Annotated in this window: 53 protein-coding genes, 4 pseudogenes and 1 riboswitch (2 of these 58 running past the window's edge); of the genes and pseudogenes, 31 read left to right on the plus strand and 26 right to left on the minus strand. The window is 58.5% G+C overall.

Annotated features, from left to right (window positions below; all coding sequences use genetic code 11):
- A pseudogene (tyrS, locus tag P6U16_RS00295) lies at positions 1-187 on the minus strand (tyrosine--tRNA ligase) (it extends 1,066 nt beyond the left edge of the window).
- Positions 188-323: 136 nt separating this feature from the next.
- Between tyrS and P6U16_RS00300 the strand changes: the two are divergent.
- Both P6U16_RS00300 and P6U16_RS00305 read left to right on the plus strand, forming a co-directional pair.
- Positions 324-1,459 (plus strand): annotated as a pseudogene (locus tag P6U16_RS00300) (anhydro-N-acetylmuramic acid kinase).
- Between the two features lie 163 nt (positions 1,460-1,622).
- Positions 1,623-2,813, plus strand: a complete 1,191-nt coding sequence (locus tag P6U16_RS00305) for a GGDEF domain-containing protein (RefSeq protein WP_277702167.1) — start codon at positions 1,623-1,625, stop codon at positions 2,811-2,813.
- A 54-nt stretch (positions 2,814-2,867) separates the two neighbouring features.
- Here the strand turns inward: P6U16_RS00305 and P6U16_RS00310 are convergent, their stop codons facing one another.
- Positions 2,868-3,545, minus strand: coding sequence for an alpha/beta hydrolase (locus P6U16_RS00310; protein WP_277702168.1), 678 nt, complete (start codon positions 3,543-3,545; stop codon positions 2,868-2,870).
- A gap of 228 nt (positions 3,546-3,773) precedes the next feature.
- Here P6U16_RS00310 and P6U16_RS00315 point away from each other — a divergent pair, with 228 nt between their 5' ends.
- The 10 genes from P6U16_RS00315 (at position 3,774) to P6U16_RS00360 (ending at position 13,642) form a co-directional block, all read left to right on the plus strand.
- Positions 3,774-4,940, plus strand: coding sequence for a cysteine desulfurase family protein (locus P6U16_RS00315; protein ID WP_277702169.1), 1,167 nt, complete (start codon positions 3,774-3,776; stop codon positions 4,938-4,940).
- A gap of 146 nt (positions 4,941-5,086) precedes the next feature.
- Entirely contained in the window at positions 5,087-6,556 is a 1,470-nt protein-coding gene (gene sufB / locus P6U16_RS00320) for a Fe-S cluster assembly protein SufB (RefSeq protein WP_277702170.1), read from the plus strand.
- Complete coding sequence (locus P6U16_RS00325; protein ID WP_277702171.1) at positions 6,553-6,948, plus strand: hypothetical protein; 396 nt, start codon at positions 6,553-6,555, stop codon at positions 6,946-6,948. Before sufB ends, P6U16_RS00325 begins: the two co-directional genes overlap by 4 nt.
- A 46-nt stretch (positions 6,949-6,994) precedes the next feature.
- The gene (gene sufC / locus P6U16_RS00330; RefSeq protein ID WP_277702172.1) at positions 6,995-7,750 is read left to right on the plus strand and encodes a Fe-S cluster assembly ATPase SufC; all 756 of its coding nucleotides are present in this window, start codon (positions 6,995-6,997) and stop codon (positions 7,748-7,750) included.
- A gap of 11 nt (positions 7,751-7,761) precedes the next feature.
- A complete protein-coding gene (gene sufD / locus P6U16_RS00335) occupies positions 7,762-9,036 on the plus strand; it encodes a Fe-S cluster assembly protein SufD (protein ID WP_277702173.1) in 1,275 nt (424 codons plus the stop codon).
- A 63-nt stretch (positions 9,037-9,099) separates the two neighbouring features.
- A complete protein-coding gene (locus P6U16_RS00340) occupies positions 9,100-10,341 on the plus strand; it encodes a cysteine desulfurase (protein WP_277702174.1) in 1,242 nt (413 codons plus the stop codon).
- A gap of 11 nt (positions 10,342-10,352) precedes the next feature.
- A complete protein-coding gene (locus P6U16_RS00345; RefSeq protein ID WP_277702175.1) occupies positions 10,353-10,733 on the plus strand; it encodes an SUF system Fe-S cluster assembly protein in 381 nt (126 codons plus the stop codon).
- Between the two features lie 110 nt (positions 10,734-10,843).
- Complete coding sequence (gene sufA / locus P6U16_RS00350; protein WP_277702176.1) at positions 10,844-11,236, plus strand: Fe-S cluster assembly scaffold SufA; 393 nt, start codon at positions 10,844-10,846, stop codon at positions 11,234-11,236.
- Complete coding sequence (locus P6U16_RS00355; protein ID WP_277702177.1) at positions 11,190-13,223, plus strand: PAS domain S-box protein; 2,034 nt, start codon at positions 11,190-11,192, stop codon at positions 13,221-13,223. The genes sufA and P6U16_RS00355 overlap by 47 nt, the downstream gene beginning before the upstream one ends.
- A 14-nt stretch (positions 13,224-13,237) precedes the next feature.
- Complete coding sequence (locus tag P6U16_RS00360; protein WP_277702178.1) at positions 13,238-13,642, plus strand: response regulator; 405 nt, start codon at positions 13,238-13,240, stop codon at positions 13,640-13,642.
- A 52-nt stretch (positions 13,643-13,694) separates the two neighbouring features.
- On the opposite strand, the pseudogene gcvP reads toward P6U16_RS00360, so the two are convergent.
- The 4 genes and pseudogenes from gcvP to P6U16_RS00380 form a co-directional block, all read right to left on the minus strand.
- Positions 13,695-16,557 (minus strand): annotated as a pseudogene (gcvP, locus tag P6U16_RS00365) (aminomethyl-transferring glycine dehydrogenase).
- The gene (gene gcvH / locus P6U16_RS00370) at positions 16,557-16,919 is read right to left on the minus strand and encodes a glycine cleavage system protein GcvH (RefSeq protein ID WP_277702179.1); all 363 of its coding nucleotides are present in this window, start codon (positions 16,917-16,919) and stop codon (positions 16,557-16,559) included. Before gcvH ends, gcvP begins: the two are co-directional and overlap by 1 nt.
- A gap of 17 nt (positions 16,920-16,936) precedes the next feature.
- The gene (gcvT, locus tag P6U16_RS00375; protein WP_277702180.1) at positions 16,937-18,076 is read right to left on the minus strand and encodes a glycine cleavage system aminomethyltransferase GcvT; all 1,140 of its coding nucleotides are present in this window, start codon (positions 18,074-18,076) and stop codon (positions 16,937-16,939) included.
- A 147-nt stretch (positions 18,077-18,223) separates the two neighbouring features.
- A riboswitch (glycine riboswitch) is annotated at positions 18,224-18,311 on the minus strand.
- Between the two features lie 182 nt (positions 18,312-18,493).
- Positions 18,494-18,865: a hypothetical protein gene (locus tag P6U16_RS00380; RefSeq protein WP_277703946.1), complete on the minus strand. Its 372-nt coding sequence runs from the start codon at positions 18,863-18,865 to the stop codon at positions 18,494-18,496.
- A gap of 311 nt (positions 18,866-19,176) precedes the next feature.
- Between P6U16_RS00380 and P6U16_RS00385 the strand changes: the two genes are divergently transcribed.
- The 10 genes and pseudogenes from P6U16_RS00385 (at position 19,177) to P6U16_RS00430 (ending at position 28,704) form a co-directional block, all read left to right on the plus strand.
- Positions 19,177-19,878 (plus strand): L,D-transpeptidase, encoded by a 702-nt coding sequence (locus tag P6U16_RS00385; protein ID WP_277702181.1) that lies wholly within the window; start codon positions 19,177-19,179, stop codon positions 19,876-19,878.
- Between the two features lie 242 nt (positions 19,879-20,120).
- Positions 20,121-21,086, plus strand: coding sequence for a murein L,D-transpeptidase family protein (locus P6U16_RS00390; protein ID WP_277703947.1), 966 nt, complete (start codon positions 20,121-20,123; stop codon positions 21,084-21,086).
- Between the two features lie 43 nt (positions 21,087-21,129).
- A complete protein-coding gene (locus tag P6U16_RS00395) occupies positions 21,130-21,534 on the plus strand; it encodes a VOC family protein (RefSeq protein WP_277702182.1) in 405 nt (134 codons plus the stop codon).
- Positions 21,535-21,674: 140 nt separating this feature from the next.
- The gene (locus tag P6U16_RS00400; protein ID WP_277702183.1) at positions 21,675-22,709 is read left to right on the plus strand and encodes a substrate-binding domain-containing protein; all 1,035 of its coding nucleotides are present in this window, start codon (positions 21,675-21,677) and stop codon (positions 22,707-22,709) included.
- A 97-nt stretch (positions 22,710-22,806) separates the two neighbouring features.
- Positions 22,807-24,289: pseudogene (gene pstC / locus P6U16_RS00405) on the plus strand (phosphate ABC transporter permease subunit PstC).
- Entirely contained in the window at positions 24,286-25,611 is a 1,326-nt protein-coding gene (gene pstA / locus P6U16_RS00410; protein ID WP_277702184.1) for a phosphate ABC transporter permease PstA, read from the plus strand. Before pstC ends, pstA begins: the two are co-directional and overlap by 4 nt.
- A 13-nt stretch (positions 25,612-25,624) precedes the next feature.
- Positions 25,625-26,440 (plus strand): phosphate ABC transporter ATP-binding protein PstB, encoded by an 816-nt coding sequence (pstB, locus tag P6U16_RS00415; RefSeq protein WP_277702185.1) that lies wholly within the window; start codon positions 25,625-25,627, stop codon positions 26,438-26,440.
- A 57-nt stretch (positions 26,441-26,497) separates the two neighbouring features.
- On the plus strand, positions 26,498-27,211 hold the full coding sequence (gene phoU / locus P6U16_RS00420; RefSeq protein ID WP_277702186.1) for a phosphate signaling complex protein PhoU: 714 nt from the start codon (positions 26,498-26,500) through the stop codon (positions 27,209-27,211).
- Between the two features lie 95 nt (positions 27,212-27,306).
- A complete protein-coding gene (phoB, locus tag P6U16_RS00425) occupies positions 27,307-27,993 on the plus strand; it encodes a phosphate regulon transcriptional regulator PhoB (protein ID WP_277702187.1) in 687 nt (228 codons plus the stop codon).
- 15 nt (positions 27,994-28,008) lie between these two features.
- The gene (locus P6U16_RS00430) at positions 28,009-28,704 is read left to right on the plus strand and encodes a response regulator (protein WP_277702188.1); all 696 of its coding nucleotides are present in this window, start codon (positions 28,009-28,011) and stop codon (positions 28,702-28,704) included.
- Positions 28,705-28,827: 123 nt separating this feature from the next.
- Here the strand turns inward: P6U16_RS00430 and arsK are convergent, their stop codons facing one another.
- The 3 genes from arsK to P6U16_RS00445 are packed head-to-tail and all read right to left on the minus strand — an operon-like array spanning position 28,828 to position 31,746.
- On the minus strand, positions 28,828-29,958 hold the full coding sequence (gene arsK, locus P6U16_RS00435) for an arsenite efflux MFS transporter ArsK (RefSeq protein ID WP_277702189.1): 1,131 nt from the start codon (positions 29,956-29,958) through the stop codon (positions 28,828-28,830).
- Positions 29,955-31,373, minus strand: a complete 1,419-nt coding sequence (locus P6U16_RS00440) for an FAD-dependent oxidoreductase (RefSeq protein WP_277702190.1) — start codon at positions 31,371-31,373, stop codon at positions 29,955-29,957. Before P6U16_RS00440 ends, arsK begins: the two co-directional genes overlap by 4 nt.
- A gap of 52 nt (positions 31,374-31,425) precedes the next feature.
- Positions 31,426-31,746: a metalloregulator ArsR/SmtB family transcription factor gene (locus P6U16_RS00445; RefSeq protein WP_277703948.1), complete on the minus strand. Its 321-nt coding sequence runs from the start codon at positions 31,744-31,746 to the stop codon at positions 31,426-31,428.
- Between the two features lie 95 nt (positions 31,747-31,841).
- On the opposite strand from P6U16_RS00445, the gene P6U16_RS00450 reads away from it, so the two are divergent.
- The 6 genes from P6U16_RS00450 (at position 31,842) to P6U16_RS00475 (ending at position 35,688) form a co-directional block, all read left to right on the plus strand.
- Positions 31,842-32,174 (plus strand): metalloregulator ArsR/SmtB family transcription factor, encoded by a 333-nt coding sequence (locus tag P6U16_RS00450; protein WP_277702191.1) that lies wholly within the window; start codon positions 31,842-31,844, stop codon positions 32,172-32,174.
- Between the two features lie 18 nt (positions 32,175-32,192).
- Positions 32,193-32,720 carry an arsenate reductase ArsC gene (locus tag P6U16_RS00455; protein WP_277702192.1) on the plus strand — a complete coding sequence of 176 codons (528 nt, stop codon included), beginning with the start codon at positions 32,193-32,195 and terminating at the stop codon, positions 32,718-32,720.
- Complete coding sequence (gene arsC / locus P6U16_RS00460) at positions 32,717-33,151, plus strand: arsenate reductase (glutaredoxin) (RefSeq protein ID WP_277702193.1); 435 nt, start codon at positions 32,717-32,719, stop codon at positions 33,149-33,151. Before P6U16_RS00455 ends, arsC begins: the two co-directional genes overlap by 4 nt.
- A gap of 74 nt (positions 33,152-33,225) precedes the next feature.
- On the plus strand, positions 33,226-34,314 hold the full coding sequence (arsB, locus tag P6U16_RS00465) for an ACR3 family arsenite efflux transporter (protein ID WP_277702194.1): 1,089 nt from the start codon (positions 33,226-33,228) through the stop codon (positions 34,312-34,314).
- Between the two features lie 144 nt (positions 34,315-34,458).
- A complete protein-coding gene (gene arsH / locus P6U16_RS00470; RefSeq protein WP_277703949.1) occupies positions 34,459-35,118 on the plus strand; it encodes an arsenical resistance protein ArsH in 660 nt (219 codons plus the stop codon).
- Between the two features lie 315 nt (positions 35,119-35,433).
- Positions 35,434-35,688: a hypothetical protein gene (locus P6U16_RS00475; RefSeq protein WP_277702195.1), complete on the plus strand. Its 255-nt coding sequence runs from the start codon at positions 35,434-35,436 to the stop codon at positions 35,686-35,688.
- 737 nt (positions 35,689-36,425) lie between these two features.
- Here P6U16_RS00475 and P6U16_RS00480 read toward each other — a convergent pair.
- The 8 genes from P6U16_RS00480 to P6U16_RS00515 form a co-directional block, all read right to left on the minus strand.
- Positions 36,426-37,901, minus strand: a complete 1,476-nt coding sequence (locus tag P6U16_RS00480) for a hypothetical protein (protein ID WP_277702196.1) — start codon at positions 37,899-37,901, stop codon at positions 36,426-36,428.
- Between the two features lie 107 nt (positions 37,902-38,008).
- Positions 38,009-38,284 (minus strand): hypothetical protein, encoded by a 276-nt coding sequence (locus P6U16_RS00485; RefSeq protein ID WP_277702197.1) that lies wholly within the window; start codon positions 38,282-38,284, stop codon positions 38,009-38,011.
- On the minus strand, positions 38,281-38,703 hold the full coding sequence (locus tag P6U16_RS00490) for a hypothetical protein (RefSeq protein WP_277702198.1): 423 nt from the start codon (positions 38,701-38,703) through the stop codon (positions 38,281-38,283). Before P6U16_RS00490 ends, P6U16_RS00485 begins: the two co-directional genes overlap by 4 nt.
- Complete coding sequence (locus P6U16_RS00495; RefSeq protein WP_277702199.1) at positions 38,661-41,708, minus strand: AAA family ATPase; 3,048 nt, start codon at positions 41,706-41,708, stop codon at positions 38,661-38,663. Before P6U16_RS00495 ends, P6U16_RS00490 begins: the two co-directional genes overlap by 43 nt.
- A gap of 10 nt (positions 41,709-41,718) precedes the next feature.
- Positions 41,719-42,564, minus strand: coding sequence for a hypothetical protein (locus tag P6U16_RS00500; protein WP_277702200.1), 846 nt, complete (start codon positions 42,562-42,564; stop codon positions 41,719-41,721).
- A 121-nt stretch (positions 42,565-42,685) separates the two neighbouring features.
- Positions 42,686-43,015: a hypothetical protein gene (locus P6U16_RS00505; RefSeq protein ID WP_277702201.1), complete on the minus strand. Its 330-nt coding sequence runs from the start codon at positions 43,013-43,015 to the stop codon at positions 42,686-42,688.
- A 119-nt stretch (positions 43,016-43,134) separates the two neighbouring features.
- Positions 43,135-43,278, minus strand: a complete 144-nt coding sequence (locus P6U16_RS00510) for a hypothetical protein (RefSeq protein ID WP_277702202.1) — start codon at positions 43,276-43,278, stop codon at positions 43,135-43,137.
- A gap of 105 nt (positions 43,279-43,383) precedes the next feature.
- Positions 43,384-43,671, minus strand: coding sequence for a hypothetical protein (locus P6U16_RS00515; RefSeq protein ID WP_277702203.1), 288 nt, complete (start codon positions 43,669-43,671; stop codon positions 43,384-43,386).
- 563 nt (positions 43,672-44,234) lie between these two features.
- Here P6U16_RS00515 and P6U16_RS00520 point away from each other — a divergent pair.
- The gene (locus P6U16_RS00520; RefSeq protein WP_277702204.1) at positions 44,235-44,936 is read left to right on the plus strand and encodes a hypothetical protein; all 702 of its coding nucleotides are present in this window, start codon (positions 44,235-44,237) and stop codon (positions 44,934-44,936) included.
- Here P6U16_RS00520 and dcm (P6U16_RS00525) read toward each other — a convergent pair.
- From dcm (P6U16_RS00525) to P6U16_RS00560, 8 genes are all read right to left on the minus strand, one after another.
- Positions 44,933-46,975 (minus strand): DNA (cytosine-5-)-methyltransferase, encoded by a 2,043-nt coding sequence (dcm, locus tag P6U16_RS00525; protein WP_277702205.1) that lies wholly within the window; start codon positions 46,973-46,975, stop codon positions 44,933-44,935. The two genes, P6U16_RS00520 and dcm (P6U16_RS00525), sit on opposite strands and share 4 nt — an antisense overlap.
- A gap of 502 nt (positions 46,976-47,477) precedes the next feature.
- Complete coding sequence (locus P6U16_RS00530) at positions 47,478-48,242, minus strand: TniQ family protein (RefSeq protein WP_277702206.1); 765 nt, start codon at positions 48,240-48,242, stop codon at positions 47,478-47,480.
- Positions 48,193-49,314, minus strand: a complete 1,122-nt coding sequence (locus tag P6U16_RS00535; RefSeq protein WP_277702209.1) for a TniB family NTP-binding protein — start codon at positions 49,312-49,314, stop codon at positions 48,193-48,195. The genes P6U16_RS00530 and P6U16_RS00535 overlap by 50 nt, the downstream gene beginning before the upstream one ends.
- Positions 49,315-49,389: 75 nt before the next feature.
- A complete protein-coding gene (locus P6U16_RS00540; RefSeq protein ID WP_277702210.1) occupies positions 49,390-51,678 on the minus strand; it encodes a hypothetical protein in 2,289 nt (762 codons plus the stop codon).
- Positions 51,671-51,901: a hypothetical protein gene (locus tag P6U16_RS00545; RefSeq protein WP_277702211.1), complete on the minus strand. Its 231-nt coding sequence runs from the start codon at positions 51,899-51,901 to the stop codon at positions 51,671-51,673. The genes P6U16_RS00540 and P6U16_RS00545 overlap by 8 nt, the downstream gene beginning before the upstream one ends.
- A 15-nt stretch (positions 51,902-51,916) precedes the next feature.
- Positions 51,917-52,747, minus strand: a complete 831-nt coding sequence (locus P6U16_RS00550) for a hypothetical protein (protein WP_277702212.1) — start codon at positions 52,745-52,747, stop codon at positions 51,917-51,919.
- A gap of 132 nt (positions 52,748-52,879) precedes the next feature.
- Positions 52,880-53,200, minus strand: a complete 321-nt coding sequence (locus tag P6U16_RS00555) for a hypothetical protein (protein WP_277702213.1) — start codon at positions 53,198-53,200, stop codon at positions 52,880-52,882.
- A 97-nt stretch (positions 53,201-53,297) separates the two neighbouring features.
- Positions 53,298-53,528 (minus strand): hypothetical protein, encoded by a 231-nt coding sequence (locus tag P6U16_RS00560; protein WP_277702214.1) that lies wholly within the window; start codon positions 53,526-53,528, stop codon positions 53,298-53,300.
- A 1,877-nt stretch (positions 53,529-55,405) separates the two neighbouring features.
- On the opposite strand from P6U16_RS00560, the gene P6U16_RS00565 reads away from it, so the two are divergent.
- Together P6U16_RS00565 and P6U16_RS00570 are read left to right on the plus strand one after the other, a co-directional pair.
- Positions 55,406-55,645 (plus strand): hypothetical protein, encoded by a 240-nt coding sequence (locus P6U16_RS00565; protein WP_277702216.1) that lies wholly within the window; start codon positions 55,406-55,408, stop codon positions 55,643-55,645.
- 23 nt (positions 55,646-55,668) lie between these two features.
- A complete protein-coding gene (locus tag P6U16_RS00570; RefSeq protein WP_277702217.1) occupies positions 55,669-56,409 on the plus strand; it encodes a hypothetical protein in 741 nt (246 codons plus the stop codon).
- Here the strand turns inward: P6U16_RS00570 and dcm (P6U16_RS00575) are convergent.
- On the minus strand, positions 56,389-57,233 hold the 3' end of the coding sequence (dcm, locus tag P6U16_RS00575) for a DNA (cytosine-5-)-methyltransferase (RefSeq protein WP_277702218.1). 1,321 nt of this gene lie beyond the right edge of the window; only the last 845 of its 2,166 coding nucleotides appear in the window; its start codon lies beyond the right edge, outside the window; it ends in the stop codon at positions 56,389-56,391. The two genes, P6U16_RS00570 and dcm (P6U16_RS00575), sit on opposite strands and share 21 nt — an antisense overlap.

Genomic DNA, 57,233 nt, shown 5'->3' on the forward strand with positions numbered 1-57,233 from the left:
GCCAGTGAAGCATCATAATTTGGATCAGACCGCCGGCATGCAGGCTCGGCGCCGTCGGATCAAAGCCGATATAGGCCGTCACGGTTTCCTTGGAAAACAGCTCATCCAGGCCGGCGTCATCCGACGTCTGGTGAATGAAACCGCGCTCACTCAGCGTGTGCAGGAAATCGGACTTGAATTCGGACATGATCTGTCTCTCTCCTTTGGCTGTTTTCCGGTAGACGGAATTTTAGCGCTTGTTGGATATTGGCGCGGCGTTTAGCACTGTTTTCGCCAAAATACATCTGTTTGCATCGGGTTAATTGCGAAGGAAAGACGCTTTCATGGCGGAAATCAAGACGGCGATCGGCCTGATGAGCGGCACCAGCATGGACGGGATCGACGTGGCGCTGCTGCGCACCGATGGACGCAGCCTTGTCGAACGCGGACCGTCGACGGGAATCGCCTATGAGGCGGCCTTTCGCAATCGTCTCAAGCAGGCGCTGGACGATGCCAAGGCGATCACAGAGCGTGGGCAAAGGCCGGGTGCGCTTTTCGATATCGAACGTGAACTGACGTTACGGCATGCAGAGGCCGTAAAGGTCTTTCTCAGGCAGAACAATATCATGGCGGAAGATGTCGATGTCGTCGGCTTCCACGGCCAGACAGTGCTTCATCGTCCGGATCAGGCTCTGACGGTGCAACTCGGCGACGGCGCACTTCTGGCGCGCGAGACGGGGATTGCCGTCGTCTACGACATGCGCGCCAACGACATGATCCATGGCGGGCAGGGCGCGCCGCTGATCCCGGTCTATCACGCCGCATTGGCGGCGATGTTGTCTTCGGATTCAGGCATTCGCCGCCCGGTGACCTTCGTCAATATCGGGGAATTTCCAACCTGACCTTCATCGGTACGGACGATGCCATCGTTGCATATGATAGCGGGCCCGGCAATGCGCTGATCGACCAGTGGGTCGAGACCCATGCCGGAATCCCCTACGATCAGGGTGGCATGATCGCCAGTGAGGGCCGCGTGATATCGGCGCTGAGCGATCGCTATCTGGCAAGCCCGTTTTTCACTGTGTCGAGACGTCGCTCACTCGACCGCAATGACTTTCTGCCGCCGGATGGCCATGAGGCAAGCCTTGAAGACGGTGCCCGGACGCTTGCCCATGTGACCGCTGCCGCCATCCTGAAATCGGCCGGCCATCTGCCCGAGCGACCTGCAACCTACATCATCTGCGGTGGCGGACGACTGAACCGGATCATCATGACCGATCTCTGCGCCTTGGCTGCCGAGCAGTCCGCTGTGGCAATGGCGGCCGAGTCCGCTGGTCTGAACGGCGATACGATGGAGGCGGAGGCCTGGGCCTATCTGGCCGTGCGTTCGCTTGCCGGACTGGCGCTGACCCTTCCGCAAACAACGGGGGTTCGCCAGCCTGTCAGCGGCGGTGTTTTGCAGCATCCTATTCGGGAATGACTGCTGCGTCTGTGCCACCGATTAACGGTTCTTTCGTAGCCCTGTCTGTACACTTGCTGCCGTTCAGGATTTCGGTGTTTCCATCAGCAGGGGCTGACCGAGGGAGTGCACCGGTCGGAACGAAGAGGCCGGCGCACGCAGCAGGCCTGGAACAGGTTTGCAGATGAGTGGCGCTCTTTTTCTTCTGACAGTCAATTTTCTCATCGCGCAGCTCTTCTGCGTGTTTTTCCTCGTAATTTCGAAACGCAGCCGTATCCCGGAAGCCGGTCGCTGCTTTGCCCTCTCCTTTGCGGTTGCGTCTCTATCGGCCGTGTGCGAACTCGTCATCCGATTCACCGATTTCGACAGACTGGCCAGCTTCGGAGCGTTTTCCTCCGTTTTGGTTGCCCTCTTCATGATTCGCCTGGGCATTGGCCGGCTCTACGCCGTGCCGGTAAAGGTGGTTCCGGCCGGCTGGTTCTTCGCGGTGTCACTTGCAATCAATCTGATTATCTTCGACCTGCCGCGCAGCACCCTGGCGCATGCGCTTGGTTATCAACTGCCATTCTTTGTCGCAGCGATCATCAGTGCGCTGACGATCTACCGTTCCGGTCGCCGCGAGAAGGCGGATCTATTTTTGATGGGGCTGCTGGTGGCGACCGCCCTGCAGTTCCTTTTGAAGGTCTATTTTATCGTCACTTTCGGTGCGGGCGCGGACGCCCAATCCTACCTGGCCAGTGCTTATGCCTTGATCTCGCAGAGCCTAAGCGCCGTTCTCGTCGTTTCGATCGGCCTTACACTGCTCGCCGTTCTGGTGGTCGAGATCATGGACGATGCCAAGGCGCGCTCGGAAACTGATCCGTTGTCCGCGCTCTACAACCGCCGTGGGTTCAACGAGCGTGTTGGGCGGATCCTTGCGCGTCCGGGTTCCGGCTACCCTCATTGCCTGGTCGTCTGCGATATCGATCACTTCAAGGTCGTGAATGACACTTATGGCCATCAGGCCGGTGATCAGGTGATTGCGGCATTCGGCGCGATGCTTATCAAGCGCGCTCCGCCGGAGGCGATCTGCGGCCGTCTGGGCGGTGAGGAGTTCGCGATCTTCCTGCCGAGCGGCGATGAGGCGACCGGTTATCTCTTCGCCCAGGGGCTGCGCAGCGAATTCTCGATCCTTAGCGTTCCAGGCATTCCGCTGAACCAGCAACTAACCGCCAGTTTTGGCGTCTGCGACCTCGCCGATAGGAATGACCTGATCGAGGATGTCATGCGCCGCGCCGATGCGGCGCTGTACAGCGCCAAAAAGAGCGGGCGCAACCGCGTCAACCGAGCAAGCGTCGTTGATCCCGCGTGGATGGAAAAACAGGCCAGGGCTTGAAGCACCATGCAAAAAGGCTGGATCGCTCCGGCCTTTTTACGTCCCTCTGGCTTTTTACCGTATCCGCTTGGCTGCCGGTTCCGGTGTCAACTCGCCCGCAAGACGACGGTCGAGGTAGTCCTCGCATTCGGCCATCAGCGTATCGACCTGACCACTGAAGAAGTGGTTGGCGCCGGGCACCGTCTTGTGGGTGATCAGAATGCCCTTCTGCGCTTTCAACTTGTCGACGAGGCCGTTGACGTCCTTTTCCGGTGCCACTTTGTCCAGGTCGCCGTTGATGATCAGGCCGGAAGAGGGGCAGGGCGCGAGGAAGGAGAAATCATAGGTGTTGGGCTGCGGCGCGATCGACATGAAGCCCTCGATCTCCGGACGGCGCATCAAAAGCTGCATGCCGATCCAGGCCCCGAAGGAATAACCGGCGACCCAGCAGCTCTTCGAATCGGGATGCAGGCTCTGCACCCAGTCCAGCGCGGAAGCCGCATCCGACAACTCGCCGGCGCCATGGTCGAATTCACCCTGGCTGCGGCCGATCGAGCGAAAATTGAAGCGCAGCGTGGTGAAGCCACGCTTCTGGAACATGTAGAACAACTGATAGACGATCTGATTGTTCATCGTGCCGCCAAACTGCGGATGCGGATGCAGAATGATGGCGATCGGCGCGCTTTTCTGCTTGGAGGGCTGGTATCGGCCTTCGAGACGACCTGCGGGTCCGTTGAAAATGATTTCGGGCATTGGCTCTCCAGGCATGTTTTCAGTGCTAATTTACGATTCAATATGCTGATCTGTCTTGACGAAAGCAGTCAGCTTTTTTAAAACGCAGTTTAGAACTGTTCAAAACTTTGACACGGGCTTTCCGTGGCGAGTGTCGTCTCTTACGGCAATGGGCAAGAAAAATTCAAGGAAAATGCGTCGGCGCTGAACCTTTCCGTGGGTGGCCGGCTTGTTTGCTGCAGGGAGACCATGGTCGCGTCGCGCATCTATATGGACTGGAATGCCACGGCACCGCTGCACGATGCAGCGCGCGTCGCCTTCCTGTCGGCGCTTGATCTGACCGGCAATGCCTCTTCGGTGCATGCAGAAGGTCGCAAGGTTCGCACGCTTATCGAAAACGCCCGCCGCGAAGTCGCGCATCTTTGCGGGGCGGCATCGGCCAGTGTGATCTTTACGAGTGGCGCGACAGAAGCGGCCAATGCTGTTCTGACGCCGAACTTCCGTATGGGCCGCACGCCACTCTTGATCGGTCATTTGTATGTTTCGGCGATCGAACACCCGGCAATTCGCGAGGGCGGTCGTTTCGACGGGAGCCAGGTGAGCGAGATTGCGGTGACGCCGCAAGGCACGATCGATCTTGGCGCACTCGAAGCGGCCCTTGCCGCACCCGACCGGACGACTGGCCTTCCGATGGTCGCGGTGATGCTGGCCAATAACGAGACTGGGATTGTCCAGCCGATTGCCGCCGTCGCAGCGATCGTCAAGGCAGCCGGCGGCATTCTGGTTGTCGACGCCGTACAGGCGGCCGGCCGGCTTCCGATTTCGATCGATGATCTCGGTGCCGATTTTTTGATCGTCTCGTCCCACAAGATCGGCGGGCCGAAGGGGGCAGGGGCTCTGATCGCCCGCGGCGAAGTGATGATGCCGGCTGCGCTGATGCGTGGCGGCGGCCAGGAAAAGGGACATCGGTCGGGCACGGAAAACATCGCGGCAATCGCCGGTTTCGGCGCGGCCGCACGGATTGCAGCTGACGGCATCGAAACGCGGACGGCGGCTCTGTCCAGCCAGCGCGACAGGTTGGAAAGTGCAATGCTTGCAGCGGCCCCCGATGTGCTGATACACGGCCGCAATGTCGAGCGTCTCTGCAACACCAGTTTCTTCAGTCTTCCGGGCCTGAAGGCGGAAACGGGGCAGATCGCCTTTGATCTCGAAGGGATTGCATTGTCCGCAGGGTCCGCCTGCTCGTCCGGCAAGGTCGGACAGAGCTACGTCCTGTCTGCCATGGGATTTGATCCGCGCCTCGGCGCGCTCAGACTTTCGATCGGCGCTTCGACAACGGATGCCGAGATCGATCGCTGCGCGGAGATCTTCGCGCAGATTGCGGCGCGGCGCAGGCTTTCGGGCGCTGCGGCATGAGGCAAGAATAAACTGCGGAAATCCGGATTTCCGCTTGGCGAATGGGGTGCAAATCGCCCCTTAGCCTCTTACATAGCCGATACAACGAACATTGTATCGTATTGACAAGCTGCCGGACCTTGTATCCGGCTTGATTGGAGAACGACATGGCTGCTGTGCAGGAAACAATCGATCAGGTCGCCCTGATCGATGTCGACCAGTACAAATACGGGTTTGAGACGACGATCGAAATGGACAAGGCGCCAAAAGGCCTGTCTGAAGAGATCATCCGCTTCATTTCGGCAAAGAAGCAGGAACCGGACTGGATGCTGGAATGGCGTCTCGACGCCTACCAGCGCTGGCTGACGATGGTCGAGCCCGACTGGGCGCGCGTCAATTATCCGAAGATCGACTTCAACGACATCTATTTCTATGCCGCACCTAAGAGTACGCCTGGTCCGACGTCGATCGACGACGTCGATCCCGAACTACTCAAGGTCTATGAGAAACTCGGCATTCCGCTGCGCGAGCAGGAAATCCTAGCGGGCGTGAAGACGTCGAAGATCGCCGTCGATGCCGTGTTCGACTCGGTCTCGGTCGTGACCACCTTCAAGGAAGAGCTGAAAAAGGCTGGCGTGATCTTCATGTCGATCTCGGAAGCCGTGCGCGAGCATCCCGATCTGGTTCGGAAATATCTCGGCTCGGTCGTTCCGCCGACGGACAATTACTACGCGACGCTGAACTGCGCCGTCTTCACCGACGGTTCGTTCGTCTACATCCCGAAGGGCGTTCGCTGCCCGATGGAGCTGTCGACCTATTTCCGCATCAACGAAAAGGGCACCGGCCAGTTCGAGCGCACGCTGATCATTGCGGAAGAAGGCGCTTACGTCTCCTATCTCGAAGGCTGCACCGCGCCGCAGCGTGACGAAAACCAGCTGCATGCGGCCGTCGTCGAGCTTGTCGCCATGGATGACGCCGAGATCAAGTATTCGACCGTCCAGAACTGGTATCCGGGCGACAAGAACGGCAAGGGCGGCATCTACAACTTCGTCACCAAGCGCGGCGATTGCCGCGGCAACCGCTCGAAGATTTCGTGGACGCAGGTCGAGACCGGCTCGGCGATCACCTGGAAATATCCGTCCTGCATCCTGCGCGGCGACGATTCACGCGGCGAGTTCTACTCGATCGCGGTGTCGAACGGCTATCAGCAGATCGACAGTGGTACGAAGATGATCCATCTCGGCAAGAACACGTCGAGCCGCATCGTTTCCAAGGGTATCGCCGCCGGCTTCAGCCAGAACACCTATCGCGGCCAGGTGACAACCCACCGCAAGGCGGCCAACGCCCGCAACTTCACGCAGTGCGATTCGCTGCTGATCGGCGACAAGTGCGGGGCGCACACGGTGCCCTATATCGAGGCGAAGAACTCGACGGCGCAGTTCGAGCACGAAGCGACGACCTCGAAGATTTCCGAGGACCAGCTGTTCTACTGCCTGCAGCGCGGCATCCCGACGGAAGCTGCGATCGCGCTCATAGTCAACGGCTTCGTCAAGGAAGTCATCCAGGAACTGCCGATGGAATTTGCGGTCGAAGCGCAGAAACTGATCGGGATTTCGCTGGAAGGTAGCGTCGGATGAATGACGAGGCGGTTGGAAGTGAAACTCCGTATCGCCTCGAAGAACGGCGCGGTTCCGCTCGCGACGGTTTGAGTGGATTGAATGGTGATCCCGCCAAAACGTATGTAGACGACAATCGTAATGAAGTGCGGAAGTTAAGTTTAGGACCCGTCAGTATTTTCGGTGTGTCGATTGGACTATGGGCGGCATTGCTTCCAGTTGGAATTCTTGCGGCAATTGTCGGTGGCGCCTCGGATATTCCGGTTTTGCTGCAATTTGGCAAGGTGATGATATTGCTCGTCATTACTCCTTTGGTCTTGTTCTTGTTCAGCGACTTCGGGCAAATTTTTGGCTTTTGGCCACACGGAAACAAAGCGTCAAAACCCACATCGGAAAACGGCGTAGAGAATTGAACGAAACCGCCTCGGCTTTCGAGGCCACGACATCGAGATATGAAACATGCTTGAAATCAGAAACCTCCATGCCCGCATCGCCGAAGACGGCACCGAGATCATTCGTGGCTTGAACCTGACCGTGAAGGCCGGCGAAGTGGCTGCCATCATGGGTCCGAACGGGTCCGGCAAGTCGACGCTGTCCTATATCCTGTCGGGTCGCAGCGATTATGAAGTGACCGAGGGCGATATCCTCTATAACGGCGAGAGCATTCTCGAACTCGATCCGTCCGAGCGCGCCGCCAAGGGCATCTTCTTGGCGTTCCAGTATCCGGTCGAAATTCCGGGCGTCGCCACCATGCAGTTCCTCAAGGTGGCGCTGAACGAGCAGCGCAAGTTCCGCGGCGAGCCTGAGCTTTCGACGCCGGACTTCATACGTCGCGTCAAGGAAGCCGCCGCCAAGCTGCAGATCAATCCGGACATGCTGAAGCGTCCGCTGAACGTCGGTTTCTCCGGCGGCGAGAAGAAGCGCGCCGAAATCCTGCAGATGGCGCTTCTTGAGCCGAAGCTCTGCATCCTCGACGAAACTGACTCGGGCCTCGACATCGATGCGCTCAAGATCGTCGCCGATGGCGTCAATGCGCTGCGTTCGCCGGATCGTGCCGTCATCGTCATCACCCACTACCAGCGCCTGCTCGAATATATCGTTCCGGATACCGTCCATGTTCTCTACAAGGGCCAGGTCATCAAGTCGGGCGACAAGTCGCTGGCGCTCGATCTCGAAGCCAATGGCTATGCCGACATCATCGACGCGGCGGCCTGAGGAGCAAATCCATGAACATCCAGACAGCGATCAAGATGACCGCGGCGGAAACGGCGCTCGTCGATGCCTATACCGCGCAGATCGGTGATCTGATCGGCGACGGTGCCGTGCTTTCGGCCCGCGACACGCTGGTCAGCGACCTGAAGAGCCAGGGCCTGCCGACGCGGCGCGTCGAAGCCTGGCACTATACTGACCTGCGTGCGCTGCTTCGCACCGTCCCCGCCGCCGACCCGACAGCCTTTGCCGAACGCGTCGAGCCGCTGGTGGCCGGCTCCTCGGTGCTCACCGTTCTCAATGGCAAGGCGGATGAAAAGGGTGCGCCGGCGGGCATCAATGTCCGTCGTTATGCCGAGAGCCTTGCCGACGGCGTGGCCGCACCCGATCTGATCGAGCGCGGCCCCGATGACGCGATCGGCCGGATCAACGGCAGCTTCGTGCGCGACGGTTTCGAGATCGAACTGCCTGAGGGAACCGAACTTGAAGCGCCGCTCGAACTGCAGCTCGTCCAGAGTCTCGGCCAGAGCCATACCCGTTTCCCGGTCACCTTCGGTGCCGGTACCAAGGCAACGATCATCGAGCGCCATTTGTCCGTGAGCGATGCGCCGAGCCTTGTTACCTCCGTCAGTGATCTCATTCTCGACGAAGGGGCGGAGATAACCTGGATCATCCTGCAGCAGCAGGGTGCAGCCGACAGCCATCTGGCGCAGCTCAATTTCGATCTCGGCACGAACGCGCAGCTTAAGCTGTTCGTCATCAATGCCGGCGGCAAGCTTGTGCGCCAGGAAATCCACGGCGTGGTGACCGGTGAAGGTGCGGATTTCAAGCTGCGCGGCATTAATTTGCTCGGCGGCGAGACGCATACGGACGTGACCTTCACGCTCGGCCACGACGTGCCGAACACGACATCGACGGAAGTGATCCGCAACGTTCTGTTCGATCGGGCCAAGGGCGTGTTCCAGGGCCAGATTCGGGTCGCCCCGGACGCTCAGAAGACCGACGCCAAGATGGCTTGCAACACGCTGCTGCTCTCCGACGACGCCGATTTCTCGGCAAAGCCGGAACTCGAAATCTTCGCCGATGACGTCCAGTGCGGCCATGGTGCGACGGTGATCGATATCAACCCGACGCATCTCTATTACCTGCAGGCCCGCGGCATTCCGGAAAACAAGGCGCGTGCCATGCTGGTCAACGCTTTCGTCGACGAGATTGTCGAGGAACTGGAAAATGAGACCCTGATCGAGACTTTGGAGACGATCATCGCCGACTGGCTGGAAAAGCACGCCTGAGAAAGCCGTGTGGGTCTTGTCCCGCACGGCCACACAATGCACGCTGATTGGATTGCCTGCCCCATGGACCATACGCTACCGGTGCCCGCCTATGACGTCGAAGCAATCCGCCGGGATTTCCCGATCCTGTCGCGGACCGTCTACGGCAAGCCGCTCGTCTATCTCGACAATGGCGCTTCGGCCCAGAAGCCGCAGGTGGTCATCGATGCCGTATCGAATGCCTATTCCAACGAATATGCCAACGTCCATCGCGGCCTGCATTTCCTCTCGAATGCGGCGACCGACGCCTATGAAGCCTCGCGTGAAAAAGTGCGTCGCTTTTTGAATGCGCCGTCGGTCGACAATATCATCTTCACCAAGTCGTCAACGGAAGCGATCAACACGGTCGCCTACGGGTACGGCATGCCCAAGATCGGCGATGGCGACGAGATCGTCATTTCGATCATGGAGCATCATTCCAACATCGTGCCCTGGCACTTCATTCGCGAGCGGCAGGGTGCGAAGATCGTCTGGGCACCGGTCGATGACGAGGGTGCCTTCCATATAGACGATTTCGTCAAGTGCCTGACAGACAAGACCAAGCTTGTCGCCATCACGCATATGTCGAATGCGCTGGGAACTGTCGTCCCCGTCAAGGAAATTTGCCGCATCGCCCATGAACGCGGCATTCCGGTTCTCGTGGATGGCAGCCAGGGCGCGGTGCACATGCCTGTTGATGTACAGGATATCGATTGCGACTGGTACGTGATGACCGGCCACAAGCTTTATGGGCCATCGGGTATCGGCGTGCTTTACGGCAAGCCCGACCGGTTGAAGGAAATGCGGCCTTTCATGGGCGGTGGCGAGATGATCGTCGATGTGTCCGAGGACAGTGTGACCTATAACGAGCCGCCGCATCGCTTCGAGGCGGGTACGCCGCCCATCGTCCAGGCGATCGGGCTTGGTTATGCGCTTGACTATATGGAGATGATCGGACGCTCTGCCATCGCCGCCCACGAGGCCGATCTGGCAGCTTATGCCCATGAACGGCTGTCCGGAATCAATTCGCTGCGGATCATCGGGACGGCGCCGGGCAAAGGTGGTATCTTCTCCTTCGAACTTGAAGGCATCCATGCCCATGACGTGTCGATGGTGATCGACCGGGCAGGGGTGGCGGTTCGGGCCGGCACCCATTGCGCGCAGCCGCTCTTGAAACGCTTTGGCGTGACCTCCACATGCCGTGCATCCTTCGGCCTCTACAACACGCGCGCCGAAGTCGATGTGCTGGTGGATGCGCTGGATCATGCCCGCACATTCTTTGCGTAAGGAACAAACCGATGAGCCTTGATACGACCGAAGAAAAGATCGACGTCCGCGAGGGCATCGTACACTCCTCCATTCCCGCCGACGAACTCGCGCGCTTGAGTGACGATGTGATCTCCGCGCTGAAGACGGTCTACGATCCGGAAATTCCGTCCGACATTTTTGAACTCGGGCTGATCTACAAGATCGACATCGAAGACGACCGGATGGTCAAGATCGCCATGACACTGACGGCCCCCGGCTGCCCGGTGGCCGGCGAAATGCCCGGCTGGGTCGAGAATGCCGTCGGGGCTGTCGAAGGTGTGTCCGGCGTCGAGGTCTCGATGACCTTCGATCCGCCATGGACCCCAGACCGCATGTCGGAAGAGGCGCAGGTCGCGGTCGGTTGGTACTAACTGCGGCACGATAATCAGGCTGGCGCCATATTGATCCGTTAAACGTCTGCCATTACATCTGAACGTGAAGCGTCAGGCCTTGAACCTGATCGTGAATGGAGAACCGGCCGATGGCCTTTGCTGTGATGACATTGACGGACGCGGCCGCAGGACGCGTCAAGGCGATTGTGGACAATGCCGGCGGAGACGCCAAGGGTATTCGCGTCGGGATCAAAAAGGGCGGTTGCGCCGGCATGGAATATGCCATCGATCTCGTCACCGAACCCAATCCCAAGGATGACAGGATTGAGCATCTCGGCTCGACGGTCTGGGTTGCGCCCGAAGCTGTACTGTATCTTCTCGGCACGCAGATGGATTTCGAGGTGACGACGCTGCGTTCCGGTTTCACCTTCCACAATCCCAATCAGACATCTGCCTGCGGCTGCGGCGAATCGGTTGAATTGAAACCTGCCGATCTTGCGGCGTTGGCCGCACAGGGCGGAGCAGTGGTGCAGGCCGGCTGACAGCCGACTGGATTTTCCCTGTTCAAAAATCGGCTGGGGACTGGTATGCGCCAGTCCCTTTTTCTGTTTTTATACCCCCATCAACGAGGCTGAACGGGAAGGCTTGAGACCTCCAATGCAGGACCATTTCGCCAGGGCGCTGTACGAAACTTTTCCCGAGCCCGTCGTCGTTGTCGATCAGGCGAAAACAATCCTTGCGGTCAACCAGGCTGCTACCCAGCAGTTTGGTCATGCCGAGGAGGAGTTGCTCGGCCAACATGTGCGTATGATCTACGCCACGGATGAGGATTATACCGCCTGCTTGAGCAAGCGGAGCATTGAGGGCAATACCGGCGCGATTTCTGATTCCGTCTACCAGTTCAAGCGCAAGGATGGGACCGTCTTCTCGGCCGAACTGCGTTCGACGTTGGTGACCGGCCCCGATGGTGAGAGCTGCGGTTTCATTGGCGTGATTCAAGATATTTCCGACATGCTGAAACTTGATAAGGCGCGACGGGATGCACGCGAGATCCTCGATACGGCACTCGCGGCCATTCCCGAGGGGTTTGCGATATTTGATCGCAATGAACGGTTGCTCGTTTTTAACGAGGCCTATCGCAGAGTCTGCGGACCAGCTGGGCCCATCCTGCAGTTGGGGATGACGGCAGAGGACATCATCCGGATTGCCTACGAAGGCGGTCATTATCCGGATGCGCCTGTCGGCTCGCCGGGCGCCTTGGAATGGATCGAAAGTCGGCTTTTCGATTTTCGCAATCCGACCGGGCTTGCAAAGGTTTTTCCCTACGGCAATGGCCGATGGTTGCGCGTAGAAAACTTCAAGGCGAAGGATGGCAACACCATCGCGCTTCGCGTTGATGTGACCGCGATGAAGCAGACAGAGATCGCACTCGAGCGGCAAAGGCAGGAATATCTTTCCCTATTGCAGAACATCCCGGATCTTGTCGGCAGGTTCACGCCCGCGCGAGAAATTCTATTCGTCAACAGTAACTATGCGGATTTCTTCGGAACGACACCCGAGGCCATGGTTGGGACGGACCTCTTGGCGCACGTGCCGGAGCATATGCAAGAGGCAACCCGACGCGCCTTTTCGGATGTTCAGCCTGAAGCCGGAATCAGCTCACAGGAGGTGCTTCATGTTCGCCCCGGGCAACCAGATACCTGGATTCTATGGTCTTTGCTCGCGGTCTTCGATGGTACACGCGTTTCGGAACTGATTTCTGTCGGACGGGACATAACGACCCAGATGCGCCAACAGGAGAGGATCGCGAGACAAAGCGCAGAGTTGCAGAGGAAAAACGATGCGCTGAATCAGTTTACCGGCACTGTCTCGCATGATCTCAAGGCACCATTGCGCCATATCGCGATGTTTTCGGATATGATCAACGACGATATTCGGTCAGGAAATATTGAAGAGCTTCCCGGTTATGCCGCACATCTGCGCCAAAGCGCGCGCCGCATGGACCGGCTGATCGAGAGCTTACTGGACTACTCGCAGATTGCCTATCAGATCGGCACCTGGTCTCTTGTTCCCCTATCCGACGTCGTCGCGGATGCCATACTCAATCTCGGCAGCCAGATCCGCGGCGGAGGCGCAAAGCTGATAACCGGCGATCTGCCTATGGTTCACGGTGATGCGGAATTACTCAAACGGCTGGCCCAGAATCTGATCGGAAATGCCGTCAAATACAGGCGCCCGGACGTCGAACCCGTCATTCGTGTTTATGGAGAAAGCACCGACGATACGGATTTTTTATATGTCGAGGACAATGGCATAGGCATAGAGCCTCGCTTCGCGACCAAGATCTTTGACGTCTTTCAGAGGCTGCATCGCGACGAGAGCGTTTATTCGGGTACCGGAATCGGATTGGCGCTGGCCAAACGGATCGTCGAAAGCCACAATGGCAGAATCGCGCTTGACACAAGCTTCACCAAAGGCGCACGATTCATCGTTGCTTTTCCGAAAAACAAAAGTTCCGGGAAGGAATGATTTTGGACAGCAGATTGAAAAAGCTGCTCGTCGTGGATGATGACATCATAGATGCCAGATTTGTCGTGCGGGCCTTTTCCGAGGTCGGCGGCAGCCTTCAAATTGTCCATGTCGATGATGCCGATATCGCTACCCGGCGACTGACGGCCGAGCCGTTTGACTACGTCCTGCTCGACATCAACATGCCGGGCATGAGCGGCATGGAACTCCTCAAACGCATTCGCAACGACGAAAAGACCGCGATTCTTCCCGTCATCATGCTCACCTCCTCGCTCAATCCACGCGACATCGACAGTTCCTACGCATGCGGGGCAAACGCCTACGCCCTGAAACCTTCGTCTGTCAGTGGATACAGGACGTTTGCGGAGGGATTTACGCGCTTCTGGGTGGATGTCGCGATTACACCGCGCCCACACTGAACACCTCCATAGCGTGAAAAAGGGCGCCTGAGCGCCCTTTTTACTGTTTCTTCTACTCTGCAGCTTCCGCATAATCCTCAAGCGGCGGGCAGATACAGACAAGGTTTCTGTCGCCATAAACATTGTCGACCCGGTTGACGGGTGACCAGTATTTGTCGACGCGGAAAGCGCCCGGCGGGAAGCAGGCTTGCTCGCGCGAATAAGGACGATCCCATTCGCCGACGAGATCTTCCACCGTATGCGGAGCATTCTTGAGCGGATTGTTGGCCCTGTCCATCCGGCCGTCCTCGATGGCACGCGCTTCCTCGCGAATGGCCAGCATGGCGTCGCAGAAACGGTCGATTTCGGCTTTCGTCTCGGATTCCGTGGGCTCGATCATCAGCGTGCCGGCAACGGGCCAGCTCATCGTCGGCGCGTGAAAGCCGCAGTCGATCAGGCGCTTTGCCACGTCATCGACAGTGACGCCGGCGCTGTCGACCAGCGGACGTGTATCGATGATGCACTCATGGGCGACGCGACCGCGCGCTGACTTGTAGAGCACCTCATAAGCACCCTTGAGCCGTGCAGCGATGTAGTTGGCATTGAGGATTGCCACCTTTGTCGCCTGCGTCAGGCCTTCGCCGCCCATCATCAGGCAATAGCTCCAGGAGATCGGCAGGATCGATGCCGAACCGAAGGGGCCGCCGAGACGGCACCTTCACCGCCATCCGTTTCAGGATGACCGGGTAGATAGGGGCAAGATGCGCCTTGACGCCGATCGGGCCCATTCCCGGCCCGCCGCCGCCATGCGGGATACAGAAGGTCTTGTGCAGGTTGAGATGGCTGACGTCGGAACCGATATCGCCTGGGCGGGCAAGCCCGACCATGGCGTTCATGTTGGCACCGTCCATGTAGACCTGACCGCCATGACGATGCACGATCTCGCAGACATCCCGAACATTCTCCTCGAACACGCCGTGCGTCGAGGGGTAGGTAATCATGCAGCAGGAGAGGTTTGCCGCATATTGCTCGGCCTTCGCACGGAAGTCGTCCATGTCGATATCGCCATTGTCGCTGACCTTGATGACGACGACCTTCATGCCGGCCATCTGTGCCGAGGCGGGGTTGGTGCCATGCGCCGAAGTCGGGATCAGGCAGACGTCGCGATGGGCGTCGCCGTTGGCAATATGAAATGCGCGGATCGTCAGAAGGCCGGCATATTCGCCCTGGGCTCCGGAATTGGGCTGCATCGATATGGCGTCGTAGCCGGTGACCGAGCAAAGCTTTTCGCTGAGATCGGTGATCATGTGGCGATAGCCCTCAGCCTGGTCGACGGGCACGAAGGGGTGGATCTCCGAAAACTCCGGCCAGGTGATCGGCAGCATTTCAGCCGTCGCGTTGAGCTTCATCGTGCAGGAGCCAAGCGGGATCATCGAGCGGTCGAGCGCTAGGTCCCGGTCTGACAGCCGGCGGATGTACCGCGTCATTTCGCTTTCCGCACGGTTCATGTGGAAGATCGGATGCGTCAGGTACTCGCTGGTGCGCAGAAGGCTCTTCGGAAGACGGTAACCGGGCTCGAAATCGGCGACGGTGAAATCACCGCCGAACGCCCGCCAGACGGCCTCAAGCGTAACCGGACGCGAACGTTCGTCAAGGCTGATGCCGATCTTCGTCGTGCCGATCCGGCGCAGATTGACCTCTTCGGCAACCGCCGTCTTCAGAATGACCCCCTGCAGCTTGCCGACATCGACGGTGATCGTGTCGAAGAAGACATCGGGCTCAACGGTGTAGCCCAGTTTTTCCAGGCCCATGGCGAGCCGCACCGTTTTCTGGTGCACGCTCTGGGCGATGGCCTTGATGCCCTGCGGGCCGTGGAAGACGGCATACATGGAGGCCATGACGGCAAGTAGCACCTGCGCGGTGCAAATGTTCGATGTCGCTTTTTCGCGGCGGATATGCTGCTCGCGTGTCTGCAGCGACAGCCGGTAGGCGCGATTGCCGCGGCTATCGACGGAGACGCCGACGAGGCGGCCGGGCATCGAGCGCTTGTAGACATCCTTGACGGCCATGTAGGCCGCATGCGGCCCGCCGTAACCGACCGGAACGCCGAAGCGCTGCGTGCAACCCACGGCAATGTCGGCGCCCATGTCGCCGGGGGATTTAAGCAGCGCCAGCGCCAGCGGATCAGCCGCCATGACGGCAACGGCACCCTGCGCATGCAGGCTTGAAATCACGGCGGTGAAATCGCGGACATGTCCGTAGGTGCCGGGATACTGGAAGATCGCTCCGAAGACGGCGGTGGCGTCCAGATCGGCGAAGGGATCGCCGACGACGATCGTCCAGCCGAGCGGTTCCGCCCGTGTCCTTAGGAGCGCGATCGTCTGCGGATGGCAGTTTTCGTCGACGAAGAAGACCGTCGCCTTGGATTTGGCGACTCGTTCGGCCATCGCCATTGCTTCTGCCGCGGCCGTCGCCTCGTCGAGTAGCGAGGCATTGGCAACGTCGAGGCCGGTGAGGTCGCAGACCATGGTCTGGTAGTTCAGGAGCGCTTCGAGGCGTCCCTGGCTGATTTCCGGCTGATAGGGTGTGTAGGCCGTGTACCAGGCGGGGTTTTCGAGAATGTTGCGCTGGATGACCGGTGGCGTGATCGTGCCGTAATAGCCCTGGCCGATCAGCGAAACGAGCTTCTTGTTGCGGTTCGCCGTCTCCCGCATCTTGTCCAGTGCCTCGCGCTCGGTCATCGCCGGTCCCCAGGCCAGCGGCTCCGTCTGGCGGATCGACGGCGGGACAGTGTCGTCGATCAGCGCATCCAGGCTGTCATAGCCGATGACGGCGAGCATCGCTTCCATCTCGCTGGGCGAGGGGCCAATATGGCGGCGGTTGGCGAAGTCGTAGGGCTTGTAATCGGTGAAAGTAAAATCGGCCGCGGTCGTCATCAGGCGATCAGCTCCTTGTAGGCAGCTTCGTCCAGAAGGGCGTTGGCCGCGGATGGGTCAGACAGCTTCAGCTTGAAGAACCAGCCAGCGCCCTGCGGGTCGCTGTTGACCAGCGAGGGATCATCGACGATGGCCGGGTTCATTTCGACGATTTCGCCGTCCAGCGGACAATAGACGTCGGACGCTGCCTTGACAGATTCGACGGTCGCCGCGCTTTCGCCCTTCGTAAACGTCGCTCCGGCTTCGGGAAGTTCGACGAAGACCAGATCACCCAACTGATCGGCTGCATGGCTGGTGATGCCGACGGTGGCAACGCCGTCTTCAATTTTCAGCCATTCATGTTCATCGGTAAATTTCAGCATAGGATGGGTTCTCCTGATCAGCGCTTATAGGTGGGGGTGATGAAGGGCAGGGCGGAGACCGCGACGGGAAGATATTTGCCGCGCACCTCCGCATAGAGTTTGGTGCCGACGGCGGTGTGCGCCTGATCGACATAGCCCATGGCAACGGGACCATCGACGCTCGGTCCGAAACCGCCTGATGTCACGGTTCCGACGGGGGTGTTTCCGTCCGGATCGGCAAAGAGCGAGACGCCGCCACGAACCGGCGCACGCCCCTCGGGTTTCAGCCCGACGCGGCGCCGCGCGGCGCCAGTGGCGAAATCAGCAAGGATACGATCCGAACCCGGAAAACCGCCGGCGCGCGCGCCGCCCGTCCGGCGGACCTTTTGCAACGCCCATTCCAGGGCCGCTTCGACAGGTGTTGTACCGGTGTCGATGTCGTTTCCATAAAGACAAAGGCCAGCTTCAAGCCGGAGCGAATCACGGGCGCCGAGGCCGATCGGCATGACATCCGGATGTTCCAGAATGCGCCGCGTCACATCGGCGGCATGACTGGCCGGAATGGAGATTTCGAAGCCATCCTCGCCGGTATAGCCCGAGCGGGAAATGATGCAGGGTACATCATGCAAGGCAGCTTCGGCCACATCCATGAACCGCATGGTCGCCACATCGGCCCAGAGTTCAGCCAGTACGCATTCCGCATGCGGCCCCTGCAGCGCGATCAAAGCACGATCCTCCAGCATCTCCACATCGCAGCTTTCGCCGAGATGCGCTTTCAGATGGGCGAAATCCGCCTCCTTGCAGGAGGCATTGACGACGAGGAACAGGTGGTCGCCGCGGTTGGCGATCATCAGGTCGTCGAGGATACCGCCGGTCTGATTGGTGAAGAGCCCGTAGCGCTGGCGGCCCTCGGCCAAGCCGAGCACATCGACGGGAACGATACGCTCAAGCGCAAGTGCCGCATCTTCGATCGGTCCGGATTTCGGGCGGATGGTGATCTGCCCCATGTGCGAAACGTCGAACAGGCCGGCGCAAGCGCGGGTGAAAAGGTGCTCCTTCATCACGCCGGCAGGGTATTGAACCGGCATTTCGTAACCGGCAAACGGCACCATGCGAGCGCCGAGCGACAGATGCAGGTCATGCAGCGGCGTTTGTTTCAGGGGAGTGTGGTCGTCCAAATCCGGCCTCCAGGTCAGGTGCGAAACGCACCGGCTCACGTCTGCAATGCCTGCGCACCGCGTCTTCGAGCCCCCTCTGTCCGTTTGCCTGAGATTGTTATCCCTTCGGCGAGCACATGTTTCAGTGCTTCTCTCCAGAGTCCTACCGGCACCTTGCTGGTCCTTTGGCCTGAGAGTTTCCGGGGCGGTTGCTCCTTCGGCACCGGTGTGAACCGGATTCTCCCAACAAGATCGGCCTCAGATAACGATCATCACCTGTTCTTGGCAAGCGCTAAATGTCGCGTCCGAACAGATTTTTGTCGTACTGGTAAAACTAGAAGACGACGACCGTCACCGCCTTGCATGGGCGCCAGTACTCATCCGGCTTACTCGGCGAGAGTCCGCGACATCAGGACAGCCGGCTTTCGTCCGTGTTGTTTAGAGCACTTCATCTTCTGAATGGGGCTGATGTTCCTCATCCGCAGATGGTTCTTCCTGCTCCGGTTCGTCCCATTCGTTTTCGCGGTAGCGACGCAAGGCTTCGGCACGGCTTTCCTGCGGCATGCGTCCTTTGGAATTCATCAACATGAGGGAAAGTGCCGTTGGATTTTGCAGGGCGGCAACGGAGCGGTGAATGGTTGCAGCTTCCTGGGCCGGTCGCGTCGACAAAAGGGTGATCGCCTCGTCGGTCGGGCCATCGCCACGCATCCGCGCAGACGGCTTTATCACTTCCGCCGCATAAGCCGCGGTGTAAGCCGACATTGTGACAATTTGGGTCATCGCCCCTAGAACTCCTGACGGCTTCTTCATCACTCCTTGAAAGTCAAGTTTACGACACAGATTTTGCTTGCGGGTGAAATTGGGCGCTGGCCTTTGAATCGAATTTTAGTGAACTCGGCTTTTCCAACTTTTCTCATTGCATAAATCATCGTTGATGATCACGATGCGGTGAACCTCGCAGAAAGACGGGCGTTGGTTGGTATCCCACGTTGGAAATTATAAATCTTCGCTGCATAAGAACGTGTCGGGACCGATTCAATCAGACCCGAAGCGCCTTGCCGCGGCTCTCCCAAGGCCGCCCAGGGTGGATCACGAGACTGGATGGCGGATTGAACAGGCCCATGACAATTGACGAGACATTTTCCCGGCGCGGCTTTCTTGGCGTGCTGGCACTTTCCGCCGCCGGCCTTGCCGGCTGTACCTCCACGGTCACCCGTCGCCCACCGCCCACCCCGGGCGTGACGCGGCGCCCGATCGGGGCACCGAGCGATGCCGAACTTGCGGTTATGTACGGCCCGGTTTCCGATGGCGGCTTTCTCATTCCGGCAGTGCCCTATCAGCAGATCGACCCGCGTTACTACCGTCAGCGTGTCGATGATCCAACCGGCGAGGCGCCGGGCACCGTCGTCGTTGATACGCCGTCACGGCTTCTCTACGTGGTCGAGCCGGGTGGCACGGCGATGCGCTACGGCGTCGGCATCGGTCGCGACGGTTTTTCCTGGCAGGGCGACGGTGTGATCCATTGGCGCCAGACCTGGCCACGTTGGAAGCCGCCGAACGAGATGGTGGCCCGCCAGCCGCAGCTTGCCAAATATTCGATCGAGAACGGCGGCATGGAGCCGGGGCTGAAGAACCCGCTCGGTGCTCGCGCGCTCTACATTTTCCAGGACGGTGAGGACACGCTGTACCGGCTGCACGGCAATCCGGACTGGACGTCGATCGGCAAGGCTGTGTCTTCCGGCTGCGTGCGCCTGCTCAACCAGGATGTCATCGATCTTTACAGCCGTGTGCCGAGCAAGGCCAAGATTGTCGTTCGTCAGTAAGGTCAAGCAGGAAACGGGCGCCACACGCCCGTTTCCTGCGTTGAACCCGGCATGTTTAACGAAGCGGTAACCGAAAATACGGAATCTGTGCCATAAGACGGGACACTGTCGGGCGACCGACAAAACTTCGTCGCGATTCCGGTCCATAGAGCTGTCATGCACATTGTTCCTGCCCTCCATCGCGCGGTAAACCGCATCCATACCGCCCGCCGGGGCTTGCCCGGATTGCGGCCGTGCTTGCCATGGGAGGCGCCCTTTCGGCCTGCATGTCGCTCGAGGATATCTCCGAGGCGCCGCCGCAACTGCCCGGCAAGGTGATTGCGGCAATGGCGAAGAAGGGCATGAAACCGGAAAGCCCGGTTCTGGTGCGCATCTTCAAGCAGGAGAGCGAGCTCGAAATCTGGAAGGTCGATCGCACCGGCGCCTACGCATTGTTCAAGACCTACCCGATCTGTCGATGGTCCGGCGATCTCGGTCCGAAGACCAAGACCGGCGACAGGCATGCGCCAGAGGGATTTTATCACGTCTCGAAGGGCATGCTGAACCCGAATTCGAAATTCTACGTTTCGTTCAATCTCGGTTATCCGAACAGGCTCGAATCGGCGCTCGGCTATACCGGGGAGGCGCTGATGGTGCATGGCGCCTGCTCGTCTTCCGGCTGCTATGCGATGACCGACCAGGGTGTCGGCGAAATCTACGCCATCGTGGAAAAGGCGCTATCGAAAGGCCAGGACCGGTTCCAGGTCCAGGCCTATCCGTTCCGGATGACCGCCGAAAACATGGCTGCGTATCGCGACGATCAGAACATGCCTTTCTGGCGCACGATGAAGGAAGGCTACGACGCTTTCAACGTCACCCGCCGCCAACCGAAGGTTTCCGTCTGTGGCGGGCGTTATGTCTTCAATCGCGAATTCGAGGGCGGAGAGCCGACCGATGCGCTGGCCGCATGCCCGCCGGCCATCAACCAGCTTGAGCCCCAGGTTATGGCTAAGATCGACGCGGAAGCGCAAAAACTCGATGCGGCAATAACCGGCTCGGTGCCGGCCATGTCGTCGATGAACGCCTATTCCGACGGCGGCATGCATCCGAGTTTTCGTACCTTGCTGAAGACGAAGGGGCCGCAAAAGCTCGCCGCCAGCATTTCGGCGACGAAATATCCGATCAGCCGTCCTGAAGCTGCATTGGCCGATCCCTTTTCGGGGAAATAAGCGGTGGACGACGTCAAGCGGAATTGCTGACGGGGAGGGCGTGATGACTGGTCGTTACAAATTCGGTCTCGATCATGTTGCGCTTCTTGTCAAAGACCTCCAGACGAGCTTTGCATTTTACCGGGACGTCATGGGTTTTGCGCCGATCGAACGGACCGGCAGCCCCAATGTGCGCTGGCTTGATATGGGCCACGGTGACGCGATCCATCTTATAGAGAAGGATTTTGGTGCGACGCATGTGACAAAGGACACGCATGTCGCGGTGTCGACTGCGGATTTCGATCGCTTTGTTGCCGATATCACCGGGCGTGGTGTCGCGTTCGAAGACTGGCCCGGTACGCCTGGACGCATCGGCATCCATCGCAACGGCTTCCGGCAGATCTATGTACAGGATCCGGATGGCTACTGGATCGAGATCAACGATCATCGCCCGCCCGAAAGCGCATGAACAGCACACCGTACGTGGCGGGAGTGTTCCGGTTCCGCGCGCTGTCGTCTCTGTGAAACAATTCTGTCACAAAACTGTTACGCATGCCCTCTAAACGGATCACGACGCCGAAGCGTCATTCCGAATTTGGGAGATAATCCATGAAGAAATACCTAGGAAGCTGCGCACTCGTCGCAATCATGATCGCAAGTGCTGGCACTGCTGCTGCCCGCGACCAGGTCCAGATCGCCGGCTCCTCGACGGTTCTGCCCTATGCCAAGATCGTTGCCGAAACCTTTGGCGAAACCTTCCCCGACTTCAAGACACCGGTTGTTGAATCGGGTGGCTCGTCGGGCGGTTTGAAAGAATTCTGCAAGGGCGTTGGCCCTGATACCATCGACATCGCCAACTCCTCCCGCAAGATCAAGGATAGCGAAGTCGAAGCTTGCAAGGCTGCTGGCGTCACAGAAATCCAGGAAATCAAGATCGGTTACGACGGCATCGTCTTCGCAACCGACGCCGGCAATGCCGACCTGAAGCTCGAGCCGAAGGATCTCTACCTTGCTCTGGCTGCTGAAATCGTCGTCGACGGCAAGCTCGTTGCCAACCCCAACAAGAAGTGGTCGGAAGTCAACGCCGCTCTGCCGGACGTTGAGATTGCTGCCTACATCCCGGGCGAAAAGCACGGCACGCGCGAAGTCTTCGAAGAGAAGATCCTCGCTCATGGCTGCAAGGATACCGGCGCTGCCGACGCGATCAAGGCTCTGATCGCCGATGAAAAGGAAGCTGCTGCCAAGTGCATCGCCGTCCGCAAGGATGGCATGGCTGTTGATATCGACGGTGACTACACCGAAACGCTGGCTCGTATCGACAGCAACAAGAACGGCATCGGCGTCTTTGGCCTGTCCTTCTACGAAAACAACGCCGACAAGCTCAAGGTTGCAACCGTAAATGGTATCGTACCGTCGACCGAAACGATTGCTTCCGGCGAATATCCGGTTTCCCGCCCGCTGTTCTTCTACGTCAAGAAGGCACATCTCGGCGTTATCCCGGGTCTGAAGGAATATGTTGAATTCTTCACCGACGACCAGATGATCGGTCCGGACAGCCCGCTCGCAGCCTACGGCCTCGTTGCCGCTCCGGATGCCGAGCGCGAAGAAATCCGTAAGGCTTTCGAAGCCGGCAACGTCATGTAATTGATGTGAACTCGATGTCCGGCACGCTGATTGCGACGTGCCGGACATCGTTGTGCGTACTGCTGTCAATGACTGATCGCGCCGGGGAGAATGGCTCGTGAATACCTCGCTGATTTTGTTGATCATTTTAGTTTTGGGCCTCATCGGCTATGTAGCCGGACGAATGCGATCCCTGTCGCTCGCAGGCGGTAAGCTGTCGGCCCTGCATTCCCGTCCCGTCTATTACGGATCCTATGTTGCGATCTGGGCTGTCGTTCCCGCCTTTATCATTCTTTGCGTCTGGCTGATCGCCGCCCCTATGTTCATTGATAGTCTGGTACGCGCATCGTTTCCCGAGAACATTCTCTCGCAGGGCAGCGCGACAACCGAGCTTACTCTCGGCACCACGCAGTCCATGGCCGGTGGTATAAAGCTGCTGACCGCAGAGGAACTGACCGCCGTCAAGTCGGGCACATCGAATCTTCGCGAAGTGCTTGCCACAAAAGGCATTCCGCTTGCCAGCGAAGCTGAGCCATTCATGATCGATGCCGCTGAAAAGCTGAACGGCCTTTCTGCGACCAGCCGCATCTTGATGACCGTCACGGTTCTTGCCGTCGCCATCCTTGGCGCGCTGTATGCGATGCGCAATGTTGGTCTTCGCTTCCGCGCCAGAAACCAGGTCGAACGCGTCATTCTTGCAGGCCTGGTGATTTCCTCATCGATCGCCATTTTGACCACGGTCGGCATTGTCGGCTCCATGCTCTCGGAAGCCACGCGCTTCTTCAATATGGTGCCCGCACACATTCTTCTTCGGGACGGTCTGGGATCCACGCTTCGCCGCCGCCGGTGATGCCGCTGCGGCGGGCCAGTTCGGCCTGATCCCGCTTCTCGCCGGTACACTCTACATCGCCTTTGTCGCCATGCTGTTTGCGGTTCCGGTCGGTCTCTTCTCGGCGATCTACATGGCCGAATATGCAAGACCGAGTGTCCGCGCAACGGCAAAACCGCTTCTCGAAATTCTGGCCGGCATCCCGACCATCGTCTACGGCTTCTTCGCTCTGGTGACCGTCGGGCCGTTCCTTCGGGATATCTCCGCCGAGCTGAACGGTCTGGTGACCGGCGATTATACGAGCTTCATTCAGGCGCAGAGCGTTCTAACGGCTGGTCTCGTCATGGGCATCATGCTGATCCCGTTCGTATCGTCGCTTTCCGATGACATCATCACCCAGGTGCCCCGTGCGATGCGCGACGGTTCCCTTGGTCTGGGTGCCACACGCTCGGAAACGATCAAGCGAGTCATTCTGCCGGCAGCGCTTCCCGGCATCGTCGGTGCCTTGCTGCTGACAGCCTCGCGTGCGGTCGGCGAAACCATGATCGTGGTGCTTGCCGCCGGTGTTGCCGCTCGCCTGCAGCTCAATCCTTTCGAGCCGATGACCACGGTCACGGTCAAGATCGTCAACCAGTTGACGGGCGACCTTGAATTTACGTCGCCGCAGACACTTGTCGCCTTTGCGCTGGGCATCACGCTCTTTGTGATCACGCTCTGCCTCAACATCTATGCGCTCTACATCGTGCGCAAATATCGGGAACAGTACGAATGACCGACATTGTCTCGCCCGTCCCATCGTCTTTCACCAAGACAGTATCTCCGGCCCGTCGCGACATTGGCATCAAGCGTCGCTACGCTGCGGAACGCCGCTTTCGGATGTACGGCATTGCCGCGATCCTGACCGGCCTGTTCTTTCTCTTTCTGCTTCTGTGGACGGTTATCTCGAACGGCTACACGGCCTTTCAGCAGACGACCATTACGCTGCCGATCGAATTTTCAGAAAAGATTATCGATCCGAAAAACGAGCGTGCGGAAAATCCCGGCAAGCTGATGGCAGCAAATTACCCGCTGCTCGTCCGCGACGCCTTGATCAAGGTCCTGAACATCGATCCGTCCAATCGTGCGCTGGTCAAGCGCGCCACGGACATGGTTTCGGCCAGCGCTCGGACGCAATTGCGTGATGTCGTCGTCGCCAATCCGGCTGTGATCGGTACGACGGTCAACGTGTCGCTTTTGGCAGAAGGCAATGTCGACTCGGCAAACAAGGGCCAGATCGACCTTGACGTCGACGAGGCACGCCGCAAGGTCAACAATCAGCAACTCGCCTGGATGAAGCAGTTGAACGACGCGGGTGTGATGACCAAGGAGTTCAATACCGGTCTCTTCACCTATGGCGCTTCGAGCCGGCCAGAGGCTGCCGGTGTCGGCGTCGCGGCGCTCGGCTCGCTCTACATGATGCTGATCGTTCTGGTTCTTTCGCTGCCGATCGGTGTGGCCGCCTCGATCTATCTCGAGGAGTTTGCTCCGAAGAACCGGTTTACCGATCTGATCGAGGTCAACATCAACAATCTCGCGGCGGTGCCCTCTATCGTTTACGGTCTGCTGGGTCTTTCGATCTTCATCAATTTCGCCGGCATGCCGCGCTCGGCAGCCGTCGTCGGCGGCCTAGTCCTGACACTGATGACGCTTCCAACGATCATCATCGCCACCCGGGCGGCCCTGAAGGCCGTTCCGCCATCGATCCGTGCTGCGGCCCTGGGGCTCGGCGCATCCAAGATGCAGACCATCTTCCACCATGTGCTGCCCCTCGCAGCGCCTGGAATTCTGACTGGCACGATCATCGGTCTTGCCCATGCCCTTGGAGAAACCGCGCCGCTGCTGCTCATCGGCATGGTAGCCTTCGTGGTCGACTTTCCAGGTTCGCCGATGCAGCCCTCCACGGCCCTGCCGGTGCAAATCTACATGTGGGCAAACGAAGCTGAACGTGCATTCGTGGAACGGACGTCCGGAGCCATCATCATTCTGCTGGCCTTCCTGATCGTCATGAACTTTGGCGCAATTCTCTTGCGGCGGCGCTTCGAGCGTCGCTGGTAGTGGGGTATAGAACATGAACATGATGTCAGAAGCAGCAGTTGAAAAGGCGCTGGACAAGAAGATGAATGACGTTTCCTTCAAGATGATCGGCAAGGACGTTTCGGTGTACTACGGCGAGAAGCGGGCGCTTTTCGATGTGAACCTGAACGTGCGACAGAACACGGTCACCGCGCTGATCGGCCCGTCCGGTTGCGGCAAATCGACCTTCCTGCGCTGCCTCAACCGCATGAACGATACGATCGACAGCTGCCGCGTCACCGGCAAGATCACCCTCGACGAAGGCGATATCTATGATCCGTCGATCGACGTGGTCGAACTGCGCGCCCGCGTCGGCATGGTTTTCCAAAAGCCGAACCCGTTCCCGAAGTCGATCTACGAGAACGTCTCCTACGGGCCGCGCATTCACGGTCTCGCCCGCACCAAGGCGGAAATGGATCAGATCGTCGAAACCAGCCTGCAGAAGGCCGGTCTCTGGAACGAGGTCAAGGACCGTCTACTGGAGCCGGGCACCGGTCTGTCCGGCGGTCAGCAGCAGCGTCTGTGCATTGCCCGCGCCGTTGCAGTCAGCCCGGAAGTCATCTTGATGGACGAGCCGTGCTCGGCGCTTGATCCGATCGCCACCGCCAAGGTCGAGGAACTGATCCACGAACTGCGCGCCAATTTCACGATCGTCATCGTGACGCACTCGATGCAGCAGGCGGCGCGTGTATCTCAGCGGACCGCCATGTTCCATCTGGGCAATCTCGTCGAGGAAAACGACACCGACAAGATGTTCACCAATCCAGATGATCAGCGCACGCAGGACTACATCATGGGGCGCTTCGGTTGATCTGGTCGATATCCACTCTCGCCAGTTTTAATCCGATTGCGGACTAAGGAAACAGACATGTCCTCCACACACATTATTTCCGTCTATGACGAAGAACTGAAATATTTGACGCGCCGTATTTCCGAAATGGGCGGCATTGCCGAGCAGATGGTTGCCGATTCTGTCCGGGCGCTCGTGAACACCGATCTCGCGCTCGCACAGAAGGTCATCTCCGAGGATATCATTCTTGATGAGGCTGAGAAGCAGATTAATGAAAAGGCGATCATCACCATCGCCAAACGCCAGCCAATGGCCTCCGATCTGCGCGAAATCATGGGCTCTATACGCATTGCGGCCGATCTCGAGCGTGTCGGTGACCTTGGCAAGAACAATGCCAAGCGCGTGATTGCGATCTCCGGTTCGGGCATGCCGCGCCAGCTGGCGCGGGGGCTGGAGCATCTCGCCGAACTGGCGCTGATGCAGTTGAAAGACGTGCTGGACGTTTATGCGTCGCGGTCTGCGGAAAAAGCCAACGTCATCCGCGAACGCGACAACGAGATCGACGCGATCTACACCTCGCTGTTCCGCGAACTCCTGACCTACATGATGGAAGATCCGCGCAACATCACGCCCTGTACGCACCTTCTTTTCTGCGCCAAGAACATCGAACGCATCGGCGACCACGCCACCAATATCGCCGAGACGATCTATTACATGGCAACAGGCGCACAGCCTGTCGGCGAGCGTCCGAAGGATGACAGTGCCAACACCGTCGGCGCGCCGGCCAACTGAGCGTCGCACCTTCGGTCAGAAGGGACAATCGTACTGCCAGAAAATGACCGGGCGAGGGCAGGGTCCTCGCTCCGGCGTCCAGGAGTTGATACCGCATGCTGCCAAGAATAGCAGTCGTCGAGGACGAGGAGGCGCTCAGCGTTCTCCTGCGTTACAATCTCGAGGCCGAAGGCTTTGAAGTCGATACGATCAATCGTGGGGACGAGGCGGAAATTCGTCTTCAGGAACGGTTGCCCGACCTGCTCATCCTCGACTGGATGCTGCCGGGGGTTTCCGGCATCGAACTCTGCCGCCGGCTGCGCCAGCGGCCCGAGACCGAGCGTCTGCCGATCATCATGCTGACGGCGCGCGGCGAAGAGAGCGAGCGGGTGCGCGGTCTGGCCACCGGTGCTGACGATTATGTCGTCAAGCCATTCTCAACGCCGGAACTGATGGCCCGCGTCAAGGCCATGCTCCGCCGGGCAAAACCCGAGGTTCTGTCTTCGGTCCTGCGGTGCGGCGATATCGAACTTGATCGCGAAACCCATCGCGTCCACCGCAAGAGCCGAGAAGTCCGGCTTGGGCCGACCGAATTCCGTCTTCTCGAGTTCCTCATGTCATCGCCCGGTCGCGTCTATTCCCGTTCCCAGTTGCTCGACGGCGTATGGGGGCATGACATCTATGTCGACGAGCGGACTGTCGATGTGCATGTCGGTCGCCTGAGAAAAGCGCTGAACTTTTCCAATATGCAGGACGTTATTCGCACCGTGCGCGGCGCGGGTTACTCGATGGAAGGCCAGTAAGGGAAATTTGGCGCGATGGGAGCAAGGGTGGTCGTCGTAGATGACGATGAGACATTGCGTGCCCTGTTGCAGCGGGCGCTGGAGAACCAAGGCTTCTCTGTGACGCTGCTTTCAAGTGCTGCTGATCTCGAGCGTCGTCTACGGCTTGCCGTTCCAGATGTACTGGTTGTGAACACGGTGCTACCCGGCATGTCCGGCATCGAGGTCTGCCGCCGGGTGCGGACAACGCCATCGACCTATCGCCTTCCCATCATATTGCTTGTTGCCGGGGATGATCGGGATGAAGCCCTTGCAGGGCTTGCCGCCGGTGCGGATGATTGCGTCACCAAGCCGTTTAGTGCTGGTGAACTCGTTATCCGGATAAAAAGCCTTCTGAGGCGGATAAACCCATCCCTGCTGGAACACATGATCAAGGTCGGTGACATCGTACTCGACCGCGACTCACACCGGGTCCACCGACAGCAAAAAGAAGTCCGGCTGGGGCCGACCGAATTCAAGCTGCTCGAACTCTTGATGCGGTCGCCCGGACGCGTCCATTCGCGCTCCGAGATCCGCCTGTCCCTGTGGGGCGATGACGCAAAGGTCAACGAGCGCGCCGTTGACGTGCATATCAACCGCTTGCGCAAAGGCATCGGGCTCGAAAAGGCCGGCACCGTCATCCGTACCGTTCGCGGCGCCGGATATTCCGTTGGAGATCTGTCTTCCAAGTGAAATTGGCAGTTTCAGGAAGCTACGCTCCGGCAGTGCTGCGGAGCGATGTCTTTTTATAGAGCCAGCCGATCATCGCAATTGCGGTAAAAGCTGCGACCGCAAGGACGCCCGCCAGCGTGCCTGCTATGATTGCTTGTTCGACCCCCAGGACCGCATCATCATCGCAAAGGCAAAGGGTGCGATCGCCGCGGAAAACTGCCGCGCTGCGGTCACCCAGCCAAGGCGCGATCCATAGCCCGCACGACCGAACAGCGCGAGTGGCAGCGTTCCGCCGACAATGCTTGCAAGACCGGACCCCAGGCCGAAGAGAATGGCAAAGGCAACGACGCCTGGAACCCACGGACTGGTCGTTCGCAGCACCACGAGTGCCAAAACCAGCAAACCGGCGGCGATGATTGCAAGCGTCGTCTGCGACAGGCGTTCGCCAAAGATCATGTTGAGCAATCGGCTGGCAACCTGCGACGGACCAAACAGGGTGGATACGAGCAGTCCCGCTGTTCCAAGGCCAAGCGCGGCGACCATCGGCACCATGTGAACGAGGATCGAGGCGAGCACGAAGCCCTCGATGCAAAAGGCGAGAAGCATGATCAGGAAAATCGTCTGTCCAGCGCCGCTTGGCGGAACCTGTGAAACGGAAAGCGCTTCCGCCAGTGCGGATTTCGGGAGTGGTTCGGCGGCATGGGCGCGTGACAATTTTCCTACCCAGACATGGATCGGCAGGCAGACGAGGATATTGAGCAGCGCGAAGATCAGGTAAATGGCGCGCCACGAGAGGTGTGCGTGAAGCGATGCGGTCAGCGGCCAGAACAGAGTGGAAGCAAAACCTGCGATCAACGTCAGATGCGTTATGCTTTTCTGCGCCTTGGCTCCACCGACTTGGACAATAGCCGCAAACGCGGTGCCGTAGAGGACGAAGATCGATGCGACCTCCATGGCAACTAGCGAAATGCCGAGTGTCAGCACATTTGGTGAGATCGCAGCGGCGACAAGCGACAGGGCTGCTGCGAGCGAGCCGGTCACCATGAGCCGTCCGGCGCCGTAGCGATCAGCCCAGATGCCAGCCTTGGGAGCCAGAAATGCCCCGAGAAGTAGCGCGAAGGACAAGAGGCCGAAGAGGTGTTCGACGGAAACAGACAACTCTTGCGCCATGTCCGGTGCGAGAATGCTGAACGCGTAATACAGTGTGCCGTAACCGATGATCTGCGTGGCACCGAGCGCCCAGATCAGGCGCGCGGGGGCTGATCGTTCCATCATTCCGCCGGCTCCATCCGGCGGGTTTCTGCAGGCGTAGCACAGCCGCATCCGGATTTTCCGTCCACTTTTGCTTGCTGATCGGCAAGGCAGCAGGCGTCAGTGTCGGCCGGCGCCGGGCCTCCACAGCAACCGCCGGCCGAGACACCACTGATGGAGGCGACAGAAGTGCTGCAGACTCCCGTTTCCGGCAAGACAAGCCGAACGTCACGCGCGGCCTGGTGATCGCCCGCGAGTTCCGCCACCACGGACCGCACCTGCTCGTACCCCGTCAGCATCAGAAAGGTCGGTGCGCGACCGTATGATTTCGAACCAACAATGTAGAATCCGGGTTCGGGCTGGGTGAGTTCTGCGATGCCGTGCGGCGGTACGGTTCCGCAGGAATGAAGATTGGGGTCGATCATCTGCGCCAGAAGGCGGGGGCATTCGACGGCGCTGTCCATATCCAGCCGAAGCTCGTTCAGCATCTCGAGATCAGGGCGGAAGCCAGTTGCGACGATGACCCTGTCGACAAGGAGGGAATGCTGTTTGTTATCGATCATCGCTTCAATCTCGACACCTTCGGGAGCGATCCGGATCGACCGGGCGGCAAACGGCGCGAGCAATCGCACATGTTCGCTTTCCAGTGCGTCCTTGGCCGCAAGCCCCAGATCGCCGCGCGAGGGAAGCTGGTCGTTCAACCCGCCGCCGAGCAGGCGGTCGATCCTATTCCTGCGCAACGCCCAGGTGATAAGGGTCGCCGGCGCCTTTTTCTTGAGCGCCATCAGCGCCAGAACGGCATTGATCGCAGAATGGCCGCCGCCGACCACCAGCACCGAGCGTCCGGCATAATCAGCAGCGTCCCGTCCGTCAATATCGGGAATGCCATAGGCGATCCTGTCGGACGCAGCCCTTTCGCCGATCACGGGCAGACCATCGATGCCCATCGGGGCAGGGCGGCCCCATGTACCGGACGCATCGAGAACAGCGCGTGCAGTCACGCCCATTTCGGCTCCGGTGGGATCAGTATATCGGATCTCGAACGCAGCATCGTCCCGGCCCCGGCTCGTGACCTTATCGAGCCCGTGCCGGCTGATGGAGGTGACCGTTGCGCCATAGACAAGGTTGGAGGCGATTGCCGGAAGCCGTGCGAGCGGCTCGAGGTAGTCCTCGACAATCTCACGGCCAGTCGGGATCGCATCGTCTGCCGGTTTCGCCCAATCGGTCAGGGATAACAGATCGACGGCGGCTTCATCGGTGACATAGCGCCAGGGTGTGAAAACCCGCACATGACCCCAGGACAGCAGTGAGGCGCCGGCCGATCGGCCACGCTCAAGGATAAGAGGTCGGATTCCGCGACCGACAAGGTGAGCCGCCGCGGCCAAACCGACTGGTCCTGCACCGATCACGGCGACGGGGAGTTCCGGATGCGTCTTCATCTTTATTCCTTCCGTATTTCTAGATTATTCGAAGTATATAGTCAAAAAAAGCTCAGTCTTGTGCGGTCAACCGTACGTCGTCGCAGCGTCCATCAGCACAGCACTCATCGACGAGATAGCCGATCAGCGCGTTCATCGCCTTGTAGTTTGCCCGGCAGATCAGCGTCGTGCCGTTGCGTTCCTGGGTTACGAGATCCGCGTCAATCAGCTTCTTGCAGTGGTGCGACAAGGTCGAGCCGGGGATATCCAGCTTCTGCTGCAATCCGCCGACGGCAAGCCCGTCCATGCCGGCGCGCACCAGCATGCGGTAGATCCGCAACCGCGTCGGATTGCCGAGTGATTCCATTTGCGAGGCGGCTATTTCGATATTCATGGAAATATACATATCCATCAGCAGCGCCACCGTCAACGCCAATATTTGCGGCACAAGCCTGTTGACTATATCCATATGTCCAGTATTCTCGACATATGGAACAGGAAACTGCAATTCTCGCTCTGGCGGCGCTCGCCCAGTCGACCCGGCTCGAAACCTTTCGGCTGCTGGTGCGCCATTCGCCCGATGGCCTGCCTGCGGGCGAGATCGCGCGGGCGCTATCCATCCCGCATAATACGATGTCCACCCATCTCAACATCCTGTCGCGCGCCGGGCTCGTGGCGTCCCAACGCCATAGCCGGGTGATCGTCTACCGCGCCGACGTTCCGCGCCTGCGGGAGCTGATGCTGTTCCTGATCAAGGATTGCTGCGGCGGCAATGCGGACCTCTGCGCGCCGCTTATTGCCGAACTCGAACCCTGCTGCTGAAAACCGAAAGGTGTGCCCATGACCAAGACGACCTTCAACGTGATGTTTCTGTGCACCGGAAACTCCGCCCGCTCGATCATCGCCGAAAGCGTGCTGCGCAAAGATGGCGGCGGCAAGTTCAACGCATTCTCTGCCGGCAGCTATCCCAAGGGCGAGGTCAATCCTTTCGCCCTCGAAACGCTTTCCGGCCATAATTATCCCGTCGATGGGCTGCGCTCGAAAAGCTGGGACGAATTCGCCGCTACAGGTGCACCGGAACTCGATTTCGTCTTCACGGTCTGCGACAATGCCGCTGGCGAAGCCTGCCCGGTCTGGCCGGGACAGCCTATGACGGCGCATTGGGGCGTCGAGGATCCGGCCGCTGTCGAGGGAACGGATGCGGAAAAGCGCGTCGCCTTTGCCACGACGCTTCGCTACATGAAGCTGCGCATCACCGCGTTTGCAGCATTGCCCGTCGAAAGCCTGGAGCGCCTCAGCCTGACGGCGAAGCTGCGCGACATCGGGCAGATGGAAGGCTCGACAGCCAAGAGGGCTGACGTCGCATGAGCAGCCCCGTTGATATCATCATCTATCACAACCCCGATTGCGGCACCTCGCGCAATACGCTGGCGATGATCCGCAATGCCGGCATCGAGCCGCATGTCGTGGAATATCTGAAGACCCCGCCGAGCCGGGCAATGCTTGAGCAACTGGTCACCCGTATGGGCATCGGTGCACGCGACCTCCTGCGCGAAAAGGGCACGCCCTATGCCGAACTGGGTCTCGATAACAAGGATCTCGCCGATGAAGCGCTTTTCGATGCGATGATGGAACACCCGATCCTGATCAACAGGCCGATTGTCGTCTCGCCGCTTGGCGTCAAGCTCTGCCGCCCGTCGGAGGCCGTGCTCGATCTACTTTCCACCGCCCAACAAGGCGCGTTCTCGAAAGAGGACGGGGAGGCTGTTGTCGATGCCCGGGGCCAGCGGGTCGGATAACGCCAGCTTTTAATGATCCCTCACTCTCCGCCTCGATCAGGCGGAGAGCCGTATTTTCATGCAAGGAACCCGCCATGCACGCCGCTCACGCGCAGCCCGCCGTCCCAACTGTCCGCCTGTCTTTCCTCGATCGCTATCTGACGGTCTGGATTTTTGCCGCCATGGCGCTCGGTGTTCTTTTGGGAACCGTCTTCGAGGGGCTTCCCGCGGCGCTCGACAGCCTGTCCGTCGGCAGCACGAACATTCCGATCGCCATCGGGCTGATCCTGATGATGTATCCGCCGCTGGCAAAGGTCCGCTATGAGGAGCTGCATCTGGTCTTCGCGGATAAACGGATATTGGCGATTTCGCTTCTGCAGAACTGGATCATCGGCCCAACGCTGATGTTCGTGCTGGCCATCATCTTCCTGCGCGATTACCCCGAATACATGACCGGCCTGATCCTCATCGGCCTTGCCCGCTGCATCGCCATGGTGCTGGTCTGGAACCAGCTGGCGCGCGGCGACAACCAGTATGTCGCCGGCCTCGTCGCCTTCAATTCGATCTTCCAGATCCTGTTTTTCAGCGTCTATGCCTGGTTTTTCCTGACGGTCCTGCCGCCGGTCTTCGGCCTGGAGGGCAGCGTCATCGACGTCTCCTTCTGGACGATTGCCGAGGCCGTGCTGATCTATCTCGGCATCCCGTTCCTCGCCGGTTACCTCTCGCGCCGCATCCTGACGGCGACCAAGGGGAAAGACTGGTATGAAAACGTCTTCCTGCCGAAGATCGGGCCGATCACGCTGGCAGCGTTGCTGTTCACCATCGTCGCCATGTTCAGCCTGAAGGGCGGCGATGTCGTGCGCCTGCCGTTCGATGTGGTGATGATCGCGATACCACTGACGATCTACTTCCTCATCATGTTCTTCGTCAGCTTCCTCATGGCGAAATCGGTCGGGACGGATTATCCGCGCTCGACGGCCGTGGCCTTTACCGCAGCAGGAAACAATTTCGAGCTGGCCATCGCCGTTGCCATTGCCGCCTTCGGTCTGGCATCGCCGGTCGCCTTCGCCGCCGTCATCGGGCCTTTGGTCGAAGTGCCGGTGCTGATCATCCTTGTGCAGTTTGCGCTGTGGATGGGACGCCGTTATTTCCCGGCTAACAATCGGCGCGTCCCGGCAGAGTGAACCGGCGGGAGGCGGGCAGGGACCTCGTTGCACCCGGCCGGAACAGCCCCGAGCCACGCGCCGCCGAACTGATTTGATCAAGCATTGGAGTCCCTTTTGACTGAACTGCCCGCCGCCCGTATCGATCTTCTCCATCAGCCTGACATGGAGACACTGCGACCGCCGTTTTCGACGCACAAGCCGCGCATTCTGATCCTCTACGGTTCGCTGCGGGAGGTTTCCTACAGCCGTCTGCTGGCGCAGGAATCCGGTCGCCTGCTCGAGCATTTCGGCTGCGAGGTGCGCATCTTCAATCCCGAAGGGTTGCCGCTGCCGGACGGTGCGCCGATCTCCCATCCGAAGGTGCAGGAGCTGCGCTCTTTGTCCGAATGGTCCGAAGGCCAGGTCTGGGTCAGCCCCGAACGGCACGGCGCGATGACCGGCATCATGAAGGCGCAGATCGACTGGATCCCGCTGACCGTCGGCTCCGTGCGGCCGACGCAGGGCAAGACGCTGGCTGTCATGGAGGTCTCCGGCGGATCGCAATCCTTCAACGCCGTCAACCAGCTGCGCATTCTCGGCCGCTGGATGCGGATGATCACCATTCCGAACCAGTCCTCCGTCGCCAAGGCCTTCCAGGAGTTTGACAAGGACGGCCGGATGAAACCATCCGCCTATTACGACCGCGTGGTGGATGTCTGCGAGGAACTGGTCAAGTTCACACTTCTGACCCGCGATGCCTCGGCCTATCTCACCGACCGCTATAGCGAGCGCAAGGAAGATGCGGACAAGCTGGAACAGCGGGTCGGGTTGAAATCGATCTAGCCGGGGCGGCGGTTAGACCGGCGAGTTTCTGCTACAGTTCACAAACACCGGAACCGCTCTGGGTGAACTCAGGAAGACCGGCGAGTGAGGAGCCTTACCTCTCCCCTTGCGGGAGAGGTTACAAAATCAACATCTTAGCGTCAGCTAAGTGTTAGATTTTGTTGGTGAGGGATTTTTTCGGATTTGGCCGTGCGCCCATGCCTGCCCTCTCTGGCAATTTCTAACACTTAGCTGAAGCTAAGATGCTGAAATTGCTTTCTCCCCACCGAGGGCGAGATAGAACTCACCGTAGCTAACACATTCCGAAAGCCAGCTATGTTGATCACCATTGCCTTTCTCGCCTTCACGCTCTCGGCCGACGACATGGAGGGCGTCAGGACGAGTACGGCGGAGCTGAAAGTGATGGCGCAGGACGCGGAGGCGGATTGCCGAGGATATCCGTCACAGGCCCTGACGCTCGCCAGCTGCGCGGCGCGGGATGTCTACCAGTCCATTCTGGAATACCGGCATATCTGCAATGAGGGGCCGTTCATCAATGAAGAGAACTGGGTTGCGTGTGTGAAGCCGTGAGCGCCGGGCCTACCCCTCTCTTGCATTTTCTACCACTTAGCGAAAGCTGAGGTGCTGAAACTGCTTTCTCCCCCACCCGAGGGGGAGATAGTGCGAGCCTGCTCGCGACCTTAAGTATCTATTGCTTGTATACGTAAAAAAGCCGCGAGCGATGCCCGCGGCTTTCAGCGTTGAATCTATGCAATGATTACTTTTTCTTGTTAGGCGCTTGAGTCAGGGCAGATGCCGCGACTTTTTTAACTGCAGCCGGTGTCTTCGGATTGCTCAGAAGTTTTCCCGCAGTTGATGCTACCGATTTTGAAGTACGTTCATTTGAGGCCATTTAAATTCCTTTGGATGGCCGCCAAGCTACCTCGACTCCGATACTCGATTTCCCTTATCGTATCCACGCAACTGGCTAAGGGATTTGAGTCTCTTTGCCCCGCGTCGGCCTCGGCTGTTTCGCGGTAGTCAAAGCCGGAACCGAAAGGTTTCGGCTTTGTCATTTCAGTTTTTCCAAAACAGTTATTGAGTCTCGTTTTGTTCTTCTTTGTAGTCCAGCCCGAAGTTTCCTCCGGGCTGATAAGTTGAGAAAACCACCTAGGTCCTGGCCAACTCTCATGCAAGTCGTTGATTTCCAGCGATCGAATTCTGTTTCTGGACTCATGCCTAGCCATTTTGGAAGCTGAAACTGGCCAAATAACCCGGCCAAAAAGAAAGCCGAGGAATCCCCGGCTTCGGCAGTCCAAATATCGGCTTCAGAACGAGAATGCAGCTATGTCCAGGACTCGATAAAACTTCTTTCCTGAAGCGATGAACGCCGGAAGAATTTCAACTTTCCTCAACCGCCTTTCGATGCCTGCTGTTGTCCTCCGATGGCGGTGCGCCAGCGTGCCCAAGGACACAAACGTAGAGATGAAGCGCGCAAGCTCATCTGGTTCGACAACCATCTGCATCTGACGCTTCCATGGGTTGCGTCGTCTGACCGACTTGAGGTGGTCTGCCTCGATCAGGGCATGAACCACGGCGTTCGATGCCGGGATAGCCAGTTCCACTTCGCGAAGAGAATGGCATCTGTGATCCGGTCCCCGTGTCCACTCCCTGAGCTCGTAGGGGTCGATCCTGAGAGCCGCCAGCCCTTCGCCGTTATCGATCCTCGCTACGTTTTTGAGCTTGCCGTCGAGGATTAGTCGAACGACTTCACCATGTTTGCAGTTGGCCATTTTAACTGCGGATCGCAGGCGCACGAAATGGTCGGATGGCGCGACCGTCGAAAGACATTTGACCCGACGTCGGATCTCCGCCACATCAGATGCGCGGAAGGACATTGTCGTCGTAAGTCCTCCACCGGACTCCGGAGCCGCGCCGCCACTGATGGAATTCTCGAAGCTGCGGAGGATCCCGCAGTCGACAATGCTTGCCAACTGCGACCGCTCCGCACCGAGGTTTGCCACCGTTTCCTTGGAGCTGAGGGCATCCTTGGCCTCTTTTGCGAACGCCTCCATCTCCGTCGCGTCGAGGACGATCCGATGATATGACCTCCCGGCTGCATCTGCTTCCACCTTCCCGGACCTCACCAGCAGATTGCGGAGACGCTTCGGCTGCAAACCGAATTCCTTGGAAGCCGAATAGACCGAATGTATCCGGCGCTCGGTGATCGGTCCGAAGCAATCGGCTCCTAGTGCTAACGGAACCGAGTTCGTTGTCACTTCTCGCATGATCTTGCGAAATGGCTCGTAGGCCGCCTCCGGGGATGCTGTGGCCAGGACCGTGTGCAGATGCCCGTAGAGGCCTCTCCCTTTCATGTCGCTACCGGTTTTGAAAAATCGGCCGATCAGCCTCTCGAGAAACTCCGTGAAATCGACTTCCCCACCCTGGATTATGTCATAACCGCGTCCAGCGGATCTCGACAGGTCACCGGGTCTGAGCGTTTTCGGCCCGGCTGTGACGCCGTATTGTTCAACGATCCCAACGGCCTCACAAACGCGCCCGACGACATTAAACGGAAATGCATCGAGCCAACGGTTGCCCTTCGGACCCGAGCGTAGCCTCCCTTCGACGTAACCCTGATAAGCATCCGGAACCTGGCGAGCCGTGACGCGTGCGATCATAGGGATTTCTTTACGATGGAATTCAAGCTTCGCCGCGAAATCGTGCTCGAGACCGTAGAGAAGATTCTCCGGTCTCAGCGTGAAGATCAGGCACTCGTGCTCCCGGCAGACCTGCACGGGCACTACGAGCCATTCGATTCTTCCGTAAGGCCTGAATCCACGTCGACCTCCAGCCGTGATCTCATCATCCAGGACACAATGTGGGCAGATCCTGAGATGCGCTCTCTGCGTCATCGGTCGCGAAAAAGCTCACCCGAGATAATTGTGGTGAAGCGCCCGCCATTGTTGACGACCCCGCTTTCGAGGGAGGCCTCGGAAGTGCCGAGCGCCGATGCAAACCGCTGAATATCCACTCTGCGCCCGAGCGCCAGTCCTTTGAAACTGAAGCCAAGCCTGCTGGCGAGAGCCTGGGCTTTCGGGTAGCCACAGGCCGCCGCCAGGCGGGAGCATAAACTGGCAACGGATTCTCCGCTGTTGAATGGGACGATTTCAGCGAGTCGTGTCATTGTGGGCGTACTCCGTATTTCGTGGCATTCTTGCCCTTCGATTTGAGGCGTGCCTCCTCCCATGCGCGATCGTCGTCCCTCAGAAGCGCGGTAGCAGGCTCCAGTTCGTCCCAGTTGGCTGCCGTGAAGACGTTCCGGGTCGGCTTGCACCCCGAGAAGGAGGCGTAGACATCGACGAAGTCCTGCAGTTCAAGGAAGTCACGACCGCCCAGAATGGCAAGTTCGACTGCGGCACGGATCAACTGGATGATCGAGCCGAATTCGCCCTCGCAGGCATGCGACAGCCGTTCGCGGAACTGCTTTTCCTTGTCGTCGAGGTCGATGCGGACCTCCAGCTTCGCGTGCTTTTTCGCGACAATTGCGAGGACGGTACCGATCAGGTCGTCGTCGCCTGAGGCGCTGACCGGTTCGAACGGCACAACAGTGCGCCGAGTATAGAGCTGCTTTCGGGCAAGAAAGCTCGCCAGCGGGGAACGCCAGCCAGGATCAGGCGTACGGGCCAATCCGTCATCTGTGTAAGGCCCTTCAACGAGTTTCCGATAACCGTGGCTTCGCGAACGGTGGCCGTCTCGATGGCATGCTGGGCCTCGTCGATGAAGACCCACATGACCTTGTGAACCTTCAGCAGCCGCCGGAACTCAGCCCAGGCCTCATGCTCATGTAAACCGAGGCCGGGATTGATGCCCATGGCCTGCAATCCTGCGATGGCGAGAAGCTTTGGCGTGCATGGCGATGGTGCCTCGATGAAAATCAACGGGTGGATCCGAACTTTGTCTTCATCGATGTAGGATGCCGTCGCCTTCATGTTCTGGAGATGCTTCATGACGGCGGTGGTCTTTCCAGCCCCGCTGTTGCCGCAGACGGCAACGATCCTGCGTTTGTCCGGCTTCCCCGTGATCCGTGTCGAAACGCTCACCACCATAGCCTTGAGCGCTTTGTTCAGCAGCTCGTCGCGGGTGAGCGGGATGTACTCGGCGTAGATCTGCGAGATACGGTCAGCGACCTCCAAGCGCTGCTCGTTCATGAGGCCGCGAATGCGGTCGATCGCGGCCTGGCTCCGCTTGTCTTCGTGTTCCTTGTCATACTTGGTCATGTTGGTCCTCCTATTCGTCATCGAAGACGTTGTTGCTGATGATGCGGGACGGGCTGTTCTGCTCGTCGTCCGTCGTGGTGGGGTCGCTGACTTGGTCGTTCGGCACCGCAATGCCGAGAGCAGGGCGGCCGCCCATCTCCGCCTCCTGCCGCAATTCCTTTGCGGTCCGGGTCTTGGCGTAGACGATCGGCTCGATCCGGAGTGCCGCGAAGAGTTCGTTGGACGGATGCCATTCGCCCTCGGGGCGGGGTTCGCCTTTGACCGGGCTGTCGACGATGTCGAAGACGTGGTCCATTTTTTCTCGAACCGGAGATAGTCCTCGTCGGTCAGAACCGGATTGACGAGACCGGCCTCGAGCCGGGCCATGTCCGCCTGCTGCTTGAGCCACGCAAAGGTGTCGAGCATAATTTGCCGGGAGGCTTTCCCATTCTCGGCGTTGAAAAGCCTGAGGCGTTCTGAAGCCGCCAGCCACTGCCAGATGCTGATCCCTTCCATTTCCCGATGAACGCACGGAACTTCGATCCAGCCGTCCGGCGTGAGAACCGAAATGGAACCAAGGTTGTGGTTGTTCACGCGGGCCAGAACCGGAGCCTTGTTATCCTTCCGTCGGAGCTGCTGAAGCTGCTTGCTCTGGAAGTAGAGGCCTGCCGTCCGGTACCCTTTCTTCGAAACCTTCCGCGTCACGCAGGTGCCGAAGAGATGCGTTCTGAGCGTCCCGACGGGACCCGGCATCACACCGTGATCCCGTGCGAGTTCCAACCACGTATTCAGTGGCGTCGCCCCGTTGAGACCTTTGTGCGGTGCGTTGTGATAGCCGTCGACGCACCAACGGATCATGCATTCCGCCACCTGGTCAGCGACCATGTTCGCATGCGCCTCAGCGTCGTATTCGCCTTTCTCGGCAAGCGATCCCCACGTTCTGGCATCGAAGTAATTGAACATCTGATGGCTGAAGGTCAGGAACCAGCGTTCAACGAAACCACGCCAGGAGGCATCACCTGCTCGAGGCAGGAAGATCTCGATTCCGGCATCATTGAGCGCTACACGATATGGTCGGTGCGCGAAATACATCGCACTATCGACTGCTACATATTCATGCGTGCCGCCCTGCGGCCACGGCGACTGACAGCCAAGGCGGTGGGCGATTTCGGTCTTGTCGCGGGTCGACATCTCCAGGGCAGTCATCGCGGACTTGAGAGACGGCGGTTCCCCACTGACATGCAGGGCAACGATGCAGCGGGTCGCCACGCAGATCATCGCCGTGATCGTGAGACGGGTCCGCTTGATTTTCTTGCGTTCGGCCTTCGACAGCTTCGCCCAGATGCCGATCTTGACGAGAAGCGTCTGGAGGTCGGTCTCATGATCGTCGCACTCGATCCGTTCCAGCGGGCGGATCACATCGATGCCGCCGGATTCCGGTTGCCACTCGCGGCGGGCGGAATCCTTCCCGTCGCGACCGAGGTCGCGCCACATCTCCGGCTGTGCGTTGAAGCGGTTGCGAAGCGTCTCAGGGCATGGGATCCGGAGCTGGTCGTTTGGCCCCCGGTGTCTGTTTTCAGCCTCCATCTTCCGCTCCATCTCACGATGGATTGCGGCGAGATCTGGTTTTGTGGTGGAGCAGGCCTCGTGGATTGCTGCGCTAAGATGCACGAACTCGTCAGCAGTGAAATACTCCGGGCGATCGTGCCTGTACTCATTCCTGAGGCAGATGGGATCGAAGTCGTTCGTCTCCATTTCAAGGATCCAAGCCTTTAAGGTGGAAGGCTTGGGTTCGAACAGAGCGATGTTGGCTTTGGTGCGATAGGTCAGGGACTTAGCCCCTGTCACACGGGCCTGCATTTCCCGCCACTCGAGGCCGATCATAGGGATAACCCGCAGAAGCGGTTCGCGCGACTTGCTGACGACCGGGGGCATGGGCAGGCCGTCGATGCGGGCGAGCCGCCGCTGCTCACGGTGGTCAGCCTGCATCTCGAGGAATCTGCGGACGAAGAATTCCTTGCGAAGGACGTCTTCTTGGTCGGAGGGCGAGAGTGTCGACAGGCTGCTGGAGCCGGAAAGGCGCGCCTTGGCCTTGACCTTTCCGTAGTATCTAAACTCGACCGTCATCGGGTTGCCTGGGCGGTTCAGTCGTTCGTCGAGCTCCGGCTGTGTGAAGCTGACTGTGGCATTGGTCTCGTCCATGCGTCGCAGAACGGCTCCGTTCCGGTCGCAGTAGAGGACGCAGTATTCGACGCCGAGATCCGTCACCCGGGCATTTTCGGGGAGCCGGATGTAGGGTAGCGATACGGGATTGTGCTGGAGAGCGAGAATCTGTCGGAGGTCGGGCTGCATGTCGTTCCTCTCAGTTGACGTGGTTGAATCTGACGTAGGGAGCATCGACCAGCTTGAGATCCGGACGGACTGGGATCAGGATCTCGTCATGGATCAGGCACCACACCGCGTTGCGGCCGTAGGCGGGAATCTCCCATCCGGCGAGGAGGTCGCGGATGTGGACCGTGCCGTGGAAGCGCGATGCGTATTCGCGAAGGCGGTCGTTGTCGGCCGCAACGGAAAGCTTGAGTGCACGCAGGATGCTCCTCGCGTTCCAGCAACGTGCGTCCGTTGCCTCCCGATCTGTGATGATTGTGGCCCCGTCGGCGAAGCCGTGGGGCAGATTCCGATCCAGGGTGCCGATCGTGTATTCAAGGCCGTCCTTCTCCAGAAGACTGCGTGGGCGGACGCCAACGACGATCACGGTTCCTGTTGCCATCGTGGTTCGGTAGTCGATCGTGTGCTGGGAGGTGCCGTCTTCCTGCTGGACCGAAACTGCGGACGGCTGGTCTTCCACGAGCACGACGTGCTTCGAAGCGCACATCATGTAGGCGAGGTTCCGCTCGTAGGTGCTCGAGTACGTGATCGCCTTGCGCGTCTTGCAGTTGACCATAGTCCCGCGGCTATGTCCCTTGGTTCGGGCCGGATACCAGCGCGACGGTGTCGGCTCCTCGGTCGGCTTCCAGACCTTGGGACGGCTGACGAGGCCGTCGAGACCCTCGTCATCGATATCCGGCATGCTAAACGGCAGGTACCGGCCGGAAAGCGGCCCGGATGGCTGGAGAAACAGGGTGTCGGTGGGGATCGGCTCAAGGGTTCGGTCGTAACCGGCTTCCAGCTCGTGCATGAACCGGATGATCTGTCTGACGCGTGTCATGGTCGCTCCTAAGGGCACGGATGTCCGATGCCGATCGCTGGTCGGCTCAATGGTTTCAAATGGTGAGAGGAAGCGTGCCGCCGTCTCGGTCAGGCAGGCGGCACGCACGCAAGGGTCGTTCTCAGCGCTTGGGCTGGCGGCCGCTTCCTATGTCGACAGGTGTAACCGTCGTCACATGGAGTGGCGGCATCCGCTTGATCCGGGACCTCTGGGCGCGCGACAGACTGCTCCAGATCCCGGCGAGGCGGAGTACGAAGGCAACGTCGACCGAGGTCTCGTCGAGTTCAGAGGGGACTTCGCGATGGACGCCGCGGTCAACGAAGCGGCGGCGGCTGCATCCAAGCGACGCGGCGAGGGCGGGGCGGATGGGCTTCAGCGGAGGCTTGCCGCCCGACTGAGACGAATGGTGTCCGTTGTCGAAGGCAGAAGGCTGTTCAATGGCGCGGGTCAATGCCATCTCCTTTTGGGATCACGATGATGATGAGGGCAGCGAGGCAGATGCCGGATCAGTCCCCGTGCGGCAGTTGCAGATCGTGGCGGGCGAATATTTCCACCAGGTCGAGTTCGTATTCATCGATCTCGATCGAGCAGCACGATCTGTTGGGCCGACCGCTGCGAGCCGGATGATGCGGGCGTCTCTGATGCTGCAGATGGCGGCGAGATCTGGCCGAGTTCGACTGCATTCGGTTCGAGTGTTCCGAGGTCTGTTTTCACGTCGGTATCCTGTGATCGGGGCATGGCTTCGCCGTTCCCGTGGAGGGCCACTAGGCGAAAGCTCAGCGATTTCCGGATGTTTCTGCTAGTCGGTGGCGGGCACGGTCACCGTATCGAGGTCAAAGCCTCGGGCGCGGTCTCCGGCGCAGCGTGTCTTGCCGCCCCAAACCCTGCCAGCACTGGCATTGCGGCGTATCCATCATGGAGCGGCAATCCCGCGGCGTAGCGCGCATTGGGATCATGGAGCGCAGCGTAAGGCTGCGTCAGGTGCAGGCCAGCGATCGCGATCGCAGTGACGAGCAGCGGAACGAGGACAGGGTTCACGAGCAACCGGTCCGTGAGGGACGAAGATACATCCGTCGCGGCCGGGGATGCCTTTGGGCGATGTGGCATAAGGGCTCCTTTTCGTTACCGGCACCTCCAAAACGCACGTATCCTGCCGCCGCTGACGCGTCGTTTGAACTTGCGGTCTGGGGAATGCCTTGGACTTCATCGTGCGGGGGGTCGGCGACCCATGATTTCGTCATCGGCCGCGTGCCGTTCCGCACTGAAACTGCATTTAATCGCCGATTGCGTTCTAATCTCAGCGGAGAAAGGTCTTTTGCATTTTCCATGAAATCTTGGGGTGGATCCGGCTACACGAGCCGCAATAGATCCATGGCCGACGGCGGGCGTCGGGACCGGTGCCCGGTCATATCTCGGCTGAGTTGGCTATCTTTCGATATGCAGTCATCTCACGGTCCCCAGCAGTAATGCGGTATCTGGATCATGCATCATTTTATGAAGACGTCCAGCCCCAAAATATACGTCTTCGAAAATCTGTTGAAACAGCACTGGACGCTAGTATAGATCTTAGAGAAAGCGCCAGATTGTCAACAATTATACTTTTGGTGACTGCCGCGTGGTTGTCGCTTGCGTAGCCCTGGTCGAATCCTGTCAAAACAGGAGTGGCCGGGATGTACACCAAGTACAGGACGATCGAGATCCGCAAGCGCTGCGACGCGTTCCTGAAAGAACATGGGCTCAGGATGGAGCTGCATCGCATATGGGGCCGATACCATGTGTCCTTCGAGGGCGACGACTACCGCTCTCCGGTCACCATCGTTTTCGACGGCCCCAGCAAGGAATTGACGGAGGCGCGATGGGACCACAGCAGGATCGAGATCCAGTCCTTTCACGTCGAGGCACTCGGCGACACAGACTGGAAGGTCTATCACTCCGTTCACGTCGGTATCGAGACTTACAAGGATCTCGAGGATCTCGATGAGCCATTCATTGGAGGGATGCTTGAGCGAGCCTCCCACTGGATCGAGAGGACACCGCTCGTACCGAACAGGAAAGGCCTGCCCGGTGTTATAGATTCCAAGGCCCTTGAAGAAATCTACCACGACGTGATGACCAGACTGCCAGAGGCCCGTGATCTGGCGGTGGCCAAGGATGCCGACGGCGAAGCGATCGATTTCGACATGAATGGCTGGCAATGCAAGGTGACTTTCATTCCAGCGGATCCGGAGAAGGAAACTCCGGAGCGCGCCCTCGTGCAGGTCGACGGAGCGGCGGGCTGCGAGATCGATGCCGAAACATCTAAGATCTTCACGACGCTCGCCCACCAGTGCCCTCGCCTAAGGTCTAGCAAGCACGCCGGACCCGTCCGCTAGCCGTTAAAGTCCTCCGGTTCCGGGCCTTCGACGCCATTGAACCTTGTCAGCCTTGGACCTGATCCTGTAACGGGTTTTGCGCCCAGCCGCCGGACGTCGAGAGGCTCGCCTGTCAGTGCCATTCTGAGCGAGAGGCCGATCGCCCGCGCGACCTGCGGCGGGAAGGCGTTGGCAAGCTGCTGAAGCGTCGCGTGTGTCGAGGAGCCGAGCATCCATTGGTCAGGGAGGCCCTGGATGCGCTTCAACATCGCGATCGTGGGTTTCGGCAGAAATCCGACTTTGACCTCATCGAGTTTCGGCGGTCGGTCAGCCACGGCCGAGCCGTCGAAACCGCTTTTCGTCCAGCTTGATGTGTAGTCCGCGCTTTGTCCGAACCTGGTCACGGTGGGAGCGAAGCCGCCGCCGAATTTCTCCATCCACCAGTTGAACCACTCGTCGTATCTCGCCTGCTCCGGCGATCGCGGGAGACCTTCCCGGTCGCTTCTTGATCGATGAGGGAACAGCAGTTCCTTTAGCGCCTCACCGAGCGGGACGGCAGCGTGGTCGTCAGGGGACGGTAATCTGAACCGATGTGCGATATCCGGACGCAGGCCGATGACCAGCACACGCTTGCGATCCTGCGGAACTCCGAAATGCTTGGAGTTCAGCGTCGGCATCCAGACCTTGTATCCTTCCTTCTTGAAGTCCGAAGTGATCTTCGCCCTGTGCGATCCGTGGCGGAAGAACGTGAATCCTTCCACGTTTTCGAAGAAGAACGCCCTGGGTTGCACCGTCCTCACAATTCTGACGGCAGTTGGAAAGAGGTCCCGCTTGTCGAACTGGCCCTCGCCGTCGCCCCGCCCTGAGTACGGCTGGCATGGCAGACCTCCGGCGACGATGTCGACCCTTCCGGCGAACGGTGCGAAAAGACGCTCTGGATCCTTGGCGATGTCCGCCGTGACGACATGCATCGTCGGACGGTTCGCCCGAAGCGCCTGGGCTGCTGGCTTCCAGTTCTCGAATGCGGCGGCGATTTTTAGCCCCGCCGCCTGCAACCCCAAGGCCTGCCCACCGACGCCTGCGCAGAGTTCGAGAAACCTGGCCTCGGAGGAACTGAAGCTGACTGGCAGTATCCCGAAAGGCAGGGGCAGCTTGGTCGCGGACAGGTACTGCAGGGCGTGCAGCATGTCGTTTCGTCCAAGGCTCCGGTCGTTGTCATCGAACGTGAAGCCGCCGTCATGGCCGAAGCGGCCGGAGGCGAGACGTGCGAGCGCCTTATGCGCCATCGCTAGCCTTACAGCCTGGGGTCTGCGAGCTGCTAGCTGGCTCCACTCCTCCTGACCGACATGGCTGACACCATATATGCGCTCGAATTCACGCAGCACCGGTTCCGCCCGGGCGCAGATGGTCTCGTGTCCTTCGCGATATGCCGGCGCCGACCTTTCGATCCTGTGATATCCGCGGAAGGCGGCACGCTTTATCTGTGGGTTCTCGGAGCGGAACTTCTCCAGCTCTTCTGCAAGTCCGCATACCGACTCTTCGAAGGATTCGATGGCTGGCCGCACGGTCCTTTTCGAAGCGATGGCCGAGAGATAGCGACGGCGTGCGCGCGCCTGCAATATTTCCTGCGGAACCGCGGCCTTCCTTGCCTCCCGCTCCGTTGCTGCGGCTTCGCCGGAGACGACCAGGGAACCCGTTGCCAGTCTGCGCAATGTAGCGGAGCGTGCTGCCTCGTTGACGGCGACCAGATCCTTCATCACGGAAATCGAAGCACAGTTTTCCTCGAGGACCGCCCTGTGATCCTGAAGATGCTCGCTCATACCGATGTAGGTTCCGACTAGATCCGGCGGCATGCGGCACTCCGCGACGAGGGCCCCCGGCAGCTTTTCAGCTCCGACTGCAGCCATTAGTTCGGCGACCTGCGATGCGATCTCGAAGTGAAGTGCGGTGACCTTCTTCTGCAGCGCGATCAACTCCTTGCGATGGCATCGAAGGGCTTGATTTTCCGATGTCGGAAAATCGTTCCCTGTCTTCGACTTCTCTATCGCGCTCTGGCCCATGAATTCCCCGCTGCGTCATTCACCGAGATAGCACCTAGGTCCTGATGTCCCGGAAAGGGAATTGCTAAACTTCTAATGATCAGGTCGATGGAATGTTCGAGGGATGGATGTGCAAACGCACGCTTGTCGCCGTCACAGCGTCGGCAGGGCTATCTCATCCGGTTCTTCCTCCGCCGCCTCGAACGGCGGCAGAAGCACCTCGGACACCGGCCGCACATGCCAGCGTGCCTGCATCGGCTGGAACACGCCGGGGAGGGGAAGTGGTAGTCGTATTGCTTGCTGGCCGATTTAATCGTGTGGAAACGTCGATCCGTGACGGGTGTGAAAATAACTGTACCAGGATCGAAGGGAATGTGAGAGAGCGCGACCTCTCTAACTATATGACGTAACTCGTCGGAGCCGTGGTCGTAGCGCTCTTGCATAAGCCAGTCGTAAACCCTGCCGTAGAGAACGCGGCCACCAGCGGCGGAACGTCCGTCCCAGAAGTCATCATGCAGATCGATCAACAACTGCTTGAATGACATTTCACCGCCGAAAGAGAAGTTGAAGCCCTCTTCTGCGCACGCCAGCGCCTGTTCAGCGATGCTGTCACGCTTATACATCTTGCCATGTTGAATGGTTGCGCCGACGAAAAAGCAGTAGGAGGCCGCCACGTTGAGGGAAAGCGATCAAGCCAGATTGGGCTACGCTGTTGACGGCTCACTCGGTCGCGGATGTACCTCTCGAAACCAGTGAACGTCGCCGGTGTGGCGTAGGGAAAGAACGGCTCTTTCGTTGCCGCTTCAATCATCTGAACAATTTCATACGTCCCATCCAAAACCGATGAAGGTGCGTCCACGAGTGCAACGTCGTGATCGGGGCAGTTTTTGATATAGAGGAGCTGCCAAATACTCCTTCCGAAAGCGCGGGCAGCTAACGGTCCCGGATTGTTACGACGGTCGTCAGCAACGCAATGAGGGCAGTAGCGGAAGCGGTAGCGATGGAAGTTATATTTCGGAACGGTTTCTCCGTTGAAGTACCTGAACTGGTCATCCCGGGTAACCCGTACGTGCCCCTCTGGTAGCTGAGACAATCCCGCCAGGGCGAGAAGTTTTGCGACCTCCTCTTCGTCATCCTGGATCAATTTGGCCCGACAAATGCCCATGTGGACACAAAACTGCTGCGCGCTCGGTGCAAAGTTTGCCGTCGCCAAACGGGAAAGGAAACTCAGAACCGTTTCACCTGAATGAAACGGAACAGTTATCGACAGCCTCCGTCCGAAGATCATGACTGGTGTTCTCGCGGTCGGCTCCCGCTTGGGAGTGGCTTTGGAACCTTACGACTTTTTCGGTTGGCTTTTTCTGGGGAAGGGCGGCGTCTGGGTCATCGGGATCGGTGTCGTTCTCGTCTTCCTCCTTCTTTTTCCGTTTCGCCCATCCTGACGGAAGGTGATCCCAGCCCTCGACCTCGAAGATATTCTCCTCAGGCAGGCACTTCGTGAGGTCGCTGTAAGCTTGTGCAAAGTCTGACTGTGTTACGGACTTCCCGTCGCCCAGGGAAAGCGCGGATTCAATAGCGTCGCGAATTAGTTCGATGATGGAGCCTGCATTTCCGATTGTTGCGTACAGCAGGCGTCGAGCGATGTCTGCGACGGCCAGAGTCGACCAGTCGAGTAGAGCATGATCTCCGATCACCTCCTTAATCCATCTTTCGATCCGCTTCAGCTCAGCCTCGGTAAGCGGTTTAATCTCAAGCAGTTCAGAACGGTTTTCGATCTGCTGGTCATGGTGATGGAGGTTGCCGAGCGGATCGACGCCAAGCAGGATCACACGCATTGGCCAGCTCGTTGAATCCACCAGAGATATGAGAGAATCCGAGAGTTTTTGCAGCTCGTCTTGTTGCTTAATTTTCAGAGCGCGTTGAGCTTCATCGAGGACGAGGAACAATACCTGTCGGCTCGGAAGCTGGTTGTGAAGTTCTTCCCAAGCTAGGTTCTCCGGAATGTCTGCCCGAACTGCGTACCCCGCGTTTCTCAAGATTCTGACGGCCAGGTTCCGGTGGGTGCACGGTGAGGGCACGGTCACCCAGATCGCAGGATGAACCGTAACGTTGTTCGCGTTGACGTAGCTCTCGAACCCCGGGTCGCTAGCAATCGCGTGTCGGACCGCGCGGGTTTTACCCGAATTGCTTTCACCCGTTACGAAGTACATACGCTTCTTTTTGTTGCCTTCACCTGGCGCAAGGATGCTGGCCTTCATCAAGGCGATGTCGCTTGAGATCGTTTCGTCGCGCCCCATTTTTACATGTTGCGAACGGACAACAGACATCTTGTCGGCCACAGCTAGGGCCTCTGCGCTCATGGACGAACGCATTCTGTTCACGGCTTCGGCTCTCAGTGCTTCAGTATTAACTGACAAAAATTGCTCCTTGTGGTATCAAAATTGGTCGCGGCGACGGATCGTGCGCGGCCGGTCGCTGGCAGGAGGGGCTTCCGCTTTGGGCTTCTTGAGCTGTGCCTTAGACACGGGGGCCTCTTGCTTCTTTTTAGGCTTCTTCGGCACGGGCTTAGGCGCGTCGCTCGCGTATTTTTCCGCGATCTTTTCAGGTGTTTCGCTCGCCGCTACGCCCAGATCATCGTCCTCGAACACGTCATTCTGGCCCCAGCATGCACGCATGAAGGGGACTTTGCTAAAGTCTTGCTCTTTAACCTTGCGGGTGTATTCCGACTCAGGAGTGATGCGGAGAGGACGCATGATGCGACGTTCGAGCGCGTCCAGATGCTCTTGCGTGATGATCGGCGAGGAGACGCCATATGCCATTCGCAAAATCTCCGGTTGCTGATCGATAAACAGTAGCGCTTCGTCGATAACATCCTGAGAACGTTCGACTTCCTGAGTGTCAATCAAATCGAGGTCATGGAGCAAAGCCGTGATTTGCCAGTAGTTTTTACCGCGCAAAAAGTCGGAGCGAGCGGGTACGCTGTAAGTGTATTCGCCGTCAAACATTGTGATTTCTCCTAAATCCATGAGGTCGACCCGGATGTGAATATCTTCCCCGGTTTTGTCTCGAAACGCCTTGCTGACCTGCTCGCTGTAATAATAGCTGCCGAATAGGAGGATGCCCTGACGGCTGGCGATGCGGGTCAAGTTGATGCCGTAGATATGCCGCTTAAGAGCCCCTGCCGGTGGCATGGGCGGCTTCCTCATAGCGCAACCTTCAAACCATGCTTGCCTCGGGGACATGCCAGCCAATTTCCCGTTACTTCGAACGTTGTGGTACACATCCACGATAGCTCGCAGAAATACCTGTTCGAGCCGATACGGGTCGACGTGAGCCCGCTTTCGCGGATCGATGTCGCCTCGGACAACGACGTTGCTGAAGGTTTTTCCAGAAAAGCTTTCCAAGGTAAGTGCGCCGAGGATGCCGATGATGCGTTCCACCGTGCCGCGAAGGGGCGACGCGCCGGAGGGCGGGTGGATTTTCGTCCCGCCTGCGTCGGTCAGGGTGCCCGTGAGGCGTGCACTCTGATACCAGATCGCTTGGTCAAGACGAACCTGTCGAAATCCTGCGTACATGTCCCATGGGGAACGGCATCCAGCTAACTGAGCTGACCGCGTTTTGTCACGGGTCGTCATTTCAAAAGCGGCCAGCGCCGTATCCGTTGATGGAGCGCGTGCGTGAACTCTGAAGGCCATTACACAGTTGGTCGCCCGGTCGACGATGATCGAGAACCATAAGCGTCGTGACGCCTTACGATAGGCCTCCTGCACCTGAGGAGTGAGCTGGTCCCAAACGTCCATGCCGACCAGCATGGCGACGAGATCAACACGACCTTCATCACCCTCAAAAATGTCGCCTGGATAACCGCGTTCCGCCCCAAGCACAGGAGTGTATTTGTTCCGAGTCTTGGCTTCACCGCTATTGACATAGTGCATGACCCAGGATGGAAGAAGCTTGAACCGGTTGAAGAAGTGAGATCGCGAGCCGAGGTCGAGCGGCGTTTTTCCTTCCTTGATACGGACGACATTCATCTTCCGCTCGGCGACCTTCATCACTCGATAAAGGAATGCGCGACGTGTACGGTCTAATGTGATTACACGGCGGACGAAATGACCCTGGTAGTGTAACTCTTCTTCGGTAAATTTCGAGTTGCGCAAGCCTTTGCCACGACCATCGATAAGTGCGCGAGGGTCGCCCCCAGACTGGACAAGCTTCCTTACCCACGCATTCAACGTTGATTTCGGGACAAGCGTGAGGGCTGCGGGTTTCTTGTTGAAGTGGATTTTCTGAGGCAAGTAGTCACTACTGCGCATACCTGCTTCAACATCTTTCGCGTACTCGCGTGAGATTGCAGAAACCGTGGCGTCCCAGTTTTCCGATGGAATTCGAGGCGTCCTTTTACGCGCGTCTTTCAAGCGCTGCGCCCATTCCAACTTGAATGCGACGTCCTTCATTTGCTTGTCCGAGATTCCATTAAGCAACCGTGGGGCGTCAGGGTTCGCGACGCGGAAGGAGGCGTAAAAATTTTGCTCCACCTGTAGTGCGCCGCTACCAAGAAAGGTCGCGATTTCCGCGTTCGAGTGATAGGTTGGCCTGCCGGACTCGTCCATGGGCTGAAATACTTTGCCCTCATTACCGTCTTGCACCAAACGCTGCTCGACGTCGTGGAGCACGATTTTGTCAATCGGTTTAATGTCAAAAGCGATGGTTGCTGCCTTACCCATGGTTGCCCTCCAGCAGCTCGTTGGAGCGTTCAATGGTCAGCGTTCCGCTTGCCAGGCGCTGGGCAAGGTCGCGAGCCGAAAAGTAGATTGGTGCGGTTGACTTATCGGAGCGAGCGACAATCATACCATCCGGGTGGCAGATGATGGATCGATACCTGGTCCCGGACATGACCAAGACATCTGAGGCACCAATGTAAGCAATACGTTGTCGAATGGATTTCATGATCTTGTCCTTCATCTATGCAGCTACGATTAAGCGCTCATCGCTAAAGCGCATACCGGGGCTCTGAATTCGGATTTTCCGGTCAAACAGAAGGCACAGAAGAGCATTCCAGACCATCGACAGATCGCCGATCATGTCTTGAAGCTGCCAAATTTGGATCGGCTGGCCCAATTTCAGAAGACGCTCATGGACTTGATCGCAATCAGCTTGGTTGCGTTCTTTGCGGGCGTCATTGATGTCGACCGCGTTCATACCTTTTTCGCGGGTTATCTCGTTCTCGGTAACGATCAGAGCCTGGTCGGCAAAACGGGGGATATTGGCGGCGGCTATAGCATCGATCTTTTGAAGTGTTCGGTCACGCTCCAGAAACTCCGCTGGTTTCACGTTGTAGGCAATGCGGAAGAACGAAGTGGATGTAGAGCGGAAATCGAAATAGTGCTCCATCGGCTTGCCAAGGAAATACTTCACGGCGGGAGGCTGGTCTTCAACGCGCCTGCAGTTGGGATCGGCCATCAACATATTGGCCAGGTAATATTCGAGCATGCTTTCAAAGGTGAGCACGATCCACCGTGCGTAGTCCACAAGGCTTCCTCGGACAGAGCCACGCCCTTTCTGCGAGATGCGGCGGCTCGCAGTCGACTGTCTTGCCGGGACCCACGCAACGTCGTAGCGACCTTTCGCTTCTTCAAAGGTCAGCCCAGCATCGTCATCCGGTGTAACACCGGGAATAATGAAGCGGCCTGAGGATGGCCGGTCGGGGTTCGTGTGCGCATAGGTATCGTGGCGGCGTCGCACCGTCCCTCGTTCGAGGTGTTGCGAGTACAAGCGGAGGCGTTCTTCAATCATGCTCAGCCTTTGCGGAGGGCGCAGTTTTCCATCTCGGCGTGTGGGCCAAGCTTTTCTGCGCAGGAGCTTTGAGGAGGTTGTTGTCGGAGCGAGCGACGTACTAGGGTATGCTCAGATTTCAGCTTTGTACGGTCAATCGGGGGAGATCGGGAGGCCGACGGTACGATCCAGCTTATAGAAGTATTGACGGGACGGGATGCGAAGGCGGCGCTTTTTCAACCCCTTGACCTTGTGGTACGCGTTGACGTGCCAGCAGAGTCGGTCGTATTTCTCGAAGATGTCTCCGTCGCCATCGGACGCGAACATGAGGAGCAACTGGAGTTCCTTGTTGGTGTAAGGGCCATGGACGTCCAAGTTACTCATAACTGCACGACGGCGCTTACGAGATTGAGTGCTGAGGATGTTTTTGAGTTCAAGCGGCTGTTGCTCGCTTTCCATTACGGTCTTGTTCATTTTTACTTTCCTTTAAGCATAGCTCCGCCGTCGACCGGGTGACTGCCCGACGCGTTCAGTGCGGAATGGGTTGATCAGGCGGGAGAAGCGGCCGGGGCTACGACGGGGTCAGAAGACGCCGAAAATGCTCGCTGATATACGCGGAGCCGTTGTCGACGCCGATCACTTCGGGCAGAAGATGGGCATCGCACCACAGCGCATTCGGCCCATACTCTACGATTTGTGTTCTCGGCTCTGTCGTGGAGATCGATTGCATGATGTCGGTCACTAAGTCTCCCAGCGGCTTTCGCGGGGCCTCAAGCGGGTTGCTGGGTTCTTCGTCGGTCATAATTTGCTCCTTTTTCTGGGCGCAGATGCCCGTTTCCTCTGGCGGAAATCGCGAGAGGCTCGTTATTGTGGTGGGATTGGGGTTGGGGCTGTGTCCTAGAGTTTTATTGGAAACGCCTCGGTCGACTTCAGCGGGCTGATGCGGAGCGGCTCTCTTGCGCCATACCCGGCATTCCAGGCCTTGACGAAGTTTTGGAGTTCCGCCGGTTGGATAGGACGGATCGATGCGTCCAAGTTCTGCAGAGCGAGTATTGCTCTCGCAAGTATCGCGGGAGTGCACGGCGGTGGTACTGTGAAGTACGAAAGTGGTTGATGGTCATAGTTGTCTTTCATCGCTTTCTCCATTCATAACTTGCAGGTCTCCGTTTTCCGACAGCGCCGCTGTCGGAAGCTATGTTTGCTCTATTGCGTGTCATGCGGTGCAGGCGAGACCTCGGATCGAAGCCGCATATAGCGGGAAGCTCGCCCGGTTCATACACCGAGGTAGCTAGATGAGCTACCTCGGTATCGAGCGTCTCCGCGCAGTCGTGACCCATTTAGGAACGCGGACCGGGTCATTTTCGACATCTTCCCACATTTCACTTGCCCCCTCTCGGGTCCGAGAAACACGCGTACTTTCCAACGCCAGGTGAGTACAAATTTTAGCGATAAGCGTTGCCAATTCATCGGCCGGGGAGGTTACCCCGTTCAGAGCGTCATTTTTCATCATTCCATCCTTTCGCGAGGCACACCTCGTCGTTTCCCGAGGCCGAGCCACGGGATTGCTGGTAGTTTTCTTTTCGGGCCTCAGGTCAGCCTTTAGAGTGGCTGCAGCACTGTCCGGGCCAAATTGCAGGAGGACAGGTTAGCGGGCCAAGCGCATCCCTGCCTTCCCAATCCGTCCCGGAACCGCACCTCGCTTCTGGCTTCCGGCCACCCACGCCTGACGCGGGGTCTGGTCGAAAAGAGCGATGAACGTTTGGTCCCTATACGGTTTGTGATAGGTTTCGACCACCATCGCGATCATTTCCTGGAGCGTCGGGACCCGCACGCTATAATCCGGTTTCGTCACTGTTAATTCCTTTCACGAGACACAGCTCGTCGTTTCCCGAAGCCGAGCCACCGGGATTGTTGCTTGTTCTTTGGTAAGGGATCAGGGCAACTGATTAGGGTGCCCCGGGTCGTTATCGAGCGTCAGCCAGGCCGCGCTGGAACCCCGTAGGGAAGCGGCTGGCGCTGATGCAGTGCGGCACCAACAAGGCGCGCGAAAGGGTTCTGCAACATGGCAGCGAACTCCGTTTGATTGTGAGGGATCAGTTAGCGACGCGGCGCGTCAGGATATTCGGCTATTGAAGGCAGCACCGCTCGGGGGCTTTCCCAGGTCGCTCGAACGGTGCACGACAAGACGTGCGGGCGATGGGGTTGCCGCTTTGTGGCAGTTATCAATCCTTTCAGTCATCTGTTCGTCCAGTTGTGTTGCGTTGAAATGAACATAGCGGGTCTTCGAGATCAAAGCAGGGGCGAAACGGGAATTCCGGTTTTCATCGCTAACGAAGTTGTTAACCCATCCCGGTTCGCTGCTCGCCTATCCAAATTCGTCTTGATCTGCTCTGCCATCGCTCTCGCTTCATCTCGGTGTGTTGAAAGCATGAAAGCATACTTAGAAGAAGAGCGCAGGTCCCGACACGGAAAAAACTGGCCTGAGACTGGTCCTAAACTGCCGAATATTGGACCTGATCGCTGGAATTGATGATTATGTCTAATGAATTCGCTAACGCGCAAAGCCGTCAGTGACGGCAGGTCTTCGCGCGCTTTTCGCTTATGAGAAGCTGTCGGGAGATAACGCAATACAGACTCCACCATGGTCGAGAAAGGAACTTTCGACGCGGGAGTGTCCAAATGATCGGCATGCCAACTCACGGGCAAAACCGCTTCCAAATGATCCCGCCTTTAGCGAGATATGCTTTCTTTCAGCATCATTTGCGCCTCCGTAGGCATGTGGACGTTACGAGCGTGCCACTAAACGGATTAAAAGTCTATCGTATTTTTATGTTGAGCTTGCTGGTAGCCAGCAACGCTTTTCGGCCGACAAGATTGCCAGCATTGTTGATTGCAGAAATGAACGAAAAGCTCTTCTGACACTAATGTCGGAGAGCTTGAACATGGCCCAATTTCCTACTGATCTTAACGCTCGTATCAACATAAAACGTGAGGCAAACCTTCAGGCCTACATAGCGCCCAGGCTTGAGGAGCTGAGGGCACTTGATCCGGTCCTAAAAGAGTTGGGACTGGAGCCGGTGGTCAGAGAGGTCGACAAAAGGGTCGTCGTGTCGTTTGAGAACCCGTCTCGCGACCGCGCTAGCGTTATCACGTTGCACTTCGATGGAAAGGCCAAGACGAGGTCGGCGACAGCCTCGTGGGCAAAGTGCATAATGGACGTTGATTGGGCCGAAATTCTCACGGTGAGTGACAATGGATGGACATCCAATGCGTTCAACTATCCCGAGGTTCACGAACTGCGCGAATGGCCGCCGGAGTCAGTCATTCCGAGCCTCATCCAGTTCCTGCCCGAGAATCCTGTCGTGCAGAAGGGCGACGGACCCACACATACGCAGAACTTCGCGCTCGCGGTCCTTTACGAAGACTTGAAGGAGGTACTGAACAAAATTGGTGGTGGTCCGGTCCTCGCCGAACGCAGACAAGACGACGTCCATGGTACCGTCGAGATGCTCGTGTTCACGGACGCCGAAGGTCGTAAGTACCACCTTGAGTTTTTCAATGACGAGGAAGCGGTCTTGCGCGAGAACGGCGCGGTCCACTATGGAGGTTCTAGGGAAGATCGCGCGGAGTTAAAAGCCAGCATCCGCGCGATACAAGCAGGATCAGTCCCCGTACTCAAATAAGTAATCCGGCACGATCTCGGCTTCCAGTTTATACCGAGTTTGGGATGCTGCCTCGCGCCGTGGGTCGTCTGGATAGCGGGTACGGTTCAAACCTTTCCTCACGGCAGGCTTCAAGGCTTCGAGGTTGATCGGGGCTGACGCAGCAGCCGTAAGATCGACATGTTCACCAGAAATTACGCCGTGCAGCTGCTGACCAACGACGCGTGCTAAGACCGGAGGGAACGCGTTTGCCACGAGTGTTCTTTTAACAAGCAAAGATGCATTCGGTGAAAGTTGCCAGCCGGTTGGAAAGCCTTGCAAGCGCATCAGCAGCGAAATCGTTACCGGAGCGAGCCCATTGGGCGGTAACTCTCCTGGTCTGACGGGTTCGGGCAGCAAGCGTGAGTAATCAATGCCCACGCTTTCCCATCTTCCGGTGACTGCCTTGTTAGGGTTCACGCCGGTAACGGTCGGAGCAACTTTATCTCCATGCACGCCAAGCCACGCTTCTACCCATTCGTCATATTCGCGCTGGTCAGCGATAGGGAAACTGGCGTCTTGATGAGCGCGGCTCGCAGACCAGTAGGGGAATAAGATGTCTGTCACACTATTACGGAAGTTCGTGCGCAGGTCGCGAGAGGGCATCGGAACCGTCAGCTCCTTGACGCCCAGGTCGCTCGACAACCCGTAAATGATCATCCGCCGCCGCCGCTGGGCGACACCCCAGTCCGCCGCGTCAAGGACGTAGGTTCCGACGTTGTAGCCGTGCTCTTGAAGGCGCGAGATAATGTCCAGGAGATGCGGCGTGTGTTTGCTATCGAGCAAGCCCTCGACGTTCTCGAAGT

Source organism: Rhizobium sp. 32-5/1 (assembly GCF_029537235.1).
Taxonomy (GTDB): domain Bacteria; phylum Pseudomonadota; class Alphaproteobacteria; order Rhizobiales; family Rhizobiaceae; genus Pararhizobium.

Coding starts and splice junctions, on each gene's coding strand:
- P6U16_RS00305 (WP_277702167.1), top strand. CDS start 1,623: ATGAGTGGCGCTCTTTTTCTTCTGACAGTCAATTTTCTCATCGCGCAG.
- P6U16_RS00310 (WP_277702168.1), bottom strand. CDS start 3,545: ATGCCCGAAATCATTTTCAACGGACCCGCAGGTCGTCTCGAAGGCCGA.
- P6U16_RS00315 (WP_277702169.1), top strand. CDS start 3,774: ATGGTCGCGTCGCGCATCTATATGGACTGGAATGCCACGGCACCGCTG.
- sufB (WP_277702170.1), top strand. CDS start 5,087: ATGGCTGCTGTGCAGGAAACAATCGATCAGGTCGCCCTGATCGATGTC.
- P6U16_RS00325 (WP_277702171.1), top strand. CDS start 6,553: ATGAATGACGAGGCGGTTGGAAGTGAAACTCCGTATCGCCTCGAAGAA.
- sufC (WP_277702172.1), top strand. CDS start 6,995: ATGCTTGAAATCAGAAACCTCCATGCCCGCATCGCCGAAGACGGCACC.
- sufD (WP_277702173.1), top strand. CDS start 7,762: ATGAACATCCAGACAGCGATCAAGATGACCGCGGCGGAAACGGCGCTC.
- P6U16_RS00340 (WP_277702174.1), top strand. CDS start 9,100: ATGGACCATACGCTACCGGTGCCCGCCTATGACGTCGAAGCAATCCGC.
- P6U16_RS00345 (WP_277702175.1), top strand. CDS start 10,353: ATGAGCCTTGATACGACCGAAGAAAAGATCGACGTCCGCGAGGGCATC.
- sufA (WP_277702176.1), top strand. CDS start 10,844: ATGGCCTTTGCTGTGATGACATTGACGGACGCGGCCGCAGGACGCGTC.
- gcvH (WP_277702179.1), bottom strand. CDS start 16,919: ATGCTGAAATTTACCGATGAACATGAATGGCTGAAAATTGAAGACGGC.
- P6U16_RS00380 (WP_277703946.1), bottom strand. CDS start 18,865: ATGAAGAAGCCGTCAGGAGTTCTAGGGGCGATGACCCAAATTGTCACA.
- P6U16_RS00385 (WP_277702181.1), top strand. CDS start 19,177: ATGACAATTGACGAGACATTTTCCCGGCGCGGCTTTCTTGGCGTGCTG.
- P6U16_RS00390 (WP_277703947.1), top strand. CDS start 20,121: ATGGGAGGCGCCCTTTCGGCCTGCATGTCGCTCGAGGATATCTCCGAG.
- P6U16_RS00395 (WP_277702182.1), top strand. CDS start 21,130: ATGACTGGTCGTTACAAATTCGGTCTCGATCATGTTGCGCTTCTTGTC.
- P6U16_RS00400 (WP_277702183.1), top strand. CDS start 21,675: ATGAAGAAATACCTAGGAAGCTGCGCACTCGTCGCAATCATGATCGCA.
- pstA (WP_277702184.1), top strand. CDS start 24,286: ATGACCGACATTGTCTCGCCCGTCCCATCGTCTTTCACCAAGACAGTA.
- pstB (WP_277702185.1), top strand. CDS start 25,625: ATGAACATGATGTCAGAAGCAGCAGTTGAAAAGGCGCTGGACAAGAAG.
- phoU (WP_277702186.1), top strand. CDS start 26,498: ATGTCCTCCACACACATTATTTCCGTCTATGACGAAGAACTGAAATAT.
- phoB (WP_277702187.1), top strand. CDS start 27,307: ATGCTGCCAAGAATAGCAGTCGTCGAGGACGAGGAGGCGCTCAGCGTT.
- P6U16_RS00430 (WP_277702188.1), top strand. CDS start 28,009: ATGGGAGCAAGGGTGGTCGTCGTAGATGACGATGAGACATTGCGTGCC.
- arsK (WP_277702189.1), bottom strand. CDS start 29,958: ATGATGGAACGATCAGCCCCCGCGCGCCTGATCTGGGCGCTCGGTGCC.
- P6U16_RS00440 (WP_277702190.1), bottom strand. CDS start 31,373: ATGAAGACGCATCCGGAACTCCCCGTCGCCGTGATCGGTGCAGGACCA.
- P6U16_RS00445 (WP_277703948.1), bottom strand. CDS start 31,746: ATGAATATCGAAATAGCCGCCTCGCAAATGGAATCACTCGGCAATCCG.
- P6U16_RS00450 (WP_277702191.1), top strand. CDS start 31,842: ATGGAACAGGAAACTGCAATTCTCGCTCTGGCGGCGCTCGCCCAGTCG.
- P6U16_RS00455 (WP_277702192.1), top strand. CDS start 32,193: ATGACCAAGACGACCTTCAACGTGATGTTTCTGTGCACCGGAAACTCC.
- arsC (WP_277702193.1), top strand. CDS start 32,717: ATGAGCAGCCCCGTTGATATCATCATCTATCACAACCCCGATTGCGGC.
- arsB (WP_277702194.1), top strand. CDS start 33,226: ATGCACGCCGCTCACGCGCAGCCCGCCGTCCCAACTGTCCGCCTGTCT.
- arsH (WP_277703949.1), top strand. CDS start 34,459: ATGGAGACACTGCGACCGCCGTTTTCGACGCACAAGCCGCGCATTCTG.
- P6U16_RS00475 (WP_277702195.1), top strand. CDS start 35,434: ATGTTGATCACCATTGCCTTTCTCGCCTTCACGCTCTCGGCCGACGAC.
- P6U16_RS00485 (WP_277702197.1), bottom strand. CDS start 38,284: ATGACACGACTCGCTGAAATCGTCCCATTCAACAGCGGAGAATCCGTT.
- P6U16_RS00495 (WP_277702199.1), bottom strand. CDS start 41,708: ATGCAGCCCGACCTCCGACAGATTCTCGCTCTCCAGCACAATCCCGTA.
- P6U16_RS00500 (WP_277702200.1), bottom strand. CDS start 42,564: ATGACACGCGTCAGACAGATCATCCGGTTCATGCACGAGCTGGAAGCC.
- P6U16_RS00515 (WP_277702203.1), bottom strand. CDS start 43,671: ATGCCACATCGCCCAAAGGCATCCCCGGCCGCGACGGATGTATCTTCG.
- P6U16_RS00520 (WP_277702204.1), top strand. CDS start 44,235: ATGTACACCAAGTACAGGACGATCGAGATCCGCAAGCGCTGCGACGCG.
- dcm (WP_277702205.1), bottom strand. CDS start 46,975: ATGGGCCAGAGCGCGATAGAGAAGTCGAAGACAGGGAACGATTTTCCG.
- P6U16_RS00530 (WP_277702206.1), bottom strand. CDS start 48,242: ATGATCTTCGGACGGAGGCTGTCGATAACTGTTCCGTTTCATTCAGGT.
- P6U16_RS00535 (WP_277702209.1), bottom strand. CDS start 49,314: ATGAGCGCAGAGGCCCTAGCTGTGGCCGACAAGATGTCTGTTGTCCGT.
- P6U16_RS00540 (WP_277702210.1), bottom strand. CDS start 51,678: ATGGGTAAGGCAGCAACCATCGCTTTTGACATTAAACCGATTGACAAA.
- P6U16_RS00545 (WP_277702211.1), bottom strand. CDS start 51,901: ATGAAATCCATTCGACAACGTATTGCTTACATTGGTGCCTCAGATGTC.
- P6U16_RS00550 (WP_277702212.1), bottom strand. CDS start 52,747: ATGATTGAAGAACGCCTCCGCTTGTACTCGCAACACCTCGAACGAGGG.
- P6U16_RS00555 (WP_277702213.1), bottom strand. CDS start 53,200: ATGAACAAGACCGTAATGGAAAGCGAGCAACAGCCGCTTGAACTCAAA.
- P6U16_RS00560 (WP_277702214.1), bottom strand. CDS start 53,528: ATGACCGACGAAGAACCCAGCAACCCGCTTGAGGCCCCGCGAAAGCCG.
- P6U16_RS00565 (WP_277702216.1), top strand. CDS start 55,406: ATGATCGGCATGCCAACTCACGGGCAAAACCGCTTCCAAATGATCCCG.
- P6U16_RS00570 (WP_277702217.1), top strand. CDS start 55,669: ATGGCCCAATTTCCTACTGATCTTAACGCTCGTATCAACATAAAACGT.